At 71.5% G+C, this 57,516-nt stretch carries 48 protein-coding genes, 1 pseudogene and 1 riboswitch (1 of these 50 only partly in view); of the genes and pseudogenes, 31 read left to right on the top strand and 18 right to left on the bottom strand.

Features of this window, described 5'->3' with window-relative positions:
• From ACZ6CZ_RS26425 to ACZ6CZ_RS26410, 4 genes are all read left to right on the top strand, one after another.
• A protein-coding gene (locus tag ACZ6CZ_RS26425; RefSeq protein ID WP_469025789.1) for a BTAD domain-containing putative transcriptional regulator crosses the window boundary here: on the top strand, positions 1–2,909 show its 3' portion. Its footprint begins 100 nt before the window's first position; only the last 2,909 of its 3,009 coding nucleotides appear in the window; its start codon lies beyond the left edge, outside the window; the stop codon is at positions 2,907–2,909.
• Entirely contained in the window at positions 2,906–3,733 is an 828-nt protein-coding gene (locus ACZ6CZ_RS26420) for a prepilin peptidase (protein WP_469025787.1), read from the top strand. The genes ACZ6CZ_RS26425 and ACZ6CZ_RS26420 overlap by 4 nt, the downstream gene beginning before the upstream one ends.
• Positions 3,734–3,805: 72 nt before the next feature.
• Entirely contained in the window at positions 3,806–5,005 is a 1,200-nt protein-coding gene (gene mqnC, locus ACZ6CZ_RS26415) for a cyclic dehypoxanthinyl futalosine synthase (protein ID WP_469025785.1), read from the top strand.
• 25 nt (positions 5,006–5,030) lie between these two features.
• Positions 5,031–5,696 carry an amidohydrolase family protein gene (locus tag ACZ6CZ_RS26410; RefSeq protein WP_469025783.1) on the top strand — a complete coding sequence of 222 codons (666 nt, stop codon included), beginning with the start codon at positions 5,031–5,033 and terminating at the stop codon, positions 5,694–5,696.
• A gap of 76 nt (positions 5,697–5,772) precedes the next feature.
• Here ACZ6CZ_RS26410 and ACZ6CZ_RS26405 read toward each other — a convergent pair whose 3' ends face one another.
• The gene (locus ACZ6CZ_RS26405) at positions 5,773–6,801 is read right to left on the bottom strand and encodes a chitinase (RefSeq protein ID WP_469025780.1); all 1,029 of its coding nucleotides are present in this window, start codon (positions 6,799–6,801) and stop codon (positions 5,773–5,775) included.
• A 391-nt stretch (positions 6,802–7,192) separates the two neighbouring features.
• Here ACZ6CZ_RS26405 and ACZ6CZ_RS26400 point away from each other — a divergent pair, with 391 nt between their 5' ends.
• The 4 genes from ACZ6CZ_RS26400 to ACZ6CZ_RS26385 are packed head-to-tail and all read left to right on the top strand — an operon-like array spanning position 7,193 to position 11,776.
• Positions 7,193–7,531: a hypothetical protein gene (locus tag ACZ6CZ_RS26400; RefSeq protein WP_469025778.1), complete on the top strand. Its 339-nt coding sequence runs from the start codon at positions 7,193–7,195 to the stop codon at positions 7,529–7,531.
• A 19-nt stretch (positions 7,532–7,550) separates the two neighbouring features.
• Positions 7,551–9,827, top strand: coding sequence for a bifunctional polysaccharide deacetylase/glycosyltransferase family 2 protein (locus tag ACZ6CZ_RS26395; RefSeq protein ID WP_469025775.1), 2,277 nt, complete (start codon positions 7,551–7,553; stop codon positions 9,825–9,827).
• Positions 9,824–11,050, top strand: a complete 1,227-nt coding sequence (locus ACZ6CZ_RS26390) for an acyltransferase family protein (protein WP_469025772.1) — start codon at positions 9,824–9,826, stop codon at positions 11,048–11,050. Before ACZ6CZ_RS26395 ends, ACZ6CZ_RS26390 begins: the two co-directional genes overlap by 4 nt.
• Before the next feature lie 30 nt (positions 11,051–11,080).
• Positions 11,081–11,776: a demethylmenaquinone methyltransferase gene (locus ACZ6CZ_RS26385; protein ID WP_469025769.1), complete on the top strand. Its 696-nt coding sequence runs from the start codon at positions 11,081–11,083 to the stop codon at positions 11,774–11,776.
• 33 nt (positions 11,777–11,809) lie between these two features.
• Here ACZ6CZ_RS26385 and ACZ6CZ_RS26380 read toward each other — a convergent pair whose 3' ends face one another.
• Positions 11,810–12,145 (bottom strand): PASTA domain-containing protein, encoded by a 336-nt coding sequence (locus ACZ6CZ_RS26380; RefSeq protein ID WP_469025767.1) that lies wholly within the window; start codon positions 12,143–12,145, stop codon positions 11,810–11,812.
• A 122-nt stretch (positions 12,146–12,267) separates the two neighbouring features.
• Positions 12,268–12,774 carry a GNAT family N-acetyltransferase gene (locus ACZ6CZ_RS26375; RefSeq protein ID WP_469025764.1) on the bottom strand — a complete coding sequence of 169 codons (507 nt, stop codon included), beginning with the start codon at positions 12,772–12,774 and terminating at the stop codon, positions 12,268–12,270.
• A gap of 98 nt (positions 12,775–12,872) precedes the next feature.
• Between ACZ6CZ_RS26375 and ACZ6CZ_RS26370 the strand changes: the two genes are divergently transcribed.
• The gene (locus ACZ6CZ_RS26370; RefSeq protein ID WP_469025761.1) at positions 12,873–14,156 is read left to right on the top strand and encodes a geranylgeranyl reductase family protein; all 1,284 of its coding nucleotides are present in this window, start codon (positions 12,873–12,875) and stop codon (positions 14,154–14,156) included.
• A 378-nt stretch (positions 14,157–14,534) separates the two neighbouring features.
• On the opposite strand, the gene ACZ6CZ_RS26365 is transcribed toward ACZ6CZ_RS26370, so the two are convergent.
• On the bottom strand, positions 14,535–15,365 hold the full coding sequence (locus tag ACZ6CZ_RS26365) for a C40 family peptidase (protein ID WP_469025759.1): 831 nt from the start codon (positions 15,363–15,365) through the stop codon (positions 14,535–14,537).
• 734 nt (positions 15,366–16,099) lie between these two features.
• Here ACZ6CZ_RS26365 and ACZ6CZ_RS26360 point away from each other — a divergent pair.
• From ACZ6CZ_RS26360 to recQ, 15 genes are all read left to right on the top strand, one after another.
• Positions 16,100–16,459, top strand: a complete 360-nt coding sequence (locus tag ACZ6CZ_RS26360) for an NADH-quinone oxidoreductase subunit A (protein WP_007383963.1) — start codon at positions 16,100–16,102, stop codon at positions 16,457–16,459.
• Between the two features lie 13 nt (positions 16,460–16,472).
• On the top strand, positions 16,473–17,027 hold the full coding sequence (locus ACZ6CZ_RS26355) for a NuoB/complex I 20 kDa subunit family protein (protein WP_007383964.1): 555 nt from the start codon (positions 16,473–16,475) through the stop codon (positions 17,025–17,027).
• On the top strand, positions 17,024–17,815 hold the full coding sequence (locus ACZ6CZ_RS26350) for an NADH-quinone oxidoreductase subunit C (RefSeq protein ID WP_469025755.1): 792 nt from the start codon (positions 17,024–17,026) through the stop codon (positions 17,813–17,815). The genes ACZ6CZ_RS26355 and ACZ6CZ_RS26350 overlap by 4 nt, the downstream gene beginning before the upstream one ends.
• Entirely contained in the window at positions 17,812–19,134 is a 1,323-nt protein-coding gene (locus tag ACZ6CZ_RS26345; protein WP_469025753.1) for an NADH-quinone oxidoreductase subunit D, read from the top strand. Before ACZ6CZ_RS26350 ends, ACZ6CZ_RS26345 begins: the two co-directional genes overlap by 4 nt.
• Positions 19,131–20,000 carry an NADH-quinone oxidoreductase subunit NuoE gene (gene nuoE / locus ACZ6CZ_RS26340; protein ID WP_469025751.1) on the top strand — a complete coding sequence of 290 codons (870 nt, stop codon included), beginning with the start codon at positions 19,131–19,133 and terminating at the stop codon, positions 19,998–20,000. Before ACZ6CZ_RS26345 ends, nuoE begins: the two co-directional genes overlap by 4 nt.
• The gene (nuoF, locus tag ACZ6CZ_RS26335) at positions 19,997–21,346 is read left to right on the top strand and encodes an NADH-quinone oxidoreductase subunit NuoF (protein ID WP_469025749.1); all 1,350 of its coding nucleotides are present in this window, start codon (positions 19,997–19,999) and stop codon (positions 21,344–21,346) included. The genes nuoE and nuoF overlap by 4 nt, the downstream gene beginning before the upstream one ends.
• A complete protein-coding gene (locus tag ACZ6CZ_RS26330; protein ID WP_469025746.1) occupies positions 21,343–23,847 on the top strand; it encodes an NADH-quinone oxidoreductase subunit G in 2,505 nt (834 codons plus the stop codon). Before nuoF ends, ACZ6CZ_RS26330 begins: the two co-directional genes overlap by 4 nt.
• Positions 23,844–25,208, top strand: a complete 1,365-nt coding sequence (gene nuoH / locus ACZ6CZ_RS26325; RefSeq protein WP_469025744.1) for an NADH-quinone oxidoreductase subunit NuoH — start codon at positions 23,844–23,846, stop codon at positions 25,206–25,208. The genes ACZ6CZ_RS26330 and nuoH overlap by 4 nt, the downstream gene beginning before the upstream one ends.
• The gene (nuoI, locus tag ACZ6CZ_RS26320; RefSeq protein WP_469025741.1) at positions 25,201–25,851 is read left to right on the top strand and encodes an NADH-quinone oxidoreductase subunit NuoI; all 651 of its coding nucleotides are present in this window, start codon (positions 25,201–25,203) and stop codon (positions 25,849–25,851) included. Before nuoH ends, nuoI begins: the two co-directional genes overlap by 8 nt.
• Positions 25,848–26,690, top strand: a complete 843-nt coding sequence (locus ACZ6CZ_RS26315; RefSeq protein WP_469025739.1) for an NADH-quinone oxidoreductase subunit J — start codon at positions 25,848–25,850, stop codon at positions 26,688–26,690. The genes nuoI and ACZ6CZ_RS26315 overlap by 4 nt, the downstream gene beginning before the upstream one ends.
• Entirely contained in the window at positions 26,687–26,986 is a 300-nt protein-coding gene (gene nuoK / locus ACZ6CZ_RS26310; RefSeq protein ID WP_073901863.1) for an NADH-quinone oxidoreductase subunit NuoK, read from the top strand. The genes ACZ6CZ_RS26315 and nuoK overlap by 4 nt, the downstream gene beginning before the upstream one ends.
• Before the next feature lie 15 nt (positions 26,987–27,001).
• Positions 27,002–28,948 (top strand): NADH-quinone oxidoreductase subunit L, encoded by a 1,947-nt coding sequence (gene nuoL / locus ACZ6CZ_RS26305; protein WP_469025735.1) that lies wholly within the window; start codon positions 27,002–27,004, stop codon positions 28,946–28,948.
• A 5-nt stretch (positions 28,949–28,953) separates the two neighbouring features.
• Positions 28,954–30,552, top strand: coding sequence for an NADH-quinone oxidoreductase subunit M (locus ACZ6CZ_RS26300; RefSeq protein ID WP_469025733.1), 1,599 nt, complete (start codon positions 28,954–28,956; stop codon positions 30,550–30,552).
• Complete coding sequence (gene nuoN / locus ACZ6CZ_RS26295) at positions 30,549–32,198, top strand: NADH-quinone oxidoreductase subunit NuoN (protein ID WP_469025730.1); 1,650 nt, start codon at positions 30,549–30,551, stop codon at positions 32,196–32,198. Before ACZ6CZ_RS26300 ends, nuoN begins: the two co-directional genes overlap by 4 nt.
• 270 nt (positions 32,199–32,468) lie before the next feature.
• A complete protein-coding gene (recQ, locus tag ACZ6CZ_RS26290; RefSeq protein WP_469026000.1) occupies positions 32,469–34,499 on the top strand; it encodes a DNA helicase RecQ in 2,031 nt (676 codons plus the stop codon).
• A 69-nt stretch (positions 34,500–34,568) separates the two neighbouring features.
• Here the strand turns inward: recQ and ACZ6CZ_RS26285 are convergent, their stop codons facing one another.
• From ACZ6CZ_RS26285 to fahA, 8 genes are all read right to left on the bottom strand, one after another.
• On the bottom strand, positions 34,569–37,346 hold the full coding sequence (locus tag ACZ6CZ_RS26285) for a fumarate reductase/succinate dehydrogenase flavoprotein subunit (protein ID WP_469025728.1): 2,778 nt from the start codon (positions 37,344–37,346) through the stop codon (positions 34,569–34,571).
• An 11-nt stretch (positions 37,347–37,357) separates the two neighbouring features.
• A complete protein-coding gene (locus ACZ6CZ_RS26280; RefSeq protein ID WP_469025726.1) occupies positions 37,358–38,146 on the bottom strand; it encodes an ABC transporter ATP-binding protein in 789 nt (262 codons plus the stop codon).
• Positions 38,130–39,044 carry an ABC transporter permease gene (locus tag ACZ6CZ_RS26275; protein WP_469025998.1) on the bottom strand — a complete coding sequence of 305 codons (915 nt, stop codon included), beginning with the start codon at positions 39,042–39,044 and terminating at the stop codon, positions 38,130–38,132. The genes ACZ6CZ_RS26280 and ACZ6CZ_RS26275 overlap by 17 nt, the downstream gene beginning before the upstream one ends.
• Before the next feature lie 11 nt (positions 39,045–39,055).
• Positions 39,056–40,399: an ABC transporter substrate-binding protein gene (locus ACZ6CZ_RS26270; RefSeq protein ID WP_469025723.1), complete on the bottom strand. Its 1,344-nt coding sequence runs from the start codon at positions 40,397–40,399 to the stop codon at positions 39,056–39,058.
• 14 nt (positions 40,400–40,413) lie between these two features.
• Entirely contained in the window at positions 40,414–40,641 is a 228-nt protein-coding gene (locus ACZ6CZ_RS26265) for a 4Fe-4S dicluster domain-containing protein (RefSeq protein WP_010986276.1), read from the bottom strand.
• 33 nt (positions 40,642–40,674) lie between these two features.
• Positions 40,675–41,466 carry a GntR family transcriptional regulator gene (locus ACZ6CZ_RS26260; RefSeq protein WP_469025720.1) on the bottom strand — a complete coding sequence of 264 codons (792 nt, stop codon included), beginning with the start codon at positions 41,464–41,466 and terminating at the stop codon, positions 40,675–40,677.
• 259 nt (positions 41,467–41,725) lie between these two features.
• On the bottom strand, positions 41,726–42,664 hold the full coding sequence (locus ACZ6CZ_RS26255) for a M56 family metallopeptidase (RefSeq protein ID WP_469025717.1): 939 nt from the start codon (positions 42,662–42,664) through the stop codon (positions 41,726–41,728).
• Between the two features lie 294 nt (positions 42,665–42,958).
• Positions 42,959–44,179, bottom strand: coding sequence for a fumarylacetoacetase (fahA, locus tag ACZ6CZ_RS26250; protein ID WP_469025714.1), 1,221 nt, complete (start codon positions 44,177–44,179; stop codon positions 42,959–42,961).
• Between the two features lie 331 nt (positions 44,180–44,510).
• Here fahA and ACZ6CZ_RS26245 point away from each other — a divergent pair, with 331 nt between their 5' ends.
• The gene (locus ACZ6CZ_RS26245) at positions 44,511–45,359 is read left to right on the top strand and encodes an HAD family hydrolase (RefSeq protein ID WP_469025711.1); all 849 of its coding nucleotides are present in this window, start codon (positions 44,511–44,513) and stop codon (positions 45,357–45,359) included.
• Between the two features lie 124 nt (positions 45,360–45,483).
• On the opposite strand, the gene ACZ6CZ_RS26240 is transcribed toward ACZ6CZ_RS26245, so the two are convergent.
• Positions 45,484–45,975 carry a transglycosylase SLT domain-containing protein gene (locus tag ACZ6CZ_RS26240; protein ID WP_469025708.1) on the bottom strand — a complete coding sequence of 164 codons (492 nt, stop codon included), beginning with the start codon at positions 45,973–45,975 and terminating at the stop codon, positions 45,484–45,486.
• 4 nt (positions 45,976–45,979) lie between these two features.
• Positions 45,980–46,155, bottom strand: a riboswitch (cyclic di-AMP (ydaO/yuaA leader).
• Positions 46,156–47,238: 1,083 nt separating this feature from the next.
• Here ACZ6CZ_RS26240 and ACZ6CZ_RS26235 point away from each other — a divergent pair.
• The 4 genes from ACZ6CZ_RS26235 to ACZ6CZ_RS26220 all read left to right on the top strand — a co-directional run bounded on the left by ACZ6CZ_RS26235 (position 47,239) and on the right by ACZ6CZ_RS26220 (position 51,959).
• The gene (locus tag ACZ6CZ_RS26235; RefSeq protein WP_469025705.1) at positions 47,239–48,249 is read left to right on the top strand and encodes a polyprenyl synthetase family protein; all 1,011 of its coding nucleotides are present in this window, start codon (positions 47,239–47,241) and stop codon (positions 48,247–48,249) included.
• A 360-nt stretch (positions 48,250–48,609) separates the two neighbouring features.
• On the top strand, positions 48,610–49,878 hold the full coding sequence (locus ACZ6CZ_RS26230) for a LolA family protein (RefSeq protein WP_469025703.1): 1,269 nt from the start codon (positions 48,610–48,612) through the stop codon (positions 49,876–49,878).
• Between the two features lie 157 nt (positions 49,879–50,035).
• On the top strand, positions 50,036–51,094 hold the full coding sequence (locus ACZ6CZ_RS26225; protein WP_469025700.1) for an ABC transporter ATP-binding protein: 1,059 nt from the start codon (positions 50,036–50,038) through the stop codon (positions 51,092–51,094).
• Positions 51,081–51,959 (top strand): ABC transporter permease, encoded by an 879-nt coding sequence (locus ACZ6CZ_RS26220; protein WP_469025698.1) that lies wholly within the window; start codon positions 51,081–51,083, stop codon positions 51,957–51,959. Before ACZ6CZ_RS26225 ends, ACZ6CZ_RS26220 begins: the two co-directional genes overlap by 14 nt.
• 10 nt (positions 51,960–51,969) lie before the next feature.
• Here ACZ6CZ_RS26220 and ACZ6CZ_RS26215 read toward each other — a convergent pair whose 3' ends face one another.
• Positions 51,970–52,557: a flavodoxin family protein gene (locus ACZ6CZ_RS26215; RefSeq protein ID WP_469025695.1), complete on the bottom strand. Its 588-nt coding sequence runs from the start codon at positions 52,555–52,557 to the stop codon at positions 51,970–51,972.
• 213 nt (positions 52,558–52,770) lie between these two features.
• On the opposite strand from ACZ6CZ_RS26215, the gene ACZ6CZ_RS26210 reads away from it, so the two are divergent.
• Complete coding sequence (locus tag ACZ6CZ_RS26210) at positions 52,771–53,946, top strand: hypothetical protein (RefSeq protein WP_469025693.1); 1,176 nt, start codon at positions 52,771–52,773, stop codon at positions 53,944–53,946.
• Between the two features lie 38 nt (positions 53,947–53,984).
• On the opposite strand, the gene ACZ6CZ_RS26205 is transcribed toward ACZ6CZ_RS26210, so the two are convergent.
• The 3 genes from ACZ6CZ_RS26205 to ACZ6CZ_RS26195 form a co-directional block, all read right to left on the bottom strand.
• Complete coding sequence (locus ACZ6CZ_RS26205) at positions 53,985–54,461, bottom strand: VOC family protein (protein ID WP_469025690.1); 477 nt, start codon at positions 54,459–54,461, stop codon at positions 53,985–53,987.
• A 35-nt stretch (positions 54,462–54,496) separates the two neighbouring features.
• Entirely contained in the window at positions 54,497–55,654 is a 1,158-nt protein-coding gene (gene rarD / locus ACZ6CZ_RS26200; RefSeq protein WP_469025687.1) for an EamA family transporter RarD, read from the bottom strand.
• A 195-nt stretch (positions 55,655–55,849) separates the two neighbouring features.
• The gene (locus tag ACZ6CZ_RS26195; RefSeq protein WP_469025684.1) at positions 55,850–56,704 is read right to left on the bottom strand and encodes an SDR family oxidoreductase; all 855 of its coding nucleotides are present in this window, start codon (positions 56,702–56,704) and stop codon (positions 55,850–55,852) included.
• Between the two features lie 204 nt (positions 56,705–56,908).
• On the opposite strand from ACZ6CZ_RS26195, the gene ACZ6CZ_RS26190 reads away from it, so the two are divergent.
• On the top strand, positions 56,909–57,319 hold the full coding sequence (locus tag ACZ6CZ_RS26190) for a winged helix-turn-helix transcriptional regulator (protein WP_469025681.1): 411 nt from the start codon (positions 56,909–56,911) through the stop codon (positions 57,317–57,319).
• A gap of 29 nt (positions 57,320–57,348) precedes the next feature.
• Here ACZ6CZ_RS26190 and ACZ6CZ_RS26185 read toward each other — a convergent pair.
• Positions 57,349–57,516, bottom strand: a pseudogene (locus ACZ6CZ_RS26185) (2-oxoacid:ferredoxin oxidoreductase subunit beta); the annotation flags it as partial.

Below are 57,516 nucleotides of genomic sequence, written 5' to 3'. Positions count from 1 at the left end.
TCGTCAAGGCGTTCCTCGCGTTCCTCGCCCTGCTGGTCCTCGTCGTCGGGGTGCCCGGCGCGCTCGCCGTGGCGGTGGGCTGGCCGCTGCCGCGCACCGCCCCGACCCCGGACTGGCTCCGGCAGGACGTGTCCGTCGACACCTTCCTGCACATCCTCACGGTCGTCGTCTGGCTCGCCTGGGCCCAGTTCACCGCGTGCGTGCTGGTGGAGGCCAAGGCCGCGCTGTCCGGTGTCGGCCTGCCCGGCCGGGTCCCGGGCGCCGGGCCCAGCCAGCTGCTGGCCCGTCAACTGGTCGCCGCGCTGCTGCTGGTGGGCGCCACCGCCGCGAGTCTGACGCCGGGGCTGTCGCAGCTCGGACACGGCCCGGAGAGCAACCAGCGGGGGACGGTCGCCGCCGCGCAGCAGACGCCGGGCCTCTTCGCCCAGCAGCAGGAGCAGGCCCGCGGCACCGCCGCCGCCCTCGCCGCACAGGCGTCGCACGTCGCCGCGCGGGCGGACGCCGGGAGCGGCGGCCCCACGTCCGGCGCCACGAAGTACTACCGGATCCAGCCGCCCGAGGGCCGTCATCACGACTCGCTGTGGGAGATAGCCCAGCGGCACCTCGGCGACGGCCGGCGGTACAAGGAGATCTACGAACTCAACAAGGACCGCGTCCAGCCCGACGGTTCACGGCTGTCCGAGGCCAGTCTGATCCGGCCCGGCTGGATCATGGAGATGCCCGGCGACGCCCACGGCGGCGAACTCGTCGAGCTGCCCGACGCCCACGCATCGGCGGACGTGCGGGAGCAGATCGGTGACTACGCCCGATCCGGCGATCACGCCCGACAGCCCGCGGGTGACCACGCCGAACAGGCAGGGGGTGACCACGCCGAACAGGCACGGGGTGACCACGCCGACCAGCAGGGCGGCGACGGTCGGCCGGTCGGGGGACCGGATGCCGCGCGGGTCTCCCTGCCCGGGCAGCGCACCGCCGCCGACGGGGACCGGGAGGCCGGGGCCGCCGCACACTCCGGCAGCCGCTCCTTCGGGCTGCCCGAAGCCCTCATCGGCGCCCCCCTCCTCGCCGCCGGTCTCCTCGCCGCCCTCGGCCGCAGGCGCCGGCAGGCCATGTGGCAGTCGGCGCTCGGTTCCCTCGGCGGCCGGCGCGGCATGGAACCGCCCACCCCGACCGGTGACGCCCAGGACGTCCAGGACGCGCTGCTCGTCGGCGCCGACCCGGAGGCCGTACGGCTCCTGGACCGGGCGCTGCGCGGACTCGCCGCCGCCCTCAGCGCCGACTCCCGCCCGCTGCCCGTCGTCTACGCCGCCTGGCTCAGCCGCGGCGACCTGCACCTCCAGCTCGCCCAGCCCGCCGGGAAGCCGCCGGCGCCCTGGCGGCTCGGGCAGGACCAGACGTTCTGGATGCTCGCCCGGAGCGACGCCGAGCGGTACGACGACGCCGACACCGCCGCCCCCTACCCGGGCCTGGTCAGCCTCGGCACCATGGACGACTCCCGGCTGCTGCTGAACCTGGAGGCCGTTCCCGGACTCGTCGCGCTGGGCGGCACCGAGGCCGACCGGGCCGCCGTGTTCGCCTCCGTCGCCGCCGAACTCGCCACCAACGGCTGGTCGGACCGTATGACCGTGACCCTCGTCGGCTTCGGCGAGGACCTCACCGCGCTCGCCCCCAACCGGCTGCGCCACCTCGACGGCGTCGAAGCGCTCCTGGAGACCATGACGGCCGAGACCCGGCAGCGCCGGGGAGCCCTCGGCGCCGCCGGGCAGGACTCGGTGCTCACCGGCCGCACCGGGCCCGCCCAGCACACCCGCTGGGCGCCGCACCTCGTCCTGCTCGCCGCCGAGCCGTCCGCCGAGGACGCCGTGAAGCTGGCCGAACTCGCCGCCGACGCCGGCCGGCTGGGCATCGGCTACCTCGTCGGCAGCGAGAGCGGAGACCTGCCCGGGGCCGCCTGGGAGATGCGGATCACCGCCGAGGGCAAGCTGCTCGCCCCGCTCCTCGGTCTCGAACTCGACGCACAGCTGCTGCCCGCCGCACAGCAGCGGGCCGTGGTCGACCTGTTCGTCGAGGCCGACCCCGAGCGCGACCCCGACGGCCCGGCCACCGCCCCGGCGTTCCTCGTCGACATCAGCGAACAGGGGCGGCCCGCGGTGTACGCGCGGCTGGTGGGACCGTACGAGATCATCGGGCTCGACACCCCCGACGGGGAGCGCAGCGCCCTGCTGCACGAGGCGCTCGCGCTGCTCCTGCTGCACCGCGAGGGTGTGCACCCGCGCGTGCTGGCCTCCGCGCTGTGGCCGCGCGGCGTCACCGAGGACGTACGCGACGCCCTCGTGGAGCGGCTGCGCGCCTGGCTCGGCGCCGACCCCGACGGCACGCCCCGCCTCCGCACCGACGCCACCGGACGGCTGGTGCTCGCCACCTCGGTCGTCTCCGACCTGGACGTGCTGCGCTCCCTCTACCACGAGGCCACCCAGGGCAAGGGCGCCGGCAGCCGGGCCGTACGCGGGCGGTTGCTCACCGACGCGCTGGTCCTCGTGCGCGGACCGCTCCTCGCCGACCGGCCCGAGGGCCGCTACCGCTGGCTCACCCACGAGATCGTCGACGCCCAGCTCCCGCTGCTGGTCGCCGACATCGGGCTCGCGCTGTCCGCCTTCCACCTGGAGAAGGACCGCGCGGAGCGGGCGATCGAGGCGCTCCGGGCGGCGCTGCGGACCGCGCCGGACGACGAACGGCTGTGGCACGAGCTGCTGCGCGCGACCCACGCCACCGGCGACCCGGCCCAGTTGCGCGCCCTCGCCGCCGACCTGGTGCGGCGCAGCGGTGCCCGCGGGCTGCCGCCCCGCACGGAGGCGCTCCTGGACGAGTTGCTGCCGACGTGGCGCGAGGCCGCAGCGGCCGCCGGATGAGCGACGTCCTGCTGGTGGTCGCCGCCGCGCTGTGGGGCGCGGCGGCCGGTGCCCTGCTGCCCCGCGCCGCCTACCGCTTCTCCGCGCCCGCGGGCGAACCGTGGCGGGACCGCTGCCCGGCCGGACACCCGGTCGACGGCTGGCTCGGCCGCACCCGCTGCGCCCGGTGCGCCCGGCACCCGCGGCCGCGGTCCGACCGGGAAGCGCCCGACGCGTCGCACGCCGCCCCCGTCGAGACCCCCGCCCCCTCCGGCGATCCGCACGGCCCGTCCGTCGAGCCGCCCGCCCCGTCCGCCGTGTCCCTCGCCGTGGCCGGCGCGCTGGTCTGCGCCGTCCTCGCCGCCGCCACCGGTACCCGCCCCGAGCTGGGCGTCTGGCTGCTGCTGGCGCCCGTCGGCGTGCTGCTGGCGGTGGTGGACCTGCGGGTGCGGCGGCTGCCCGACCCGCTGACCCTGCCGTTCGCGGCCGCCGCCCTCGGCCTCCTCGCCGCCGTCACCGCCCTGCCCGAGCACGCCGGTGACTGGCCCACCGCGCTCTACGGCGCCCTCGCCCTCGGCGGCGGCTACTTCGCGCTGTTCCTCATCAACCCCGCCGGCATGGGCTTCGGCGACGTCAAGCTGGCGGTCGGCGCGGGCGCCGTCCTGGGCTGGTACGGCTGGCCGGTGGTGCTGCTCGGCACCTTCGCCGGGTTCCTGTTCGGGGCGCTGTACGGGGGCGCCCTCGTCGTCGCCCGGCGGGCGGGGCGCAAGACCGCGATCCCGTTCGGGCCGTTCCTCATCGCGGGGGCGTTCGCGGGGCTGCTGGTGGGGGCGTACGCGGCCTGACGTCGGGGCGGCCCGGGCGCTGACGTAGGCTGGTTCGGTCCGCTACCACCCCTTGACGAAAGGGACGCCCCGGTGACCGAGAAGGCCGACCTCCAGTCCGTGCTCGACCGTGCCGCGGCCGGCGGGCGGATCACCCCCGAGGAGGCGCTCGACCTCTACCGGGACGCCCCGCTGCACGCGCTCGGCGCGGCCGCCGACGCGGTACGGCGCCGGATGTACGCGGGCACCGAGCACATCGCGACGTACATCATCGAGCGGAACATCAACTACACGAACGTGTGCGTCACGGCGTGCAAGTTCTGCGCCTTCTACGCCGCCCCCAAGGACACCGCCAAGGGCTGGACCCGCGACCTCGACGACATCCTGCGCCGCTGCGCGGAGACCGTCGAGCTGGGCGGCACGCAGATCATGTTCCAGGGCGGCCACCACCCGGACTACGGCGTCGAGTACTACGAGACGCACTTCCGGGCCATCAAGGAGGCCTTCCCGCAGCTGGTGATCCACTCGCTGGGCGCCTCCGAGGTCGAGCACATGGCCCGGATCAGCGCGGTCTCCGTCGAGGAGGCCATCACCCGCATCCACGCGGCGGGCCTGGACTCCTTCGCCGGCGCCGGCGCCGAACTGCTGCCGGAGCGGCCGCGCAAGGCCATCGCCCCGCTGAAGGAGAGCGGCGAGCGCTGGCTGGAGATCATGGAGGCGGCGCACCGGCTGGGCGTGGAGTCCACCTCCACCATGCTGATGGGCACCGGCGAGACCAACGCCGAGCGCATCGAGCACCTGCGCATGATCCGGGACGTGCAGGACCGCACGGGCGGCTTCCGGGCCTTCATCCCGTACACCTACCAGCCCGAGAACAACCACCTGAAGGGCCGCACGCAGGCGACGCTCTTCGAGTACCTGCGGATGATCGCGATCGCCCGCCTGTTCCTCGACAACGTCCGGCACATCCAGGGCTCCTGGCTGACCACGGGCAAGGAGGTCGGCCAGCTCTCCCTGCACTACGGCGCGGACGACCTCGGCTCGATCATGCTGGAGGAGAACGTCGTCTCCTCGGCCGGCGCCAAGCACCGCTCCAACCGCCTGGAGATCATCGACCTGATCCGCAAGGCGGGCCGGGTCCCGGCGCAGCGCGCGACCACGTACGAGCACCTCGTCGTGCACGACGACCCGGCGAACGACCCCGTCGACGACCGCGTGGTCTCGCACATCTCCTCCACGGCGATCGAGGGCGGCACGGCCCACCCCGAGCTGAAGCTGCTGACCACCAACTGACCGCCCAGTCCCGCCGAGTCGCGTCGTGCTGACCATCCACACCGCCCCGCTGGTGCTGCCGGTGGGGTCGGCCCCGCTCGCCGACGGTGCCGTCGTCGTGGACGGCGACCGGATCGCGGCCGTCGGGCCGTACGAGGAGGCGGCGGCCGGCGCGCCCGGCGCCCGGGTGCGCCGCTGGCCGGGGCTGATCACGCCGGGCCTGCGCCAGTGGCACCCCCGGTGGCTGCTGCGCCGCTGCTACCACCCCGACCCGCGCGAAGCCGGTGAGCTGGGCGAACTGCCCCTGTGGGGCGAGCGATTGGCCGCGCTCGGCGACCTGTCGGAGACCCGCTGGTCGGGCAGTGTCCGGCGCGGCGTCCAGCGGATGCTGCGGTACGGCACGACGGCGGTCGCGGCGCCCGGCGGCCGGATCGGCGACCCGCTGGTGGCGACGGCCGTCGCCAGGGCCGGACTGCGCGTCGTCCCCGTCACGGGCGGACCCGGCGGCATGCTCCTGGGCGAGCGGCCCGACCTCGACCCGTTCGCCGAGGGCCACGACCTTCCCGGCACCGTCCACGGCCCGCTGACGGTCGGCGGCCGCGCCGACCTCGCCGTGTTCGACGTACCGGACGAGACGGCCCTGACCGAGCGCGGCGCGGTGACCTGCGTGGCGACGGTCCTGGGCGGCCGGCTGGTCTACCGGGGCCGCTGATCCCCGAGTCCCGGGCCGCCGGGCCCCGGGGGCGGCGATCCGTGGTCGGCCGATGCCGCCGGTGGGTGACGTCTCGTCAGCCCGCGAACACCTGGCCGAACGCCCCCGCCGACTGGCTCACCCCGCTGCAGTCGGTCGCCGCGTCGTCCCGCGTGGACTCGCCCTCCTCGCACTGCTGGTCGCGGAAGGCGGACCACATCGACACCCAGGCGATCTCCCGCTCCTCGGCGAACGCGCGCACCTGGGCGGCGTCGGACAGCGTGAACGTCTCGCCGGAGACGTCGTTGACGCCGAGCATCGAGGTGAGGGCCATGCCCCGCCAGGCGTCGCGGCTGGAGAGGCCGAATGCCTTCTCCAGCTGGGTGTGGGCGGCCTTGGCGGAGGCGAGGGCGTAGTCGCCCATGTCACCGGTGTAGGACTCGCCGTAGTTCATGGTCATGAGGTTCACCGTGGAGACCTGGACGTCGTACGTGTTCGCGGAGCGCAGCAGCGCGAGGCCGGCGGAGTCGAGCCCGGACGGCATCACCGGGAGGGTGAAGGACACGGTCAGGCCGGGCCGTTCCCGCTGGAGCAGGGCTATCGCCTCCGAACGCCGCGCGACCGACGCGGAGTCGGTCAGCTCGTCGCCCTCGATGTCGAAGTCGGCCTGGGCGGAACCGGCCGCGTCCAGCGCCCTGCCGTAGGCGGCGGCCAGCTCGGCGGCGCTGTCGCAGACGGCCGCCAGCTCCTTGCCGGACGCCCCGCCGAAGGAGACCCGGACGCCGGCGCCGTCCGCCTTCAGCGCGGAGACGCGGGCGGCCACCGAGGCGTCGGAGACGGCCTCGCTGCCGTTCCACTCGGGTACGCAGCCGCTGCCGTCGGAGATCACGAAGGCCAGGTTGTACGTCGTCGGGGAGCCCGCCGAGTCGTTCGCGGAGGCCTCGGTGGCGCTGACGTAGGGCGCGTACGAGGTGCTGCCCGCGTCGCCCGTGCCGGCCGTCCCCGGGGACGCCGAGGAGGTTGCGGGCGTGCTGCCAAAGGCGCCTCCGGAGCCGGCCGAGCAGCCCGTCACAGCGAGTGCAAACAGGCAGGTGAATCCGGCCGCCGGCTTGAGGAAACTCCGCATTGCCCGTGTACCCGCTCTCGTGATCTCTGTCTCAGGACGGAAAACAACGTGCGTTTCCCTGGCGGAAATGTCTCACACGCCGATGGGTTCCTCCCGGTCGGCCGGCGCACCGGTTACTCGCGAGTCAGGGGAGTCAAAGCGGTCATATCGGGTGGATGAATCGGCTATATCTGCCTTATCTCTCTCGGGGTGTCGGGACGCCACCGAGGGAATCTCACAGGGAGGCGACAGATTGCGGTACGTCTCATGGGCTGCTCATAAGAAGCCCAAAGCGATTGGCACATAAAGCCTCCCTAGCATCCGGGGAATGCAATCCGAACCCGCCATCGATACGCGCGCCGCAGGGCGTGGTCACCGCCGCAAACATGGCAACGGGTCCGTCGAAGGACCCGTGTTCGTCGACTCCTCCGGACGCCGCTCCAAGGTGCTGCGCCGGCTCGGCATGCTCCTCGGCGCCGTCTGCCTCACCTACGCGGGTGTGCTCGGCGCCGCCTTCATGGGCTGGGGCACCTCGGTCAACCCGTCCTCCCTGCTGCCGTTCGGCGGCACCCGCAGCGGCCAGGTCCCCGGCGGCTTCCAGCCACAGGGCGGCACCGGACGCCAGGTGGTCCTGCCCGGCGGCACCCCGGCGGCACCGTCTCCGTCGTCCTCGTCGCCGTCCCCCCTGTCGTCATCGTCCCCGTCAACGTCATCGTCAACGTCCGTGGCCGCTTCCGCGGCCGCCAACTGACCGGAGTCCAGGCGCAGTCATGACCTCCCCGACGCCCTCCCGCGGCCGCCGGCGCGCCCCCACCCGCATCGAGCGGGCGGCGGGCAGGGCCGCGGCGCTGCAGAAACCGCGTGTCATCCTCGCCCTGTTGCTCCTGCTGGCGCTGACCAGCGTGCTGCTGCTCGACGGCTATCTGCGCGCCGAGGTCGGCGGCGACGAACGGGTGCGCAGCGGCGCCGCCTCCGACGAGGTGCCGGACACGGTCCTGAACGGCGGCCCGATCCTCACCTTCCAGGGCGGCCGGGCGACCACCGTCTCCGTGCCCAGCAAGACCATCGCGCTCACCTTCGACGACGGCCCGAACCCGACCTGGACGCCCCAGGTCCTCGCCATCCTCCGGAAGTACGACGTGCCCGGCACGTTCTTCCTGGTCGGCTCGATGGTGTCGCGCTACCCGGGCATCGTGAAATCGCTGGTCCAGCAGGGCAACGAGGTGGGCATCCACACCTTCACGCACGTCGACCTGTCGTACCAGAGCGACGCCCGGGTCAAGCGGGAGATGACGCAGACCCAGCTGGCGCTCGCGGGGGCGGCCGGGATCACGACGACGCTGTTCCGGGCGCCGTACTCCTCGGAGACGGACGCCATCGACGACTACAGCTGGCCCGTCTACAAGAAGCTCGGCGCGGACGGCTACACCAGCGTCTTCGTCGACACCGACAGCGACGACTGGAAGAGGCCGGGCGTCTCGAAGATCGTCAAGTGGGCGACCCCGAAGGGCACCCAGGGTGCGTCGGTGCTCTTCCACGACGCCGGTGGCGAGCGCTCGCAGACCATCAAGGCGCTGCCGCAGTACATCAAGAAGATGAAGGCGAAGGGGTACACCTTCACCACCATCAGCGGCGTCATGCAGCAGCGGAACGCGACGGCCCGGACCGCCGAAGGTGGGCTGGGCAGCCAAGGCGGTCAGGGCGGCCAGGTCGGCGGGAGCGGTATCAGCCGGCTCCAGGCCGCGCACCGTACGGCCACCGGCACCACCCTCTACGAGGGCAAGGCCCTCATCATGGCCGTCGCCGTCGCCGAATGGACGCTCCCGGTGCTCTCGGTCGGCCTGATGGTCGTCGGCGTCGCCGTGATGGGCCGCTTCGGGATGATGGTGCTCCTCGCCCGGCGCCACCACAGACAGCGCAACAGGCGCCGCTTCAGCTGGGGGCCACCGGTCACCCGGCCGGTGAGCGTGATCGTCCCGGCGTACAACGAGAAGGAGTGCATCGCCAACACGCTCGCGTCGCTGGCGCAGAGCACTCACCCGATCGAGATCATCGTGGTCGACGACGGGTCCACGGACGGTACCTCCGGGATCGCGCGCGACGCGGCCGCGTCCCTCGGCATGCGCAACGTACGCGTCGTCCGGCAGGAGAACGCGGGCAAGCCGGCCGCCCTCAACAACGGCGTCCGCAGCGCCCGTCACGACATCGTCGTGATGATGGACGGCGACACCGTCTTCGAACCGGACGCCGTGCACCAGCTGGTGCAGCCGTTCGCCGACGCGCGGGTCGGCGCGGTGGCGGGCAACGCCAAGGTCGGCAACCGCGACACCGTCATCGGCGCCTGGCAGCACATCGAGTACGTGATGGGCTTCAACCTCGACCGGCGCATGTACGACCTGCTGCGCTGCATGCCCACCATCCCGGGCGCGATCGGCGCGTTCCGCCGGGACGCGGTGCTGGAGGTCGGCGGCATGAGCGAGGACACCCTCGCCGAGGACACCGACATCACCATCGCCATGCACCGCGCGGGCTGGCGGGTGGTCTACCAGGAGCACGCCAAGGCCTGGACGGAGGCGCCCGGTTCACTGAAGCAGCTGTGGTCCCAGCGCTACCGCTGGTCCTACGGCACCATGCAGGCCCTGTGGAAGCACCGCAAGTCGCTCACGGACACGGGTCCTTCGGGACGCTTCGGCCGCGTCGGCATGCCGCTGGTGGTCCTCTTCCAGATCGTCACGCCCGTCTTCGCCCCGCTCATCGACGTCTTCACCGTCTACTCGATGATCTTCGTCGACTTCCGGGCGGCCCTGCTGGCCTGGCTCGCGGTGCTGGGCCTCCAGCTGGCCTGCGCCGCCTACGCCTTCCGCCTGGACCGCGAGAAGTACCGGTACCTGCTGATGATGCCGCTCCAGCAGCTGGCCTACCGGCAGATGATGTACCTCGTCCTCATCCACTCCTGCATCACCGCCCTCACCGGCGGCCGCCTGCGCTGGCAGAAGCTGAAGCGCACCGGCGAGGTCGGCACCCCGGCGGGGGTGGGCGGCCGATGAGCTGGGAACAGCAGCAGGGGTACGGGGGTCAGCCGCCGTATCCGCAGGCTTCGTACGATCCGCACCAGCAGTACCCGCAGCCGTACGCCGGGCCCGGGCTGCCGCGGCCCGCGGAGTCGACGGCGCCGCTGCCGGTGGTGGTGGACGAGGCGCCCGCGGCCCCTGATCCCGGGGAGGTGGCGCCCCGCCCGGCCGGCCGGGACCGCTACTTCGACAGCCTGCGCGCGATCGCGCTCGTCCGCGTGGTCACGTACCACACCTTCGGCTGGGCCTGGTGCGGCCTGGTCTTCCCGTCCATGGGGATCATGTTCGGCCTGGCCGGCACCCTCATGGCCAAGTCGCTGGAGCGGCCCGCGCGGAAGGTCCTCAGGAGCCGGCTGCGGCGGCTGCTGCCGCCCTTCTGGTTCTGGGGGCTGTTCGTGGTGCTCGCGATGCTGATCCACGGCTGGATGCCGGGCTGGCAGATCGTCTTCTGGATCGTCCCGCTCGGCGACCCGCCCGGCAACGCCTGGGGCGCCCAGGCCTACGAGATCCTCTGGTACCTGCGGACCTACCTCTGGTTCGTCCTGCTCTCCCCGCTGCTGCTGCGGATCTTCCGGCTGGCCCCCGTCCCGGTGCTGCTGCTGTCGCTCGCGCCGGTGCTGGTGCTGAACTTCGTCTGGGCGGGCCCGGACAACCGGATGGGCACCGCCCTGTGGGACCTGTCGACGTACCTGTTCTGCTGGGTCCTCGGCTTCGCCCACCGCGACGGCGTGCTCCAGCGGACGCGGCCCGCCCTGGTGGCCCTGCTCTCGCTCGCCGCGCTCGGGTACGGCGGCTGGTACGCGTTCTCCCACCGGTCCGACTTCGGGACCTACGACCTCGACGAGAACCCGCTCGCCCAGGCCTTCTGGTCGGCCGGCTTCGTCATGCTGCTGATGTGGGCCAAGGCGTACTTCCGGATCGACTTCGCCCGGCTCACCCGGTTCCGCCTCCTGGACCGGACGGTCACCGTCTTCAACGCGCGCGCGGTGACGATCTACCTCTGGCACGAGATCGCGCTGATCCTGGCCGTCCCGCTGATCGACCGGTTCTGGGACGTGCCCGCCTTCGAGAGGTACCTGCCGCTGGAGAGCCAGTGGTTCATGTTCGGCATCGGCTGGCTGCTGATCGCCGCCTTCGTCCTGCTGTGCGGGTGGGTGGAGGACGTGGCCGGGAGGAAGAAGCCGAGGCTGCTGCCATGAGGTCGCACCCCCTGCTGCCACAATGGCCGGGTGACCCGCGCTTCCCTGAACAAGCAGCCGCACGAAGTCGCCTCGATGTTCGACGACGTGGCGGAACGGTACGACCTGACCAACGATGTGCTGTCGCTCGGCCAGGACCGGCGCTGGCGCAAGGAGGTCGCGAAGGCGGTCGACGCCCGCCCGGCGCAGAAGGTCCTGGACCTCGCCGCCGGCACCGGCACGTCCTCCCTGCCGTTCGCCCGGACCGGCGCCTACGTCGTCCCCTGCGACTTCTCCACCGGGATGCTCCAGGTCGGCAAGCGGAGGACCGCCTGGCTGCCGTTCACGGCGGGCGACGCGACGAAGCTGCCGTTCAAGGACGACACCTTCGACGCCGTGACCATCTCCTTCGGGCTGCGCAACGTCCAGGACACGGACTCGGCCCTGCGGGAGATGTACCGGGTGACCCGGCCCGGCGGCCGGGTGGTCATCTGCGAGTTCTCGCACCCGACGTGGGCGCCCTTCCGGACCGTCTACACCGAGTACCTGATGCGCGCCCTGCCGCCGGTCGCGCGCGCGGTCTCCTCCAACCCGGACGCGTACGTCTACCTCGCCGAGTCCATCCGCGCCTGGCCCGACCAGCCCGCCCTGGCCGAGCGCCTGCGCAAGGCCGGCTGGTCGAAGGTGGCCTGGCGGAACCTGACCGGCGGAGTCGTCGCCCTGCACCGGGGCTTCAAGGAGAGCTGAGCCGCCCGGGGCGGTCGCGCCCCGGCCGGCCTCTCACCGGACGAGCATCTGGAAGGCGCCGCCCGGCTCGCCCAGTTCGCGTCGCACTCCTCCCGAGGGCGGCCGCGGTGTGCGCGGCTCCCGCACGCCTCCACCGCCCTCGCCGTCACCGAAGTCGAACCACACGTACACCCTGGAGTCCGGCGGCACCTCGGCACCGGGCTGCGGGAACTGGCGTACGACGTAGTCGACGACCGTGTGACGGAAGTCGGGCCGGTCCGGCGCGTCGAGGACCAGGCCCCGGGTGCGGGCCGTCTCGCGCGCGTCCACGGCCATCAGACCGACCAGACGCGGGACGCGGACTTCGGGTGTCTTGGGTGTTATGCGCACAGATGTCACCCCCAGCGGTACTGGCAGGGTAACCCCGGCGAGAGGCCGCCGGAAGCGCCATGTGGCTTTCTGTGACAGTTAATTACTCTCTGTTGCTACCCCCTGCCGCGGCCCTCTGTCTGTCACAGCTCGAGCCGGTAGCAGTGCCCCTCCCGGTCCGGGTCGGAGGTCGTGAACGTCTCCGCGTGGCGCATCCCGAGCCGTCTCGCCACCGCGGCCGAGCGGGTGTTGCGCGCGTCCACCATCGCCACCACGCCCCGCACGTCCGCGGCCCGCAGCCTCTCCAGGGTCTGCCGGGCGGCCGCGGTGACGTAACCCCTGCCCCAGTGCGCCCGTCCGAGCCGCCAGCCGATCTCTATCTCGCCCACCGGCCCCCACTCGTGCTCCCAGGGCTGTGCTCCGGTGAACCCGACGACCTCACCCGCGTCGTCGAGGACCGACCACAGGCAGAAGCCCCGCTCGGCGTCGTGCCGGCGCTGGCGCGCGGTCAGCTCCTCGTAGACGGACAGCTCCGCCGCCCGGCCGCCGTGGAACTCCATGACCTCCGGGTCGGCGAAGACCCGGTGCCAGGCGAACGCGTCCTCGTGGGTGGGCACGCGCAGCCGCACTGCGGGGAGAGCTAGGTTCACGGGGCAGCCCTTCAGCCGGGTGATCAATTCTGCTGAATAGACTGCCCGTGTCCAGTGCCGGTCGGCACGTACATTTCGAACCTTGGGGAGAACCCGCCGTGACCGAGCCCCTCTCCGACAACTCCGCCGATGTGATCGTCGTCGGCGCGGGGCCAGCCGGCTCCACCACCGCGTACCACCTCGCCCGGGCCGGCCTCGACGTGCTCCTGCTGGAGAAGACCGAGTTCCCGCGCGAGAAGGTCTGCGGCGACGGCCTGACCCCGCGCGCCGTCAAGCAGCTCGTGGGGATGGGCATCGACATCTCCGAGGAGGCCGGCTGGCTGCGCAACAAGGGCCTCAGGATCATCGGCGGCGGCAACCGCCTCCAGCTGGACTGGCCGGATCTCGCCTCCTTCCCCGACTTCGGCCTCGTCCGCAAGCGCGACGACTTCGACGAGCAGCTCGCCCGCCAGGCCCAGAAGGCCGGCGCCCGCCTGTACGAGCGGTGCAACGTCTCCGGCCCGGTCGTCGACGACCGCACCGGCCGTATCACCGGCGTGACCGCCAAGCTGGGCGAGGACAAGCGCGAAGTCACCTTCCACGCGCCCCTGGTGGTCGCCGCCGACGGCAACTCCACCCGGCTCTCCCTCGCGATGGGCCTGCACCGCCGCGAGGACCGCCCGATGGGCGTCGCGGTCCGCACGTACTTCACCTCGCCCCGCCACGAGGACGACTACCTGGAGTCCTGGCTGGAACTGTGGGACCGCCGCGGCCCCCAGGACCGTCTGCTGCCCGGCTACGGCTGGATCTTCGGCATGGGCGACGGCACCTCCAACGTCGGCCTCGGCGTGCTGAACACCTCCGACTCCTTCAAGGAGCTGGACTGGCGCGAGGTGCTCAAGGCCTGGTGCGCCTCGATGCCGGCCGACTGGGGCTACACCCCGGAGAACATGACCGGGCCCATCCGCGGCGCCGCCCTGCCCATGGCCTTCAACCGCCAGCCGCACTACACCAAGGGCCTGCTGCTCGTCGGCGACGCCGGCGGCCTGGTGAACCCCTTCAACGGCGAGGGCATCGCCTACGCCATGGAGTCCGGCCAGCTCGCCGCCGACGTCATCGTCCAGGCCCACGCGCGCGCGACCCCGGCCCAGCGCGAGATCGCCCTCCAGCGCTACCCGCGCGTGCTGAAGGAGACCTACGGCGGCTACTACACGCTGGGCCGCGCCTTCGTGAAGCTCATCGGCAACCCCAAGGTCATGCAGATCGCGGCCCAGCGCGGCCTGACCCACCCGGTGCTGATGAAGTTCACCCTGAAGCTGCTGGCCAACCTGACCGACCCCACGGGCGGCGACGCCATGGACCGGATCATCAACGGCCTGACCAAGGTCACCCCGAAGGCCTGACCGCCTCCGGCGGCGCGAGCCGGGCCCTGGCGTCGGCTGCCGGGGCCCGGTGAGGGATGCCTCCGGGGTGCGGGGCCCGTCGCCGGCGGAGGATGCCGGGGTTCCGGAGGCCGGCCGGGCCTGCGGAGGCCGGCGGCGGGTGCCCGGCCCCGGGCCCGGTCGGCGGGCGCGGACGGCCGTCAGAAGCCCGCCAGGGGCCACCAGGAGCCCCGGGGAGCCACCAGGGACCGTGGGGCGGGCTCTGCCGCCGGGCGGGCGTCGGCGCCCCCTGCCTCCGACGCGGTCGGCCGGACCCGGCGCCGAGACCCCGGTGAAGACCCCGAAGGGCCGCTGCCCCCGAGCGGCTGCGGCCCTTCGCGCGTGTACGGCGGGTGGGGATCAGAGCACCCGCACGGCGCCGGTCGGCGGGTCGTAGGACAGCGGCTTCTCCGCGACGCCGGTGGAGGGGTTCTGCGCGCCGATGAACATGCCGTCGCCGACGTACACCGCCACGTGGTACGCGCTGCCCGCACTGCCCCAGTACAGGATGTCGCCCGGCTGCAGGGCGCTCAGCGACACCTGGGTGCCGGCGGTGGACTGGTCCTGGGAGACGCGCGGCAGGCTGATGCCGACCTGCTTGAAGGTGGTCTGCACGAGCCCGGAGCAGTCGTAGGCGGACGGGCCGGTGGCGCCCGAGACGTACGCCTTGCCGACCTGCGCCTTGAGGAAGGCGATGACCGACGCGGCCGAACCGGTGGCCGTGGAGGTGCTCGTGGACGTGCTCGCCGTGGTGCCGGCGTCCGCGGTGGTGGCCAGCGTGGTGCGCGCGGAGCTGCGGGACGCGTGGGCGGCGCGCGCCGCGGCGGCCTTGCGGGCGGCCTCCGCGGCCTTCTTCTTGGCCGCCTCGGCCTTCTGCTTCGCCTCGGCGAGGTCCGCCTTGGCCTGCTTCGCGGCCTTTGCGGCGGCCGCGTCACGCTCGGCCTGCAGCTCGTAGTTGGCGGCGGCCTGCTGCGTGGCGTCGGCGGACCGGGCGACCTGAGTGGCCACGTCGGCCGTCAGGGTGGGCAGTTCCAGGGTCTGCGTCACCGGCTCGGCCGCGTTGGCCGCACCGGACGCCCCGGCGACTGCCAGGGTGCTGAGGACGCCACCGGCAACTCCGGCCCGCATCGCGATGGTCGACGCGCTGCGGCGGGGCTTCCGGTGGCTGCGTATGTGAGCGGTGTGGGACATGAGACCAACCGGTATCAGGGGCTCCTTCATATCTTCAAGAAACGTGTGCTGCGCCACAGTTGTTCAATCGGGGCCCAGAATGCCGGGCGTGTCGCTCTTTATTGACGCCGTAACGGACATTGCGGGCACCGCCGAACAGGCCCATGATCATGGGTTTTCATGATTACGTCCGAATTGCCCCGCGCTTACCACTGGTTGGGTTCGGTGGCCAAGCCCCCTTCTCAGACGGCTCTCATGGATGTGGTGGAGGTCACGGAACGATTACCGGAAGGGGCGCGTCACGCGCGCTCCGGACTTCGTGAACGCGTGCACGCGTCCACACCCCGTTTCCCGCGTCCCCCTGACGTGTGAACGCCGGCCTCTATCAAGGACCGGGGTCCAGCACCACTTTGCATGCAGGGGACATCTCTTGATATGGAGACGCCCCCTCGGACCTGCGGCGACGAGCGGAAATGTCACTTCTCGTGATCACCTGAACGCTTCACGTGCGAAGATCACCGCTCATCCGACTTCATGATCCTTCGTCAGGTGGTGGAGATCACAAAGCTTGTGCAATACCCCGTGTCGCAGATCACAGAGCGGCAGGCATAAGATGCGAGGCAGTTGGGCTTGTGACCTGCTTCACATGTTCGCGATCTTCGTCCGGGACGAGCGGGGTCACCGCGACCGGTGAGGCGGATGCGAGCCCGACGCAACCGCCAGCAGTCAGCGCCGACTGAGAGGAGCGAGGAGCGGTGAACGCGTATGCGCCCATCCTCGTACTGGGAGCCCTCGGGGCAGGCTTTGCGATCTTCTCCGTGGTCATGGCCACGCTGATCGGTCCGAAGCGGTACAACCGCGCCAAGCTCGAAGCCTACGAGTGCGGCATCGAGCCGACCCCCACGCCGGCCGGCGGCGGGCGCTTCCCCATCAAGTACTACCTGACGGCGATGCTCTTCATCGTCTTCGACATCGAGATCGTCTTCCTCTACCCCTGGGCCGTCACCTTCGACGCCCTGGGTGTTTTCGGGCTCGTGGAGATGCTGCTCTTCGTGCTCACCGTCTTCGTCGCCTACGCGTACGTATGGCGGCGCGGCGGCCTGGAATGGGACTGAGGGGCCTAACGACATGGGACTCGAAGAAAAACTGCCGAGCGGTTTCCTGCTGACCACCGTCGAGCAGGCGGCGGGCTGGGTGCGCAAGGCGTCCGTCTTCCCCGCCACGTTCGGCCTGGCCTGCTGCGCCATCGAGATGATGACCACCGGTGCCGGCCGCTACGACCTGGCCCGCTTCGGCATGGAGGTCTTCCGCGGCTCACCGCGCCAGGCCGACCTGATGATCGTCGCCGGCCGGGTCAGCCAGAAGATGGCGCCGGTGCTCCGGCAGGTCTACGACCAGATGCCCAACCCGAAGTGGGTGATCTCCATGGGCGTCTGCGCCTCCTCGGGCGGCATGTTCAACAACTACGCGATCGTCCAGGGCGTCGACCACATCGTCCCGGTCGACATCTATCTCCCCGGCTGCCCGCCCCGGCCCGAGATGCTGATGGACGCGATCCTCAAGCTCCACCAGAAGATCCAGTCCTCCAAGCTCGGCGTGAACGCCGAGGAAGCGGCCCGCGAGGCGGAGGAGGCGGCGCTCAAGGCCCTGCCCACGATCGAGATGAAGGGGCTGCTGCGGTGAGCGACGCGAACGGCACCCACGGCGCGAACGGCACCCACGGCGCGAACGGCGCCGACGGCTCCGCGAACGGGCCGAACCCCGCCAAGGACCTGTCCGCCGAGAACCTCCCCGGCCAGCGCGGCCAGGGCGGTGAGGAGATCCGCCTCCAGCGCGGCATGTTCGGCGCCGCCCGCGGCGGCGACACCTCCGGCTACGGCGGCCTGGTCCGCTCGGTCCGCCTCCCGGGCCCGGCGAGCCGCCCCTACGGCGGATGGTTCGACGAGGTCGCCGACGAACTGGAGGGGGCCCTGGAGGAACAGGGCCTGCTGCCGGACAACGCCATCGAGAAGACGGTCGTCGACCGCGGCGAGATCACCTTCCACGTCGAGCGCGAGCACCTGCTCCGCGTCGCCCGGACCCTGCGCGACGACCCGGCCCTGCGCTTCGAGCTGTGCACCGGCGTCAGCGGCGTGCACTACCCGCACGACAAAGGCCGCGAGCTGCACGCCGTCTACCACCTGCGCTCGATCACCCACAACCGGCTGATCCGCCTCGAGGTCAGCGCCCCCGACAGCGACCCGCGCATCCCGTCCCTGGTCCCGGTCTACCCGACCAACGACTGGCACGAGCGCGAGACCTACGACTTCTTCGGGATCGTCTTCGACGGTCACCCGGCCCTGACCCGGATCATGATGCCCGACGACTGGCCAGGCCACCCGCAGCGCAAGGACTACCCCCTCGGCGGCATCCCCGTCGAGTACAAGGGCGCCCAGATCCCGGCTCCGGACCAGCGGAGGTCGTACTCGTGAGCACTTCGCACGCCTCCCCGCGGGAGACCACGGAAGGCACCGTCTACACGGTCACCGGCGGCGACTGGGACGAGGTCGTCCAGTCCGCGGCCCGGGCCGACGACGAGCGCATCGTCGTCAACATGGGTCCCCAGCACCCGTCCACCCACGGAGTGCTCCGGCTCATCCTGGAGATCGAGGGCGAGACCGTCACCGAGGCCCGCTGCGGCATCGGCTACCTGCACACCGGCATCGAGAAGAACCTCGAGTACCGCACGTGGACGCAGGGCACCACCTTCGTCACGCGCATGGACTACCTGACGTCCTTCTTCAACGAGACCGGCTACTGCCTCGCCGTGGAGAAGCTCCTCGGCATCGAGGACCAGATCACCGAGCGAGCCAAGATCATCCGGGTGCTCCTGATGGAGCTGAACCGGATGTCCTCGCACCTGGTGTGCATCGCCACCGGCGGCATGGAACTCGGCGCCACCACGATCATGATCTACGGGTTCCGCGACCGGGAGATGATCCTCGACCTCTACGAGCTGATCACCGGCCTGCGGATGAACCACGCGTACATCCGCCCCGGCGGACTCGCGCAGGACCTGCCGCCCGGCGCGGTGGACCAGATCCGCGAGTTCGTGAAGAAGATGAAGAAGAACCTCCCGGAGTACGACAAGCTCGCCACCGGGAACCCCATCTTCAAGGCCCGTATGCAGGACATCGGCCACCTCGACCTGGCCGGCTGCATGGCCCTCGGCGCCACCGGCCCGATCCTGCGCTCCACCGGCCTGCCGCACGACCTGCGCAAGACGCAGCCCTACTGCGACTACGAGACGTACGACTTCGAGGTCCCGACCGCCGACTCCTGCGACGCCTACGGCCGCTTCCTGGTCCGCCTCGAGGAGATGCGCCAGTCGCTGCTGATCGTCGAGCAGTGCCTGGACCGGCTCCAGCCCGGCCCGGTCATGGTCGCCGACAAGAAGATCGCCTGGCCCGCCCAGCTCGCCCTGGGACCGGACGGCCTGGGCAACTCCCTCGACCACATCAAGAAGATCATGGGTACCTCCATGGAGGCCCTGATCCACCACTTCAAGCTGGTCACCGAGGGCTTCCGGGTACCGCCGGGACAGGCCTACGCGGCCGTCGAGTCACCCAAGGGCGAACTCGGGGTGCACGCCGTGTCCGACGGCGGCACGCGCCCCTACCGGGTCCACTTCCGCGACCCGTCCTTCACCAACCTGCAGGCGATGGCGGCGATGTGCGAAGGCGGCCAGGTCGCCGACGTGATCGTCGCCGTCGCGTCCATCGACCCCGTGATGGGAGGCGTCGACCGGTGACCACCAGTTCCTCGGAGCGGGGCGTCAGCCTGGGCATGCCCGGACTGCCCGCACCCGCCTACCCGGACGACGTCCGAGCCCGGCTGGAGACGGACGCGCGCGAGGTCATCGCCCGCTACCCCGACTCCCGCTCCGCCCTGCTGCCGTTGCTGCACCTGGTGCAGTCGGAGGAGGGGCATGTCACCCGCACCGGGATGCAGTTCTGCGCGGAGGTGCTGAACCTGACCACGGCCGAGGTCACCGCGGTCGCCACCTTCTACACCATGTACCGGCGCAGGCCTTCCGGTGACTACCAGGTGGGCGTGTGCACCAACACGCTGTGCGCGGTGATGGGCGGCGACGCCATCTTCGAGACCCTCCAGGAGCACCTGGGCGTCGGCAACGGCGAGACCACCGACGACGGCAAGGTCACCCTGGAGCACATCGAGTGCAACGCGGCCTGCGACTTCGCACCGGTCGTGATGGTGAACTGGGAGTTCTTCGACAACCAGACCCCGGCCAGCGCCAAGCGCCTGGTCGACGACCTGCGCGCGGGACAGCCGGTGGAGCCCACCCGCGGCGCCCGGCTGTGCACCTTCAAGGAGACCGCGCGGATTCTGGCCGGCTTCCCCGACGAGCGGCCCGGGGCCGTCGAGGAGGGCGGCAGTGCGGGACCCGCTTCGCTGGTGGGCCTTCGCCTGGCAAGGGGAGAGGCCGCACCCGCGCGCGTGGTCCATCCGCGCGACGGCGGTCCGCACGACGAACCGCAGGACCGGGTGCACGAGCCGTCGCCGACCGAGCACCTCAGTTCTCATGACGCGCCGCAGGAGACTTCGGCCTCCGACCCGGCCCACCCCGCGGGGCCGACCGCCGAGGAGGGTGAGTGATGAGCGTGGCTGCCGAACTCAAGGACACCAGTCCCGAAAAGCTGCTCGCACCCGTGCTGTCGGCCTTCTGGGACGAGGACCGGTCCTGGACGCTGGACGTCTACCGAAGGCACGAAGGGTACGAGGGGCTCCGCAAGGCGCTCGCCATGTCGCCGGACGACCTGATCGCGTACGTCAAGGACTCCGGTCTGCGCGGGCGTGGCGGCGCTGGATTCCCGACGGGAATGAAATGGCAGTTCATTCCCCAAGGAGATGGAAAACCGCACTATCTAGTTGTCAACGCCGACGAATCGGAGCCCGGGACCTGCAAGGACATCCCGCTCCTCTTCGCGAACCCGCACAGCCTCATCGAGGGCATCGTGATCGCGTGCTATGCCATCCGGTCGTCTCATGCGTTCATCTATCTGCGGGGTGAGGTCGTCCCCGTCCTGCGGCGGTTGCACTCGGCCGTGCGCGAGGCCTACGAGGCGGGCTACCTCGGCGAGAACATCCTGGGCAGCGGGCTCGACCTGGACCTCACCGTGCACGCCGGCGCCGGCGCGTACATCTGCGGTGAGGAGACCGCCCTGCTCGACTCGCTCGAAGGCCGCCGCGGGCAACCGCGGCTCCGTCCCCCCTTCCCTGCGGTGGAAGGCCTTTATGCCTGTCCCACTGTCGTGAACAACGTCGAGTCGATCGCGTCGGTTCCCGCCATTCTGAACAACGGCAAAGAATGGTTCCGGTCGATGGGGAGCGAGAAGTCGCCCGGCTTCACGCTCTACTCCCTCAGCGGTCACGTCGCGAGCCCCGGCCAGTACGAGGCGCCGCTCGGCATCACCCTGCGCCAGCTCCTCGACATGAGCGGCGGAATGCGCCCCGGACACCGGCTGAAGTTCTGGACGCCGGGCGGCTCCTCGACGCCGATGTTCACCGCCGAGCACCTCGACGTCCCGCTGGACTACGAGGGGGTGGGCGCCGCGGGCTCCATGCTCGGCACCAAGGCCTTGCAGTGCTTCGACGAGACCACCTGCGTCGTGCGCGCCGTCACCCGCTGGACGGAGTTCTACGCCCACGAGTCCTGCGGCAAGTGCACCCCCTGCCGCGAAGGCACCTACTGGCTGGTGCAGCTGCTGCGGGACATCGAGGCCGGCAAGGGCGTGCTGTCCGACCTCGACAAGCTGAACGACATCGCCGACAACATCAACGGCAAGTCCTTCTGCGCCCTCGGCGACGGTGCCGCCTCACCGATCTTCTCCTCGCTGAAGTACTTCCGCGAGGAGTACGAGCAGCACATCACGGGCCGGGGCTGCCCCTTCGACCCGGCCAAGTCGACTGCCTGGGCGGACCGCCCGGAGGTGAACGCATGACCGTGACCACCAACGCCCCCTCGGGAGGGGGAGAGGCGGCGGTCCCATCCGAGGACCTCGTCACGCTGAGCATCGACGGCGCCGAGATCAGCGTGCCCAAGGGCACCCTGGTCATCCGGGCCGCCGAACAGCTCGGCATCGAGATCCCGCGCTTCTGCGACCACCCCCTCCTCGACCCGGCCGGTGCCTGCCGCCAGTGCATCGTCGAGGTCGAGGGCCAGCGCAAGCCGATGGCGTCCTGCACGATCACCTGCACGGACGGCATGGTCGTCAAGACCCACCTCACCTCGCCGGTGGCGGAGAAGGCCCAGCACGGGGTGATGGAGCTGCTGCTCATCAACCACCCGCTGGACTGCCCCGTCTGCGACAAGGGAGGCGAGTGCCCGCTGCAGAACCAGGCGATGTCCCACGGCAACGCGGAAAGCCGGTTCGAGGGCAGGAAGCGCACCTACGAGAAGCCGGTGCCCATCTCCACCCAGGTACTGCTGGACCGTGAGCGCTGCGTGCTGTGCGCCCGCTGCACCCGCTTCTCCAACCAGGTCGCGGGCGACCCGATGATCGAGCTGGTCGAGCGCGGCGCGCTGCAGCAGGTCGGCACCGGCGAGGGCGACCCGTTCGAGTCGTACTTCTCCGGCAACACCATCCAGATCTGCCCGGTCGGCGCGCTCACCTCGGCGGCCTACCGGTTCCGCTCCCGCCCCTTCGACCTGATCTCCTCGCCGTCGGTGTGCGAGCACTGCGCGGGCGGCTGCGCCACCCGTACCGACCACCGGCGCGGCAAGGTCATGCGGCGCCTGGCGGCCGACGACCCCGAGGTCAACGAGGAGTGGATCTGCGACAAGGGCCGCTTCGCGTTCCGCTACGCGCAGCAGCGCGACCGGCTCGACGTACCGCTGGTGCGCAACGCCGACGGAGTGCTGGAGCCCGCGTCCTGGCCGGAGGCGCTGGAGGCGGCGGCGCGCGGCCTGAGCGCGGCCCGCTCCCGGGCCGGCGTCCTCACCGGCGGCCGGCTGACCATCGAGGACGCGTACGCCTACAGCAAGTTCGCGCGCGTGGCCCTCGACACCAACGACATCGACTTCCGTGCGCGCGTGCACAGCGGCGAGGAGGCCGACTTCCTGGCCGCCCAGGTGGCCGGCCGCGGCCGGGACCTCGACGGCACGGGCGTCACGTACACGGCCCTGGAGCAGGCGCCTGCCGTACTGCTGGTCGGGTTCGAGTCGGAGGAGGAGGCGCCCGGCGTCTTCCTGCGGCTGCGCAAGGCCTGGCGCAAGCGCAAGCAGCGGGTGTTCGCACTGGCCACGCACGCCACCCGCGGCCTGGAGAAGGCGGGCGGCACGCTGCTGCCGGCCGCTCCGGGCACCGAGACGGAGTGGCTGGACGCCTTGGCCGGCGGTGTCGGCCTGGAGGAGACCGGCGCGCTGGCCGCCGAGGCCCTGCGCGCCGAGGGCGCGGTACTCGTCGTCGGCGAGCGGCTGGCCGCGGTCGCCGGCGGCCTCACCGCCGCCGTACGCTTCGCCGCCGCCACCGGGGCCCGGCTGGTGTGGATCCCGCGGCGGGCGGGGGAGCGCGGCGCGATCGAGGCGGGCGCACTGCCGGCGCTGCTGCCGGGCGGCCGCCCGGCGACCGACCCGCGTGCGCGGGAGGAGGTGGCCGCCGTCTGGGGGCTCGCCGAACTCCCGGCGCGCTACGGCCGCGACACCAGCCAGATCGTCGAGGCCGCCGCCTCCGGTGAGCTGTCGGCGCTGCTGGTCGCGGGCGTGGAGGTCGCCGACCTGCCGGACCCGGCACGCGCGCGTGAGGCGCTCGGCGCCGTCGGCTTCCTGGTGTCGCTGGAACTGCGGCCCAGCGAGGTCACCGAGCACGCCGACGTCGTCCTGCCGGTGGCCGCGGTCGCCGAGAAGGCGGGCACCTTCCTCAACTGGGAGGGTCGTGTCCGCTTCTTCGAGGCCGCCCTCAAGCCCGACCAGATGACCCGCCGCCTGGCACCGACCGACGCGCGGGTGCTGCAGATGCTGGCCGACGCCATGGACGTCCACCTGGGCCTGCCGGATCTGCGCACCACGCGCGCGGAGCTGGACCGGCTCGGCGCCTGGGACGGCCCGCGGGCCTCAGCGCCGCAGGAGACGGCCGCACCGCTGCCCCGCCCGGCCGCCGGGGAGGCCGTCCTCGCCGGCCACCGGCTGCTGCTCGACCAGGGCGTGCTCCAGCAGGGCGACGAGGCGCTCGCCGGAACCCGGCACGCGGCACGCGCGCGCGTGTCGGCCGCGACGGCCGCCGAGGCGGGCGTCGCCGACGGCGAGGTCCTCACCGTCACCGGCCCCGAAGGCACGATCGGGCTGCCGCTTCAGGTCACCGAGATGCCCGACCGGGTGGTCTGGCTGCCGCTGAACTCCGCCGGCGCCGGCATCGCCTCCGACACCGGGGCGCGACCCGGCTCCCTCGTCCGCATCGGCCCGGCGGCAGTCGCCGAAGAGGCACCCAAGGAGGTGGAGGCATGAGCGCGTACCTCGCGGTCGAAGACCTCTCGATGTTCGGCCGCGACCCCTGGTGGCTGGTTGTGGTCAAGGCCGTCTTCTGCTTCGCCTTCCTGATGCTGACCGTGCTGTTCTCCATCGTCTGGGAGCGCAAGGTCGTTGCCTGGATGCAGCTGCGCATCGGCCCCAACCGGCACGGCCCCTGGGGCATGCTCCAGTCGCTCGCCGACGGCATGAAGCTGATGCTCAAGGAAGATGTCATCGTCAAGCGCGCGGACAAGGTGGTGTACGTCCTCGCGCCGATCGTCGCCGCCATCCCGGCGTTCATGGCGATCGCGGTGATCCCGTTCGGCCCGGCCGACGACGAAGTCTCGATCTTCGGTCAGCGCACGGCGATGCAGCTGACCGACCTGCCGATCGCGATGCTCTACATCCTGGCGGTCGCCTCGGTGGGCATCTACGGCATCGTGCTGGCGGGTTGGAGTTCTGGATCCACCTACCCGCTGCTCGGCGGTCTGCGCTCGTGCGCGCAGATGATCTCGTACGAGATCGCCATGGGCGCCGCCTTCGCCTCCGTGTTCCTCTACTCGGGCTCGATGTCGACGTCGACGATCGTCGAGCAGCAGCAGGGCCGCTGGTACATCCTGCTGCTGCCGGTCTCCTTCATCCTCTACATCGTCACGATGGTCGGCGAGACCAACCGCGCCCCCTTCGACATGCCCGAGTCCGAGGGCGACCTGGTCGGCGGTTTCAACACCGAGTACTCGTCGATCAAGTTCGCGATGTTCATGCTCGCCGAGTACGTGAACATGGTGACGGTCTCCGCCGTGTCGACGACGCTCTTCCTCGGCGGCTGGCGGGCCCCGTGGCCCATCAGCGCCTTCTGGGAGGGCGCGAACCACGGCTGGTGGCCGCTGCTGTGGTTCGTCATCAAGGTCCAGCTGCTGCTGTTCTTCTTCATCTGGCTGCGCGGCACGCTCCCGCGCGTCCGCTACGACCAGCTGATGAAACTCGGCTGGAAGGTCCTCATCCCGGTCTCCGTGACCTGGCTGATGCTCGTCGCCACGGTGCGGACCCTGCGGAACGAGAACTACGACTTCGCCGATGTCGCCCTGTACGTCGGCGGCGGCGTCCTCGCACTGCTGCTGCTGTCCTTCGTGGTCGACATCTTCCGCGACAAGGGCAGGACGGCCGAGCAGCCCGCCGCCGAGCCCGCCGGGTTCGACGCGATGGCCGGCGGATTCCCCGTGCCGCCGCTGCCCGGACAGGAGCTGCCGCCGGTGCCCCGGCGCCGTTCGCGCCGCGAGCGGGAGCTGATTGTCAGTGGCGGGACGGACACTGTCAGTGACGGATCTTCGGATGGAAAGGAGGCGTCCGATGACTGAGGAGTCCGCGGACGCGGGGCAGTCGAAACCCGGCTTCCAGAACCCCGTGGCCGGCTTCGGCGTGACCTTCAAGGCCATGTTCAAGAAGCGGCTGACCGAGCAGTACCCGGAGCAGAAGAAGACCACGGCTCCGCGGTTCCACGGACGGCACCAGCTCAACCGCCATCCGGACGGCCTGGAGAAGTGCGTCGGCTGCGAGCTGTGCGCCTGGGCCTGCCCCGCCGACGCCATCTACGTGGAAGGCGCCGACAACACCGACGAGGAGCGCTACTCGCCGGGCGAGCGCTACGGCCGCGTCTACCAGATCAACTACGCCCGCTGCATCCTGTGCGGGCTGTGCATCGAGGCGTGCCCCACGCGCGCGCTGACGATGACCAACGAGTTCGAGCTGGCGGACTCCAGCCGCGCCAACCTCATCTACACCAAGGAGCAGCTGCTCGCCGGCCTCGACGAGGGCATGGTCGACACGCCCCACTCGATCTTCCCGGGGACGGACGAACAGGACTACTACCGCGGGCTGGTCACGGAGGCCGCGCCGGGCACCGTACGGCAGGTCGCCGTCTCCCGGGGCGAGGTGCCGCAGGAGGCCGACTCCACGTTCGGCCCCGACGAACCGGCGTCGGAGAAGGTGATCGGCCGATGACCGCGCAGCTCGCCGCCTACTCCACCTCCACCGGAGAGGCCTTCCAGTTCTGGGTGCTCGGCACCGTCGCGGTGATCGGGGCCCTGTGCACCGTCTTCATGCGCAAGGCCGTCCACAGCGCGCTCTGTCTCGCCGGCACGATGATCGTCCTGGCGGTGTTCTACCTCGCCAACGGCGCCTACTTCCTGGGCATCGTGCAGGTCGTCGTCTACACCGGCGCGATCATGATGCTGTTCCTGTTCGTGGTGATGCTCGTCGGCGTGACGGCCGCGGACTCGCTGAAGGAGACCATCAAGGGCCAGCGCTGGCTGGCCCTGCTGTGCGGCACCGGGTTCGGCGTCCTGCTGCTGGCCGGCATCGCCAACGCCTCCCTGACACAGTTCGACGGCATCGGCCAGGCGAACGCGAACGGCAACGTGGAGGGCCTCGCCACCCTCATCTTCACCAAGTACGTCTTCGCCTTCGAGATCACCGGTGCCCTGCTCATCACGGCCGCCGTGGGCGCCATGGTGCTCACTCACCGCGAGCGCACCGAGCGCCCCAAGACCCAGCGCGAACTCGCCGAGCAGCGCGTCCGCGAGGGCAAGCACCTGCCGCCGCTGCCCGCGCCCGGCGTCTACGCCCGGCACAACGCCGTGGACATCGCGGGCCTGCTGCCCGACGGCACCCCCTCCGAGCTGACGGTCAGCAAGACGCTGCGCGACCGCGGCCAGATCCGGGACGTGTCCGCGGAGGCGCTCAACGACCTGCGGGCCCTGGAGCGGCGGGCCGAGGAGCGCCTGGAGCGCACCGCGATCGAGCCGACGACGTTCAAGCGGCCTGAGGAGGCGTCGAAGTGAACCCCGTCAACTACCTCTACCTCGCCGCACTGCTGTTCACCATCGGCGCGACCGGCGTGCTCATCAGGCGCAACGCGATCGTCGTGTTCATGTGCATCGAGCTGATGCTCAACGCCTGCAACCTCGCGTTCGTCGTCTTCTCCCGGATGCACGGCAATCTCGACGGCCAGATCATCGCCTTCTTCACGATGGTCGTCGCCGCCGCGGAGGTCGTGGTGGGCCTGGCGATCATCGTGTCGCTGTTCCGTACCCGCCACTCGGCCTCGGTCGACGACGCCAGCCTGATGAAGCTGTAAGGGGTCGGAAGAATCGTGGAGAACCTGATCGCGCTGCTCATCGCGGCGCCCCTGCTCGGAGCGGCCGTCCTGCTGGTCGGCGGTCGGCGCCTGGACGCCGTCGGCCACTGGCTCGGCACGCTGCTGTCGGCCACCTCCTTCGTGTTCGGGGTGATCCTCTTCGCCGACCTGCTCGGCAAGAATGCCGAACACCGCACGCTGACCCAGCACCTGTGGACGTGGATCTCCGTCGGCAGCTTCCAGGCGGACGTCACCTTCCGCCTCGACCAGCTGTCGATGACGTTCGTGCTGCTGATCACCGGCGTCGGCTCGCTGATCCACCTGTACTCGGTCGGGTACATGGAGCACGACGAACGCCGCCGCCGCTTCTTCGGCTATCTGAACCTGTTCCTCGCGGCGATGCTGCTGCTCGTCCTCGCCGACAACTACCTCCTGCTGTACGTCGGCTGGGAGGGCGTCGGCCTCGCCTCGTACCTGCTGATCGGTTTCTGGCAGCACAAGCCCAGCGCCGCCACGGCCGCGAAGAAGGCGTTCCTGGTCAACCGCGTCGGCGACATGGGCCTGTCGATCGCGATCATGCTGATGTTCACCACCTTCGGCAGCTTCGCCTTCGGACCGGTCCTCAGCCACACCGGTGACACCTCCGAGGGCAAGCTGACGGCGATCGGCCTGATGCTGCTGCTCGCCGCCTGCGGCAAGTCGGCCCAGGTGCCGCTGCAGTCCTGGCTCGGGGACGCGATGGAAGGCCCGACCCCGGTCTCGGCCCTCATCCACGCCGCGACGATGGTGACCGCGGGCGTCTACCTGATCGTCCGCTCCGGAGCCATCTTCAACGCCGCGCCCGACGCCCAGCTCGCGGTCACCGTGGTCGGCGCCGTCACACTGCTGTTCGGTGCGATCGTCGGTTGCGCGAAGGACGACATCAAGAAGGCGCTGGCCGGCTCGACGATGTCACAGATCGGCTACATGGTGCTGGCGGCGGGCCTCGGCCCCATCGGCTACGTCTTCGCGATCATGCACCTGGTCACGCACGGCTTCTTCAAGGCCGGGCTGTTCCTCGGCGCCGGTTCGGTCATGCACGGCATGAACGACGAGGTCGACATGCGCCGCTACGGCGGCCTGCGCAAGTACATGCCGATCACCTTCGTCACCTTCGGCCTCGGCTACCTCGCCATCATCGGCTTCCCGTTCCTGTCCGGCTTCTACTCCAAGGACGCGATCATCGAGGCGGCCTTCGCCAAGGGCGGCACGCAGGGCTGGATCCTGGGCAGCGTGGCCCTGCTGGGCGCGGCGATCACCGCCTTCTACATGACGCGCGTGATGCTGATGACGTTCTTCGGAGAGGAGCGTTGGAAGAACCAACCCACTCGCTCTCCCGAGGCGCCGAGCGCGGAGCCCGCGGCCGAGCACCGGGGCGAGCACGCCGAACCGCACCCGCACGAGTCGCCGGGTGTCATGACGATCCCGATGATCGTCCTGGCCGTCGGCTCGGTCTTCGGCGGCTTCTTCTTCAACCTGGGCGACCGCTTCCTGCACTGGCTGGAGCCGGTCACCGGGCACAGCGAGGGCGACTCCCCGGTCAGTGCGTGGACCGTCACCGGCGCCACCCTGGTCTGCCTGGTCGTCGGCGTCGCCATCGCCTGGGCCCAGTACGGGCGCAAGCCGGTCCCGGCCGTCGCACCGCGCGGCTCGCTGCTCACCCGCGCCGCCCGGCGCGACCTGCTCCAGGACGACTTCAACCACGTCGTCCTGGTGCGCGGCGGCGAACACCTCACGCGCTCCCTGGTCTACGTCGACCACACCCTGGTCGACGGCGTCGTCAACGGCACCGCGGCCGGCTTCGGCGGCCTGTCCGGGCGCCTGCGCCGCGTCCAGAACGGCTTCGTGCGCTCCTACGCGGTCTCGATGTTCGGCGGCGCGGCACTCCTGGTCGCCGCGACCCTGCTGATGAGGGCGGTCTGATACCGATGTCCTTTCCTCTGCTGACAGCGACAGCGGCGCTCCCGGCCGTCGGGGCGGTGGCCACGGCCGCCGTACCGGCCGCCCGGCGCGACGCCGCCAAGTGGCTGGCGCTGCTGGTCTCGCTCGCCACGCTCGCCCTGGCGATCATCGTCCTGGTCCGTTTCGACCCGGACGGCGCCCGCTACCAGCTCACCGAGTCCCACGCCTGGATCAAGGACTTCGGGGTCAGGTACGAGCTGGGTGTGGACGGCATCGCGGTGGCGCTGATCGCCCTGACCGCTCTGCTCATCCCGTTCATCGTCCTCGCGGGCTGGCACGACGCCGACCCGGAAGAGACGGGCAACAAGCGGTGGCGGCCGACACAGGGCTACTTCGCGCTGATCCTGGCCGTCGAGGCGATGGTGATCATCTCCTTCGCGTCCACCGACGTCTTCCTCTTCTACGTCTTCTTCGAAGCCATGCTGATCCCGATGTACTTCCTCATCGGCGGCTTCGGTGACCGTGCCCATGGCTCGTACCGGTCCGCCGCGACCGCGGAGCGGGGCGACGAGGCGGCGGCGACGCAGCGGTCCTACGCGGCCGTGAAGTTCCTCCTCTACAACCTGGCCGGCGGTCTGATCATGCTCGCCGCGGTGATCGGCCTGTACGTGGTCGCCGGGAACTTCAGCCTCCAGGAGATCGCCCAGGCCCGGGCCGACGGCACGCTGCACATGGCGACCAGCACCGAACGCTGGCTGTTCCTCGGCTTCTTCTTCGCCTTCGCGGTGAAGGCGCCTGTGTGGCCGCTTCACACCTGGTTGCCCAACGCCATGGGTGAGGCCACCGCACCGGTCGCGGTGCTGATCACCGCGGTGGTCGACAAGGTGGGCACCTTCGCGATGCTCCGCTTCTGCCTCCAGCTGTTCCCGGGGGCCAGCAAGTGGGCGACGCCCGTCATCCTCGTACTGGCGCTGATCAGCATCGTCTACGGGGCGCTGCTCGCCGTCGGGCAGCGTGACATCAAGCGGCTGGTGGCGTACGCGTCGATCTCGCACTTCGGCTTCATCGTCATGGGCATCTTCGCGATGACCAGCCAGGGCCAGTCCGGGGCGACGCTGTACATGGTCAACCACGGCATCTCCACGGCGGCGCTGATGCTGGTCGCGGGCTTCCTGATCTCCCGGCGCGGCTCGCGGCTCATCGCGGACTACGGCGGTGTGCAGAAGGTCGCCCCGGTGCTCGCCGGCACCTTCCTGATCGGTGGCCTCGCCACCCTCTCGCTGCCGGGGCTCGCGCCCTTCGTGAGCGAGTTCCTGGTGCTGGTCGGTACGTTCACGCGCTATCCGGTGATCGGCATCATCGCCACCTTCGGCATCGTCCTGGCCGCGCTCTACACGCTCGTCCTCTACCAGCGGACGATGACGGGACCGGTGAGGCCGGAGGTCTCGGCGATGCCCGACCTGCGCGCGCGGGAGCTGCTGGTCGTCACCCCGCTGATCGCGTTGCTGATCTTCCTGGGCGTCTACCCGAAGCCCGTCACGGACATCGTCAACCCGGCGGTCCGGCAGACCATGTCCGACGTACACAAGCAGGACCCCAAGCCTGAGGTGGAGGCGGCCAAGTGAGTGCAGCAGCCGTCCACAGCCTGTGGACAACCGCGGCCGACCCGATCTCGAAGATCGACACGCCGAAGATCGAATACGGGCAGTTGTCGCCGATCCTGATCGTCGTCGGCGCGGCCCTCGTCGGAGTGCTGGTCGAGGTCTTCGTCCCGCGCCGGTCCCGCTACTACGCGCAGGTGTTCCTGTCCGTCGTCGCGCTCTGCGCCGCCTTCGCGGCGGTCGTCGCCCTCGCGGCCGACGGATACGGCACGACGAAGGCGCACATCGCGGCGATGGGCGCGATCGCGGTCGACGGACCCGCACTGTTCCTGCAGGGCACGATCGTGCTGGCCGGCCTGGTCGGCCTGTTCACCTTCGCCGAGCGGCGGCTGGACCCGGCCGCCCACGGCAACCGGGTCGACTCCTTCGCCGCCCAGGCGGCGTCCGTACCCGGCAGCGACAGCGAGAAGGCGGCCGTCCGGGCCGGCTTCACCACCACCGAGGTCTTTCCGCTGCTGCTGTTCGCGGTCGCGGGCATGCTGGTCTTCCCCGCGGCCAACGACCTGCTGACCCTGTTCGTGGCCCTGGAGGTCTTCTCCCTCCCGCTGTACCTGCTGTGCGCGCTGGCCCGCCGCAAGCGGCTGATGTCGCAGGAAGCCGCGGTCAAGTACTTCCTGCTCGGCGCCTTCGCCTCCGCGTTCACCCTCTTCGGCATCGCACTGCTGTACGGCTACGCGGGCTCGGTGTCCTACGCGCGCATCGCGCAGGTCGTCGACGGCTCGGTCACCAACGTCGATCCGGCGCTGGCCGACACCATGGGCAACGACGCGCTGCTGCTGATCGGCGTCGCGATGGTGGTGATGGGTCTGCTGTTCAAGGTGGGCGCGGTGCCGTTCCACATGTGGACGCCCGATGTCTACCAGGGCGCTCCGACCCCGGTGACCGGCTTCATGGCGGCGGCGACGAAGGTGGCGGCGTTCGGCGCACTGCTGCGGCTGCTGTACGTCGTCCTGCCCGGCCTGCGCTGGGACTGGCGACCGGTCATGTGGGCCGTGGCGGTCGTCACCATGCTGGGCGGCGCGATCGTCGCGATCACCCAGACGGACATCAAACGACTGCTGGCGTACTCGTCCATCGCGCACGCCGGGTTCATCCTCGCGGGTGTCATCGCGACCTCGAAGGACGGCGTGTCGTCCGTCCTGTTCTACCTGGCCGCCTACTCGTTCGTGACGATCGGCGCGTTCGCCGTGGTCACGCTGGTCCGGGACGCGGGCGGCGAGGCCACCCACCTGTCGAAGTGGGCGGGGCTCGGCCGCCGCTCCCCGCTGGTGGCGGCCGTGTTCGCGGTGTTCCTGCTGGCCTTCGCCGGCATCCCGCTGACCTCCGGGTTCGCCGGGAAATTCGCCGTGTTCAAGGCCGCAGCGGAAGGCGGGGCGGCCCCGCTGGTCGTCGTCGGTGTGATCTCCTCGGCGATCGCCGCGTTCTTCTACATCCGGGTGATCGTGCTCATGTTCTTCAGCGAGCCCCACCCGGAGGGCCCGACGGTGGCCGTGCCGTCGCCGCTGACGATGGCGGCGATCGGGATCGGCGTGGCCGTGACCCTGGTGCTCGGTGTGGCACCGCAGTACTTCCTGGACCTGGCCGGCCAGGCCGGAGTGTTCGTGCGCTGACCTGCGGTTCGTGACACACGGCCATACGACACGCCGCTGCCCGGCACCCCCGTCAGGGGTGCCGGGCAGCGGCGTGTGCGCCACCACCGCTCCCGGCGGTCCCCCTCGGCCGCTCTTCCTGCCAGGTCCGGCCACGGTGCGAAGGCAGCGGAACGGAAGCGAAGCAGAAAGGAAAGCAGGACGGGCAGCCTGTGGATAACTCCGGCGCTGTCGGCGCGGGCGCCTATCGTGGACGCAGTGGTCGAGGGACGACGGACGGGGGACACGACGATGGGCGGGACGGGCGGGATCATCGAGATGCCAGGGATGACCGACAGCGAGGCGCTGGCCACGCTGAACCGGGTCTTCGGATACGACGCCTTCCGCGGCGAGCAGGAAGCGGTCATCGAGCATGTCGTGGCGGGCGGCGACGCCGTCGTCCTCATGCCCACCGGCGGCGGAAAGTCGCTGTGCTACCAGATTCCTTCCCTGGTCAGACCGGGCACCGGCATCGTCGTCTCCCCGCTCATCGCCCTGATGCAGGACCAGGTCGACGCCCTGCGCGCCCTCGGCGTGCGGGCCGGTTTCATGAACTCCACGCAGGACTTCGACGAGCGGCGTGTGGTCGAGGCGGAGTTCCTGGCGGGCGAGCTGGACCTGCTGTACCTGGCACCGGAGCGGCTGCGCCTGGACTCCACGCTCGACCTGCTGTCCCGGGGCAAGATCGCGGTCTTCGCGATCGACGAGGCGCACTGCGTCTCCCAGTGGGGCCACGACTTCCGGCCCGACTATCTGGCCCTCTCCCTGCTGGGCGAGCGCTGGCCGGACGTACCGCGGATCGCGCTCACGGCGACCGCCACCCACACCACGCACCAGGAGATCACCCAGCGGCTGAACATGCCGACGGCCCGCCATTTCGTGGCGAGCTTCGACCGGCCCAACATCCAGTACCGGATCGTGCCCAAGGCCGACCCCAAGAAGCAGCTGCTCGCCTTCCTGAAGGAGGAGCACCCGGGCGACGCGGGCATCGTGTACTGCCTCTCGCGCAACTCGGTCGACAAGACCGCGGAGTTCCTCTCCCGCAACGGCATCGAAGCGGTGCCGTACCACGCGGGCCTGGACGCGGGCACCCGCGCGGCGCACCAGTCCCGGTTCCTGCGCGAGGACGGCCTGGTCGTGGTGGCGACCATCGCCTTCGGCATGGGCATCGACAAGCCGGACGTGCGGTTCGTCGCCCACCTCGACCTGCCCAAGTCGATCGAGGGCTACTACCAGGAGACGGGCCGTGCCGGCCGCGACGGCCTGCCGTCGACGGCCTGGATGGCCTACGGCCTGAACGACGTCATACAGCAGCGCAAGCTGATGCAGTCGGGCGACGGCGACGAGGCCTTCCGCCGGCGGGCCGGCGCCCACCTGGACGCGATGCTCGCCCTGTGCGAGACGGCCCGCTGCCGTCGCGGACAGCTGCTCGCCTACTTCGGCCAGGACCCGGACCCGGCGGGCTGCGGCAACTGCGACACCTGCCTGACACCGCCGGAGACCTGGGACGGCACGGTCGCCGCGCAGAAGGTGCTGTCGACGGTGGTGCGGTTGCAGCGCGAGCGCGGGCAGAAGTTCGGCGCCGTACAGATCGTGGACATCCTGCTCGGCAAGCGCACGGCCAAGGTGATCCAGTTCGACCACGACCAGCTGTCCGTCTTCGGCATCGGTGAGGAACTGACCGAGGGCGAGTGGCGGGGCGTCATCCGGCAGCTGCTGGCGCAGGGCCTGCTCGCCGTCGAGGGCGAGTACGGCACGCTGGCGCTCACCGAGGCGAGCGGGGCGGTGCTGCGGCGCGAGCGGGAGGTGCCGCTGCGCAAGGAGCCCAAGAAGCCGGTGACCTCACGGTCGGGCTCCGCATCCGGCCGGAGCGGCGACCGCAAGGCCAAGGCCGCAGCGGCCGAACTGCCCGGCGACCTCCTGCCCGCCTTCGAGGCACTGCGCGCCTGGCGTGCCGAGCAGGCCCGTGAGCAGGGCGTCCCGGCCTACGTCATCTTCCACGACGCCACACTGCGGGAGATCGTCGCCCGGTGGCCCGGCTCGATGGGCGAGCTGGGCACCGTCGGCGGCGTCGGCGAGAAGAAGCTCGCCACCTACGGTGAGGGCGTGCTCGAAGTGCTGGCCGCCCTGGACAGCCCGCCGGCCACCGCATCGGCCCCGGCCGGCGCATCCGCCCCCGGTTCCGCCACGGCCGCCGCCACCTCCGCCGCGCCGGGCGCCGACCCGGCGGACGACCACTGGCCCGAGCTGGACATGGAGCCGGCGGAGGACGACTGGATATAGGGGCAGCGCGCCACCCTCACCGGCCGCGGCACCCAGCGCTGCCGCGGCACCCGTGACGGTCGTACCGGCTTACAGGGCCCGGGCCGCGTAGGCCCTGACGTCCGCGTCCGAGTCGGTGGTCGCCGTGGCCAGGGCGGCGCGGGCCTCGTCCGTGCGGAGCCGGGTCAGGGCCAGGACCGCCGCCTTGCGGACGTCGGCGTTCGCGTCGGCGAGAGCCTTCGCGAGGGCGGGGACGGCCGTACCGGAGGACGCCGCGGACAGGGCCGTCGCGGCCCCGGAGCGGACCTGCCACGCCGGATCGGTCAGCGCGGCCACGGCACGCACGGCGAGCGGAGCCGGGCAGCCGACGGTGGCCAGGGCCCCGAACGCCGCACCGCGCACCAGCGGGTCGGCGTCCTCGGTGAGGATGTCCAGGGTGCCGGTGAGGCGCGGCAGGTCCGCTGCGGTGAGGGAGGCCGGGCTGACGGCGGCCAGCGCCCGGGCCACGGTGACCCGGACCTCCCGGGCGGGATCGGCCGCCGCACGCGCCAACGGCGCCACCGCGTCGACCGAGACCAGCGCGCGTACGGCCTCGATGCGCACGGCGATGTCGGCGTCCTCCAGTGCGGCGGCGAACAGACCGGCGTCGCCCAGCCGCAGGGCGCGCAGCACATCGAGTGCGGCGGCGCGGACGACGGGGTCGGCCCCGGTGAGCGCACCGGCGAGGGCGGTGCCGAGGGCCGGTTCGGGCGGCAGGGTCTCGACGAGTTCGCGCAGCGAGGCCGCGGCGCCCGCGCGTACCCCGGCGTCGGGATCGCCGAGCGCACCGGCCAGTGCCTGCCCGGTACCGGCAGGCAGCGTCTCGGTGAGGACGGAGACCGCCGTCCGGCGCACCGAAGGGTCGGGATCGACCAGGTAGGGCTCGACGAGGGCGAGTTCGGGCTCCGCCTCGGCCAGTTCGAGCAGCTCCACGAGCCGGGGCGAGGCAGGGGCCCGGTGGCCGCTGTCCGTGGATGCGGTCCCGCGCGTGGAGGCGGGTCCGGTGGCGACCGGCGCCACCTCCCGTGGCCCGGCCGTGGCCACGTCCTCCGCACCGACCTCGCCCAGTGCCCGGGAGGGACCGCCGACCGGCGCGAAGCCTTCCACCGGAACCAGATAGGGAGCCACGGGACGGACCGTGAACTCCATCGCATCAGAGGGGGACTTGTGCAGATCGAGGTGGTAGAACCAGGAGTCGTCGTCGCGCCGGGGATGGTCGGTGCGGTCGTGGTAGAGGCCCCAGCGGGACTCGGTACGGGCCAGGGAGGCGCGGGCGGCCATCTCCGCACAGTCGCGGATGAAGCCGACCTCGGCGCACCGCATCAGCTCGTGCGGGGTGCGGGCACCCATGGCGGCGATGTCCTCGCGCATCCGCTCGAACGCCTCCAGGGCGAGGGAGAGCCGGGCACCGGACTTCGGCGGGGCTACGTAGTCGTTCACGAAGCGGCGCAGCTTGTACTCGACCTGGGGCTGCGGCGGGCCGTCCGGATGACGCAGCGGGCGGTAGATCAGCTCGTGCGCCTCCCGCAACTGCTCGGCGGGAAGCTCTCCTTCGTACGCCGTGTACTGGGCGGCGTCGGCGCCCGCGAGGTCACCGAAGACGAACGCGCCGATCATGTAGTTGTGCGGGACGCAGGCCAGGTCACCGGCGGCGTACAGACGCGGGACGGTGGTACGGGCCTGGTCGTCCACACGGACGCCCGAGGCGGAGTGGCCGCCGCACAGACCGATCTCGGAGATGTGCATCTCGACGTCGTGGGTGCGGTAGTCGTGGCCGCGCCCGGCGTGGAAGGTGCCGCGCGTGGGCCGCTCGGTGGAGTGCAGGATGGACTCCAGGGCCGAGATGGACTCCTCGGGCAGGTGACTGAGCTTGAGGTAGACCGGGCCGCGGTCGCTGGCGACCTCGGCCGCGAACTCGGCCATCATCTGACCGGACCAGTAGTCGGAGTCGACGAAGCGCTCGCCGTGCCGGTTGACCTGGTAGCCGCCGAAGGGGTTGGCGACGTACGCGCAGGCCGGCCCGTTGTAGTCCTTGATGAGCGGGTTGATCTGGAAGCACTCGATGCCGGTCAGCTCCGCGCCCGCGTGGTAGGCCATGGCGTACCCGTCACCGGCGTTGGTGGGGTTCTCGTAGGTGCCGTAGAGGTAACCGGAGGCGGGCAGGCCGAGGCGGCCGCAGGCACCGGTGGCGAGGATCACCGCCCCCGCGCGGACGGTCACGAAGGCGCCCGTACGGGTGTGCAGGCCGACGGCCCCGATGGCCCGCCCGTCGTCCGGCGCCGTCAGCACGCGCACCGGCATCACCCGGTTCTCAATACGTATCCGCTCCCGCATCTCACGACGCCGCAACTGCCGGTACAGGACCTTCTTGACATCCTTGCCTTCCGGCATCGGCAGTACGTACGAACCGGAGCGATGCACCTGGCGGACCGCGTACGCGCCATGCTCGTCCTTCTCGAACTTGACCCCGTACGACTCCAGTCGCTGGACCATGTCGAAACCGCGGGTGGCGGTCTGGCGGACGGTGGACTGGTCGACGATGCCGTCGTTGGCCCGGGTGATCTCGGCGACGTAGTCGTCGGGCTCGGCGCGGCCGGGGATGACCGCGTTGTTGACGCCGTCCATGCCCATGGCGAGCGCGCCGGAATGGCGGACGTGGGCCTTCTCCAACAGCAGGACGTTCGCGCCGCGCTCGGCGGCGGTCAGGGCGGCCATGGTGCCGGCGGTGCCGCCGCCGATGACGAGGACGTCGCAGGTCAGCTCCTCGGCGTCGGTGACGGCGGGAATCCGCAGGGAGGGCTGCGCGGGGGCGTTCGCGGGGGAGGTCACCGGGATGCCTTTCAGGTGCCGAGCGAGGTGAGGACGGTGCGGCGCAGGGCCACGCGGGCCGGGTCGTCGACGGCGCCGCGCTCACGCGGGCGCGGAACGTCGCGTACGGCGGTCACGCGACCGGCGCCCAGCAGGGCGACACGGTCGCCGAGGAAGAGGGCCTCGTCGACGTCGTGGGTGACGAAGACGACGGTCGCGCCCGTACCGCGCAACACCTCGACCAGCAGGTCCTGCATGCCGGCACGGGTCTGGGCGTCGAGGGCGCCGAACGGCTCGTCCATGAGGACCGCCCGGGGACTGCAGGCCAGCGCACGGGCCAATTGCGCCCGCTGGCGCTGCCCGCCGGAGACGCGGTGCGGCAACTGCCGGGCCTGGGCGGACAGTCCGACCCGGTCGAGCCAGGAGTCGGCCTGGGCGCGGCGTTCGGAGCGCGGCACGCCTTTGATGGCGAGCGGGAGTTCGACGTTGGCGCGGAGCGTACGCCAGGGCAGCAGCGCGTCCTCCTGGAAGACCAGCGCGCGGTCGGCGGACGGGCCGGTCAGTGGTGAGCCGTCCTGTTCCACCGTTCCGGCCAGCGGCGAAAGCAGCCCGGCGAGGGTGCGCAGCAGTGTGGACTTGCCGCAGCCGGAGGGGCCGACGACGCTGAGGATCTCCCCGGGGGCGACCTCCAGGCCGACGTCGTGCAGGACCGGGGCGTCCGGTCGGCCCAGGACGCAGGCGCGGAGGGTGAGTCCGGCGCCTCGCACGCGGGAGCGTGTCGTCGCGGCGGGCGGGGTGACGGTGTCAGACGAGGTGCTCATCACGCGCCTCCTCCTCGGTGTCGTCGTGGCTCTCGCGCTGGGCCTCGGTCTGGTCCTGGGACTCGCCGTGGGCCTTCACAGCAGCGGGTCCGGCGGCGGTCCCGGAGCTCGGAGTGCGGGCGCGTCCGCCGGGGACGTACGAGGTACGGGGCAGCCAGCGGGTCAGGCGCCGGCCGAGGAGTTCCACGGCCGTGGAGGTGAGCCAGCCGAGGATGCCGATCGTGACCATGCCGACGAACACACCCGGGTAGTTCACGATCGTGTAGTCCTGCCAGGTCCGGTAACCCACCCCGTACTGACCGGAGATCATCTCGGCGGAGATCACACAGATCCACGAGACACCGATGCCGACCGAGAGGCCGCCGAAGATGCCGGGCAGCGCGCCCGGCAGCACCACCGAGCCGAGAATCCGCAGCCGCCCTCCGCCCAGGGTGCGCACGGCCTCCTCCCAGGCGGGATTGAGCGCGCGGACCGCGTGCCGGGTGGAGACCAGCACGGGGAAGAAGGCGGCGGTGCAGGTGATGAAGACGATGCCCTGTTCGTTGGAGGGGAAGAGCAGGATGGCGACGGGGACCAAGGCGATCGCCGGGATGGGGCGGATCACTTCCAGGACCGGGCCGAGCAGGTCCTCGGCGAGGTGGGAGCGGGCCACGAGCACGCCCGTCGCGATACCGAGAACGGCGGCCAGCGCGAATCCGGTGAGGATGCGCGTGAGGCTGTCGGTGAGGTCCGTCCAGTAGTCGTCACCGGAGAGCCGGTCGGCGAAGGTGCGGGCCACGTCGGTGACGGTCGGGAACTGCGAGAACCGCAGCCACAGGTCGAAGTCCCGGCTGGTCAGCAGCTGCCAGAGGCCGAGCGCGGCGGCCAGGGACAGCACCCGCAGCGCATACCGGGTCAGCGGCCGCCGCCTCACGAGACCAGCCTCAGTGCGGCGGTGTAGGACACCGTGTGGGCGCCGTTGTGGGCGGTGACGTAGGCCTGCGCGGTTTCCGGGGCGACGAAGGGCAGCAACCGGTCGCCGTCGGCCACCCAGACGGCCTTGTCGGCGAACCAGAGAGTGCCGGTGGTGGCGTCGGGTACGTATGCGGCGCGGATGTCGTCCTGGTGGTGGGCGACGAAGGCGAGGAGCGCCTTCGGGCTGCTGAAGGCGGTGGTCTTCTCGCTTCCCTCGGCCCACACCTCACTCGCGGCGGGGGCGGGCGCGGCGGCCAGCCGCTCGGCGTAGGAGGCGCCGAGGGCCTTCTTCACGTACTGGTCGTCGACGAACGAGTCCACGTCTATGTCACCGGTCAGCTCAGCGGCCTTCAGGACCGACACGTCCTGCTTCAGGGCGGAGACGAGCCGGGGCTTGACCGCAGGGTCGAAGGTCGCGATGCCGTGCGCGCCGTTGTAGAGGTAGACGACCTCGGCGGGCAGGCCGGTGGCTTCGGCGACCTTCTCGGCGGCGGTGACGGGGTGGGCGTTGAGGTAGTCCGTCGCGTCGGCCTGTGCCTTGAGGAAAGCCCTCAGAACTGCGGGTCGCTGTTCGGCGAAGTCCTCGCGGGCAGTGACGCCGTGGAACGTGGGCAGGTTCAGCTCGGCCCCGTCGTACAGGGCCTTGGCCTTGCCCTGGCGGGCGAGCAGACCGGGCCAGGCGACGAACTGGGACAGCGCGTCCACGCTGCCGGCCGAGAGGGCCGACGCACCCACCGCGGGCTGCTGGTTGAGCTTCGAGATGCCCTTGCCGGGATCGATGCCGGCCCGCTGCAGGGCGCGTACAAGGGTGCCGTCGGCCGCGGAGCCGATGCTCGTGGAGACCTTCTTGCCCTTGAGGTCCTTCAGGGAGGTCAGGGAGGAGTCGGGGGCGGTGACGATGGTGTTCAGGCCGCCGCGCAGGTTGTAACCGGTGACCGACACCAGGTGGGTGGGGCGGCCGAGCTGTTTGCCGCGGGCGGCGTTGAGCAGCAGCGGGAAGTCGCCCATCGAGCCGATGTCGATCTTCCCGGCGGTCATCTGGGCGGTGATCGGGGCACCGGTAGCGTAGTCCTGCCAGTCGACCTTGTAGGTGTGGCCGTCGTGCAGCGCATTGAGCCGCCGCTCGAAGGAGCCGAGGGAGCGCAGGAGCGTGCCGGCGGTGACGGTGTTGATCGTCTTGGACTGGTAGCCGACGGTCACGGTGACCGTGGAACCGTCACCTGCCTGCGCGTCGCCGCCGCAGCCGGACAGGGGGAGCAGGAGTGCGGCGGTGGACAGGGCAACTGCCGTGCGTTTCATGGATGGTCGGCCTCTCACCGGAGCAGATAGGGCATGTTGACCGTGACGGCCCCGGTGGGGCAGCGGGCCGCGCAGGGGCCGCAGTACCAGCACTCGTCGACGTGCATGTACGCCTTGCCGTTGCTCTCGTCGATGGCGAGGGAGTCCAGCGGGCACATGTCCACGCAGAGAGTGCAGCCGTCGATGCACTTCGACTCGTCGATGGTCACGGGCACGTCGGCCCGCTGGGGCGCCAAGGGCATGGCTGTCTCCAGGAAACGTGCAGCAGGAATGGTTTACAGCGACCGGTGGAGCAGGCCGCTCATGGTGATGCGGTCGCCGCGGAAGCGGATGAACTCCAGGTCGACCGGGCGGCCGTCCGCCAGGTGTGTGAGGCGTTCCAGCATCAGGACAGCCGCGCCGCGAGGTGCCTGGAGCACGGCGGCGGAGTGGGCGTCCGCGTTCACCGCCTCCACCGTGATCTCGGCGTGGCCGAGGCGTTGGCCGGTGATGCCCTCCAGGAGGCGGAAGACATCGGTGTTCTCCAGGTCGGCACCGAGCAGGTCGGCGCCGAGGTCGAGCGGGATGTAGGTGAGGTCGAGGGAAAGGGGCAGGCCGTTCAGTCGGCGCAGGCGTTCGATGTAGAGGACGTCGGCGCCGGCCGGGACGCGGAGGCGTTCGGCGACCGGAGCGGGTGCGGGGGCGGGGCCCATGGTGCGGACCTCGTTGGTGACGCGGCCGTGTTCGCGCAGGGTTTCCGCGAGGCCCATCAGCCGGTCGAGCCCGTGCGGGTACTTCTGGGCGACGACCACGGTGCCGACCCCGGGCAGCCGCTCCACCAGGCCCTCGGCGCGGAGCAGGTCCAGGGCCTGGCGGACGGTGTTGCGGGTGGCGCGGTAGTCGGTGGCGAGTGTGGTCTCGTGAGGCAGGGTGCCGCCGGGGAAGGCGCCGACGAGGAGCTGGCGGCGCAGGAGATCCGCCAGTTGCCTCGCCTGGTCCGCACGCAGCCGACGACGCGTGCGGTGGGCGGCGACGGTGGTCGCGGCGCCCTGACCGGCGTGGTCGCGGATGCGGTCGGTGGATGGCATGGCTGAAACCATACCGATGAGGTAGGGAACGGTGTGTTGCGGAAGTGTTGCGCCACCCGGGGGCCCGCGAATCCTGCCGCTGAGCTGGGCGTACTCGAGGCGGCGGGCAAGATCTGCCACCCGGGCGTCACCCCGGCAGCCGGCATGAGAACCACCGTCACAACGGCGGCACTCTTACAGAAGGGCGCTGTCGCGACGCCACTGTCAAGGCAGCACTGTCAGGACGGCTCTGTCAGGCAACACCCTCCGGACGTCGCCGTCAGGACAGCACTGTCAGGGCAGGCGCGAAGGTGATCAGGAGGGGGAGCAGGGGGACCAGGGCCGCCGTGGTCGTGGTGAGCGCACGGTGTCTGGGCAGCAGGCGGGGCGGGGGCTCCAGCAGGCGGTCCACCCGTTCGCCGAGGAGGCGGCGGCTGGAGGCGCAGGAGAGGACGCCGCGGTGCTGGTTCAGCTCGATCAGCGCCAGGGCGGTGGTGAGGTGGCCGCAGCGGCGCGAGGCGGTGTCGTCGGCGGCCAGCTCGACCAGGCGGTGCGTCTGGTCGCAGAAGTGGGCGAAGAGAGGCACGTGCGGGAAGCCGGTGGCCAGGGCCGTGGAGAGGTGCAGCAGCCAGTCGTGGTGGGCGCGGGCGTGGCCGCGCTCGTGCGTGAGGACGGCGTCCAGCTGGTGGTCGGTCAGGCGGTGCAGCGCGCCGGTGGTGACGACCAGTTGGGGCGGGTGGCCCGGCATCCACCAGGCGTCCGGGTACTCGTCCTCCAGCACCAGCATCGGCCCGCGGGCGGCAGGCAGCCCGGCGGGCAGGTCCGGCGCACGCTCGCGCAAGTGCGCCCGGGTCCGGCCGCGGCGCCTGCGGGCCTCGACCAGCTCGCGGGCGAGCATCGCGGTCGTCCACGCGGCCCCGCAGGCCAGCAACAGGGTCAGTACGACAGCCCACACGGGAGCGGCCGTGAGGTCGTACGCGGCGGTGACGGCGGGCGGCGCCGGGGCGAAGACGTGGTCGCGGACGGTGCCGAAGACGGCCGCGGCACCCAGCGTCAGCGCCGCCAGGCAGCACAGCAGAACCGTGGCGACCAGGCACTGCCACACCCACAGCGCGACCACGGGTTCCCGCTCGGGCCAGGCGGCCCGGATGAGCGCGCGCGGCGCCGGGACGGCGGCGGTCAGCGCGACGGCACACAGCAGGAGGAGGCAGACGGTCATGCCGGGGACTCCGGTTCCTGGTCGGAGACGGATGAGGGCCGGGCAACAGGGCGGTGCGGTGCGGCCGGGCATTCGGTGGTGCGGCTGCCTGGCCAGTATGCCGGGGATCGGGCGCCGCAGTCAGTCGCCGAGCACGAACACTTCACCGCTCCCGCCGAGTTCCCCGCGCCACCCCGAGAGCCCGCCGGTCACACGAGCGCCCCCGCGCGCGAGACGACCCGCACGCGCGGGACGACCCCCACGCGCGGGAGACGCCGCTCGCCGCGCGTCGGCGCCGCGGCTCGCAGGGCCGTGTCAGCCGCCGGCCACCACTCGTCCGGTGACCTCGCCCAGGCCCACGCGCACCCCGTGCGGTCCGGGGGCCCAGGCGGACAGCGTCACCACGTCGCCGTCCTCCAGGAAGGTCCGCTTGCCGTCCGGCAGGTCCAGGGGGTCCCGCCCGTTCCAGGTCAGTTCCAGCAGCGAGCCGCGCTCCCGTGGCGTGGGCCCGCTGACGGTTCCCGACCCGTACAGGTCGCCGGTGCGCAGGGAGGCGCCGTTCACCGTCATGTGGGCGAGCTGCTGCGCGGCCGTCCAGTACATGGTGGAGAACGGCGGCTCGGACACCGTATGGCCGTTGATCGCCACGGAGATGCGCAGGTCGTAGCCGCCGGGCTCGATGTCGGGTGCCGCGTCGTCCAGGTAGGGCAGCAGCGGGTGCGTGCGCTCCGGCGGGGTCACCCGGGCCGACTCCAGCGCCTCCAGCGGGGTGATCCACGCCGAGACCGAGGTGGCGAAGGACTTGCCGAGGAACGGTCCGAGGGGAACGTACTCCCAGGCCTGCACGTCCCGTGCCGACCAGTCGTTCAGCAGGCACAGCCCGAAGACGTGCTCGCGGAAGTCGGCCAGCGCGACCGGCCTGCCCAGCCCCGACGGCACGCCCACCACGAAGCCGACCTCCGCTTCGATGTCCAGCCGGACGGAGGGGCCGAAGACCGGTGCCGGATCGGCGGGGCCCTTGCGCTGCCCGGACGGCCGTACGACGTCGGTGCCCGAGACGACCACGGTGCCCGAGCGGCCGTGGTAACCGATCGGCAGGTGCTTCCAGTTGGGGGTCAGCGAGTCCTCGGCATCGGGGCGGAAGATCTGGCCCACGTTGCGGGCGTGGTTCTCGGAGGCGTAGAAGTCGACGTAGTCGGCCACCTCGAAGGGCAGGTGCAGCGTCACCTCCGCCAGCGGGTGCAGGAGCGGCTCGATCACCTCGCGATGGGAGGGCACCGTCACCCAGGCCGTCAGGGCCCGCCGCACGTCCGACCAGGCCGTGCGGCCGGCGGCTAGCAGCGGGTTCAGGGTGGGGCGGGCGAGCAGGGAGCCGTACGGCGAACCGAGTGCCGCGGCCGCGGCGCCCGCGTCGAGCACGTGGTCGCCGAGCCGGACGCCGACCCGCCGTTCCTGGCTGCCGGCAGGCGAGAACACGCCATAAGGGAGGTTGTGCGGGCCGAAGGGGTCGCCCTCGGGGACGTCGAAGGGGGGCATGGGGTACTGCCTCACTCTCATCCGGGCCGTGCATGGCGTTGTGTTCCATGTGGTCGCGCCACACGTTACGGGTGAGTTGCCTGTCCTGGGCAGCGCCTTCAAGTCACCACGGTCATCCGCTGCCGATGTGCCACACGGATGTCTGCTCATGGGTACGCAGTTCTCGATGCGCGTGAACGATCGCGCATGAGCGATCACGCATGAACTATTGCGGAGAAGGGCGGAGAAGGCCGGGTAGGCAGGTAGGCAGGTAAGCAGGTAGGCGGAGAGGCCGGGGAGGCCGGTGAAACGGGGGTGAGTCGGAGGGGCGTGCGGTCCGTATTCTCTGCTCATGGCCGCACCCACCGCATCGTTCGCGCCCCCCGCGTCACCCGCGCGCCCCGCGTACGCCCTGATCGCCACCGACCTGGACGGAACGCTGCTGCGCGGCGACGACACTGTCTCCGACCGGTCGCGTGCCGCGCTCGCGCGGGTCGCCAGGGCCGGCGCCCGGCATCTCGTGGTCACCGGTCGCCCGGCGCCCCGGGTACGGCCGCTCCTGGACGACCTGGGCTGCACGGGGCTCGCGGTGTGCGGCCAGGGCGCGCAGGTGTACGACGCCGGCGCGGACCGGCTGCTGTGGTCGGTGACGCTGGAACGGGAGCTGGCGGAGACCGCCCTCGGCAAGATCGAAGCCGAGGTGGGACAGGTCTACGCGGCCGTGGACCAGGACGGCGTGGACGGCCTCACGCTGATCGAACCCGGGTACCTGATGCCCCACCCCACCCTGCCGGCGGTACGCGTCGACCGGCGCGACGACCTGTGGTGCGCGCCGATCAGCAAGGTGCTGCTGCGCCATCACACCCTCTCCGACGACGCGTTGGCGGCATGCGCACGCTCGGCGGTTGGCTCGCTGGCGACGGTCACCATGTCGGGGCCGGGAACGGTGGAACTCCAGCCGTCCGGCGTCACCAAGGCGACCGGCCTGGCGCTGGCGGCCGAGTACCTGGGGCTCAGCGCCGACCAGGCCCTGGCCTTCGGTGACATGCCCAACGACATCCCGATGTTCGACTGGGCGGCACACGGGGTGGCGATGGCCAACGCCCACCCCGAACTGCGGGCGGTGGCCGACGAGGTCACCTCGTCGAACGAGGACGACGGCATCGCCGTCGTCCTCGAAAGACTCTTCCCGACCGGCTGACCGGCTGACCGGCTGACCGACTGATCGGCTGACCGGACGACTGGCTGACCTGCTTGACGGCCTACCGGCCCATGGGCTGACCAGGCTGTGGCTGCTGCTGGCTGCCGGCCGGGAACAGTGGCTGTCAGTACGCGCCGAAGACGTTGTCGATCGAGCCGTACCGCGCGGCCGCGTAGTTGCAGGCGGCGGTGATGTTCGCGACCGGGTCGTACGGGTCGTACGCCGTGCCGGCCACGTGGTAGGTCGCGAAGGTCGGGTCGATGACCTGGAGCAGGCCCTTGGACGGGGTGCCCTTCACCGCGTTGGAGTCCCACAGGTTGATGGCGCGGGGGTTGCCCGAGGACTCGCGCATGACGTTGCGGTAGATACCGTTGTAGGTGCCCGGGATGCCCTTTTCGGCCATGATGGCGAGGGACTCCCGGATCCAGCCGTCCAGGTTGTTCGGGTACCCGGCGAGGGTGGTCGAGGGCGTCGTGGCCGACGTCGTGGTGGCGGCGGAGGCGGTGGCCGCGCCGGCGAGCGGAAGTGCGAGAACAGCGGCGCCGACGCCGGCGACGGCCAGGGTGCGGGCCAGGCGCTGGGCGCGGGTACGACGGGGCTGAGCGACAACAGACATGCGGCATTCCTCTCCGTCGCCTGCGAGGTGAGCTGTCGGGTTCGGGCGGGGAGGTGCCCGGCCACGCCACCGTGTGGCGGCGCGACTTCACCCCTAGCCGGGTCCGGTGCGGCATGTGCCGTCCGGCCCGGCGGCTTACCTGGGTCCCCCGCTCCTGCCGTACGAAATGGTTCGTCAATGGGGTACGACGGGCGGCGGCAGGATTAGGCGTTCCGCCCGGCAGGTCGGGAACGTATGCGAGAGCACATGTCGGGAACAAGTACCGGTTTCACCCAACGTCCTAATTGACCTTGATCGAAGGCGTATGAGGTACTTGATCCTTTGCGGTCGCCAAGGCTCAACTGGCGCACAGAAAAGGCAAGAAGTGGCTCAGGTGGGCCAGGGGGCGCTTCAGGGGGCGCGTGACCCAACTCACTATTTGGCAAATTACGCTAAATCAGACATCACTAGACATGGGGGATTCGTGAAATCCGCCTTCTCGGGGTCGGAATTCGAGTTCGCGTCGGGTTCGGGTTCGGGTTCGGGTTCGGGTTCGGTTGGAATGCTGCATCGCCGCCCTTCTCGCGCGTTACCCCGTGCGCGACGGCGAAGTGGTCCGTGTCACATGTCATGGGGGGCGAGTCCCGGCCGTCGTGTTCGCGGCAGCGTCGGGTGGTGCGGCCGGGTTGGCCACCGTGAGCGGGCGATGGCGGAGGGTGGCCGTGCTCTAGGTGTGGCTGTACGGCTGCGTGGAGATCCGCCCCAGGTGCCACCGTCGGCCAGTCGGGGTGGGCGCAGCGGTGGGCCTGCCTCGGAAGCGGTACGAGACGTCGGCCGAAGCGGTACGAGACGTCGGCCGTCCGTGGCGACGGTGAGCGTCGTGCACGCGCACGGGTCCGTGCGAGGGCGCACGCGCGCGTGCATGTCGACCGCGAGGGGAAGCCGGGACTACGGGTCGCACCACTCTCCAGGCCCGGCCCTCCCGGCGCGGCCCTCCCCGGCGGTCGGGGATCACCGCTCTCCGTCGGCGGGGATCATGACTCTCCGGGACACGGCTTGTCGGTCGTTTCGCGACAAGAGGGGTGTGTTCCTGTTAAGTCGATCAATGTCCGTTCGTATCAGCTGATCAGAAACATACCGGCCGTGATCCGATACCGCCCGGGCTGGACGGGTGGGCGCTATCGGTGATCGAAACCTGACCGGATACGCTGACTTGAGTGATGGCAACGACCTATCGACAAACCGTGTAATCGCCAGCTGACACCAGCAGACAGGAGACCCCTCGTGACCGTCGTCGGGCCGTTCGGGCTGAGCGTGCGGGACCAGGCTCTGGAAGCCGATGTCCAGGCCGGATTGACGGCTGTCGAGGAGGGCTTGCTCGAGGCCACCAAGAGCGAGGTCCCCTTCATCACGGAGGCGGCGCAGCACCTGGTGCGGGCCGGCGGGAAGCGGTTCCGACCGCTGCTCGTGATGCTCGCGGCGCAGTTCGGTGACCCGTACGCGCCCGGTGTCGTGCCGTCGGCCGTCGTCGTCGAGCTGACGCATCTCGCGACCCTGTACCACGACGACGTCATGGACGAGGCGTCCGTCCGGCGCGGGGTGGACAGTGCGAACACGCGCTGGGGCAACTCCGTCGCCGTCCTCACCGGGGACTTCCTCTTCGCCCGCGCCTCCCAGATCCTGGCGGACCTCGGTCCCGAGGCGGTACGGGTCCAGGCCCTCGCGTTCGAGCGGCTGGTGACCGGGCAGATCCTGGAGACCGCCGGCCCCACGGACGGCCGGGACCCGGTCGAGCACTACCTGGACGTTCTCGGCGGCAAGACGGGCTCGCTGGTGGCGGTGTCGTGCCGGTTCGGCGCGATGATGTCCGGCGCCGACGAGACGGTCGTCGACGTTCTGACGCAGTACGGCGAGCGGCTCGGCGTCGCCTTCCAGCTCGCGGACGACGTGCTGGACATCGCCTCCGACTCCCACGAGTCCGGCAAGACCCCCGGCACCGACCTGCGCGAGGGCATCCCCACCCTGCCCGTGCTGCGGTTGCGGGAGCGCGCGGCGCGGCTCGGGCTGCCCGAGGACGTCGCCCTGTGCGAGCTGCTGGACTCCGATCTCACCGACGACGCCCGGCACGCCGAGGCCCTGACCGCCCTGCGGGCGCACCCCGCCCTGGAGCAGGCCCGCAGGGACACCGTGCGGTACGCGGAGGAGGCCCGCTCGGCGCTGGCCCCGCTGCGGGAGTGCGACGCGAAGGCGGCCCTGCTGGAGCTGTGCGACGCCGTGGTGCACCGCGCCGGCTGAGCGGCGAGCCACCGGGGCGGCCCCGGCCGGTCACCACTGCCCCCGCGCATCCCGCCCCGCCCCCGCGCATCCCGTCCGGTCGGGTCCGGTCCCGTCCGTGCGGGTCCGATCCGGCTCCGTGCGGGTCCGATCCGGCTCCATGCGGGTTCCGGTCCCCTACGGGTAGGAGAGACAAGGGGCCCTGCGTGTCATACCCCAGGCGTACACGGAGTTGGCTCCGAGGGCTGACGCTTCCTCACGGCCGATTTGGTCAGATGGAAACCACGGAAATCACCACTCCTCACCGATTCGGGTGAGAATGGCGGCTCAGGGTGAACCAGGGTGAGGGCAGCCGCCGCCGACGACGGAGGTAAGGCACACATGGCACCGTACGAATCCGACGACACCACGGGCGCGGCGGGCGACGAGGACCTGCGTCCCGGCCGGCGCAAGGCCGCGCGCTACGCCGTCCCGGTCGCGGTGGTGGGGGTGGCGGCGGCCACGATCGGGCTGGTCCCGGCGCTCGCCAGTTCCGGCGACCCCGACCTGCCGAAGATCACCGCCCAGCAGCTCATCGACAAGATGGCCAGGTCGGACGTGCAGCAGTTGTCCGGCACCGTGAAGATCAGCACCGATCTCGGCCTGCCCGACCTCGGCGGCCTCGAGAACGGCCTCGCCTCCGGACTGGGCCAGGGCGGCGACGGCTCCTCCGCCGATCCCTCCTCCCGGCTCACCGAGCTGGCCTCCGGCACACATACCCTGCGCGTGGCCGGCGACGGCCCCGACCGGCAGAAGGTGTCGCTGCTGGAGAGCGGCGCCGAGTACAGCCTCATACACAACGGCGAGAACGTCTGGGGCTACGACAGCAAGTCCAACGAGGTCTACCACTCCACCGCCCACCAGGCCGGCAAGGAACAGCGGTCCGAGCCGCCTGCGACGCCCAAGGACTTCGCCGACCAGCTGCTGAAGTCGGTCGACAGCACCACGTCGGTGACCGTGGACGGCACCGCGCAGGTGGCCGGCCGGGACGCCTACCGGCTGCTCGTCAAGCCCCGGCAGTCCGGCTCCACCGTCGGCGCGATCAGCATCGCCGTCGACGCGAAGACGGGCCTGCCGCTGAAGTTCACGCTGACCCCGTCGAGCGGCGGCGCCGCCGTCATCGACGCCGGTTTCACCCAGGTGAGCTTCGCCGCACCGGCCGCCTCGACCTTCTCCTTCACCCCGCCCAAGGGTGCCAAGGTCACCGAGGGCGACGACAGGTCCGGCGACCACAAGACCGGTGGGCACAAGGCCGGCGACGGTGCCGAGAAATCCCTCGGGCTGCCCGGACTGCCCGGGCTGTCCGTCCCCGGTTCCGGCGGCCACTCCGCCGATGGCGCCGACGGCGCCGACGTCATCGGCCAGGGCTGGAGCTCCGTAGCCACCTTCGACACCGGCGCGGAGGGCGGCCTGCCCTCCGGCTCCGGCTCCGGCGGCAGCGCTGTGGACGGCTTCCTCGGCTCGCTCGGCGACAAGGTCACCGGCACGTTCGGCAAGGGCACGGTGTTCTCCACCCGCCTGGTCAACGCCCTGATCACCGACGACGGCAAGGTGTACGTCGGCGCGGTCGACAAGGCCACCCTGGTCAAGGCGGCGAACACGGCGAAGTGACCCCCTGAGGGACCCGGGCCCCGAACCCCGAACCCCGAACCTCGAACCCCGAACCCCGAACCTCGAACCCCGGACCGGGGCCGGGGCCGGGACCGAGGGCCGGGAACTGGGGCCGGGGCACCCCGGGGGGTCCGGGCACGACGAAACGAGGGAGCCGATGGGCGAACCGTCCGCCGCGGAGCGGGTGTCGGGGCAGAGCGCGGACGGTGGTGACGCCGAGGCCCTGCGACACCCAGCAGCGAGCGCCACGGCGGACAAGGCCGCCGGTGTCACAGGGCATCCGGTGGCCGCGGTCATCGAGACCCGCGGACTCACCAAGCGCTACCGCGGCGGCCAGCTCGCCGTGGACGCCCTGGACCTGACCGTCCCGGCCGGCAGCGTCTTCGGCTTCCTCGGTCCGAACGGCTCCGGCAAGACGACGACCATCCGCATGCTGATGGGCCTGATCGAGCCGACCTCGGGCACGGCACGCGTCCTGGGCCACCCGGTCCCGCGTGCCGCGCGCGCCGTCCTGCCGCAGGTCGGCGCGCTCATCGAGGGCCCCGCGCTGTACGGCTTCCTGTCCGGCCGGGACAACCTCCTGCGCTACGACGCCGCCGACCCCACCGCCGACCCGCGCACCCGTCGCACACGCGTCGCGGCGGCACTGGACCGGGTCGGCCTGACCGCGACGGCGGGCCGCAAGGCACGTGCCTACTCGCTAGGCATGAAACAGCGCCTCGGACTCGCCGCGGCGCTGCTCCAGCCGCGGCGGCTGCTCGTGCTGGACGAACCCACCAACGGACTCGACCCCCAGGGCATGCGCGAGATCCGCACCCTGATCCGGGAGCTGGCCTCCGACGGCACGACCGTGTTCCTCTCCTCCCACCTGCTGGACGAGATCGAGCAGGTGTGCACCCACGCGGCGGTGATGGCGCAGGGCCGGCTGATCGTCCAGGGAGCGGTGGCCGACCTGGTGGCCGGGGCGCGGGGCCGGCTGGTGGTGATCACACCGGACACCGGTGAGGCGGCCCGGGTGCTGAAGGAGCAGGGCGTCGGGGACGTCGTCGTGAGCGACGAGCGGGTCACCGGCGAGCCGCCCGGGCGGGATCTCGCCGAGGTCAGCGCGGCCCTGGTCGGGGCGGGTGTCCGCGTGCGCGGGTTCACCCTGGAGCGGCCATCGCTGGAGGACGCGTTCGTGGCGCTGACGGGGGAGGGCTTCGATGTCGCGGGCTGAGGCGGCGGTGGCGGTGCGGCGGCCCGGTCCGCTGTGGACGTTCGGGCTGCTGCGCAACGAGCTGGTCACCACCTTCCGGCGCTGGCGCACCCTGGCGCTGCTCGGGGTACTGGCGGCGGTCCCGGTGCTGGTCGGGATCGCGGTGCGGATCGAGACCCGCGGCGGCACGTCGGCGGGCCGCGGCAATGGCGAGGGCCCGGCGTTCATCGCGCAGATCACCAACAACGGCCTGTTCCTGGTGTTCACGGCGCTGGCGGCGACCCTGCCGTTCTTCCTGCCGATGGCGGTCGGTGTCGTCGCGGGTGACGCCATCGCGGGCGAGGCGGGCGCGGGCACCCTGCGCTACCTCCTGGTCGCCCCGGCCGGCCGCACCCGCCTGCTGCTCACCAAGTACGCGACCACGATGGCCTTCTGCCTGCTCGCCACGCTGGTCGTCGCCGTCACCGCGCTCGCCGTCGGCGCGCTGCTGTTCCCGCTGGGCGACCTGACGACCATCTCGGGCACCCGGATCGGTCTCGGCGCCGGTCTCGGCCGGGCGCTGCTGATCGCCCTGGTCGTCGCCGCGTCCCTCACCGGCGTCGCCGCCCTCGGGCTGTTCGTGTCCACGCTCACCAGCAGCGGCATCGCGGCGATGGCGACCACGGTCGGCCTGGTCATCACCGTCCAGATCCTCGACCAGATCCCCCAGCTGCACGCGCTCCAGCCGTACTTCTTCTCGCACTACTGGCTGTCCTTCGCCGACCTGATGCGCGACCCCGTCTACTGGGACGGCCTGCTGCGCAACCTCGGCCTCCAGGCGGTGTACGCGGCCGTGTTCGGCTCGGCGGCCTGGGCGCGGTTCACGACGAAGGACATCACCGCGTAAGGACCGGACGTCAGACGGTCTGGTGCGGGAAGCGGGCCGGCGGTGCCTCGCGGGCGAAGAAGGTCTTCGCGCGGGCCAGCGCCTCGGTGTCCTTCAGGACGTCGCCGGGCGCGCTGCCGTTGCCCAGCAGGACCCCGCCGAAGCGCATCTCCAGGTACGCGGCCGAGTTGTTGAGGGTGCCGGTGAGCGGTTCGGCCACCGACGGCTCCGGGTCCGCCAGCGCCGCGACGCCCCACAGGGTCCGTCCGGCCATGGTCGCGCGGAAGTCCACGCCGGGGGTGCGCAGCCAGCCGGACCAGTAGTCCAGGTAGCGCTTGGTCAGGCCGGACACCGAGTACCAGTACACCGGTGAGGCGATCACGATGTCCGTGGCCGCGAGGGTGGCGTCGAGCAGCCGACCCGTAGGGCTGTCCGAGGGCGGCCGTACGTGGTCGCTGTCGTGCCGCAGATCCACGAAGTCGGGCAGCGGGTGCTCGGCCAGGCCGATCCACTCCTGCTCGACGTCGGCGGGCAGCTGTTCGGCGGCCGCCCGGGCCAGCGACTCGGTGTTGCCGTCGGCGCGGGCGCTGCCCAGCACGAAGAGGAAGCGGCGGGTCATGGGTCCCCCAGATGAATTGGCGACGAGTGCCGGCGTACGACCAATGCAGGCATGTGCATTATATGCGCGCGCAACTATATGTCCAGGGAAAACCGGGCAGGTTTCCTGGTGCGAGGCTGTGACGTCGCGGTGACGCGGGAACCGTGCCGGGCGGAGACACTCGAAGCAAGCACGCGTACGACCGGACGGCGACGCCCGGGGGGATGGGGGACGATGTCTCGATTCAGCCGCGAGGAGCAGCGGCAGCAGCAGGGCTCCGGGCAGCCGTCCGGCCCGGCCGCCCTTCGCGCGCCGGTCGAGGTGTACGTCACGCGGGCCGGTGGGGCCACGGTGGACGGCGCGAGGATCGTGCCGGACGCCGGTGAGGACGTCCAGCAGGCCGTCCTGAACCACCTTCACCGGCTCGCCGTCACCACCGGCCATCCTGTACTCGCCACCGTCCACGACGGACTAGCCGGCTGCGTCGTCCCCCTCCAGGTGGACACGGACGGCTCCAGCCGGTGCACGGGAGACCCGGTGCCGGTGGCCCCGCCCGAGGCGTCGGCGGGCGCGCCGTCGGCGGGGACGGTGCAGGCGCCCACCGGGGTCTTCGGTCCGCCGCCGGTGATGACCGCCGCCGTACCGCGGACCGCAGGTCCCCCGGCACCCGGGCCGGACCCCGAACCCGCACTCGTATCCGGCATAGCACCCGCACCTGCACCCGTGTCCGGGTCGGCACCCTCGTACGCGCCCCGACCCCACCCCGCCCCTGATCCGGACCCCGACTCCGATCCCGACCCTGACCCGGATGTCAGGGGCTTCCTCCCTTCCACCGCGACCCCCACCCCCGCCCGGGGTTTCGACGCGGTCGCCGAGGAGGTGCTCGGGGACGAACCGGTGACCGAGACGGCGGAGGGCGCGGCGCTGCTCACCGAGCCGATGGCGCGGATCAACGAGGCGGTGCGATCGGGGCGGATCGACAGCGCGGCGGAACTGGCGGACCGTACCGTCACCGAGGCCACCGCCGTGCTCGGACCCGGCCACCGCGAGGTGCTGCACCTGCGCGAACTGACCGCCTACATCGCCTACCTGGCGGGTGACCCGGTGCGCTCCTTCCACCTCTCCCTCGACCTGGCCCGGCTGCGCCGGCGGGACCGGGACGCGGAGGCGGCCTACGGCAACGTGCAGAGCGCGGCGACCGCCTGGCGCGCGGTGCGCGACCCGGAGCAGGGGCTCAACCTCGGCCGCGACCTGATCGGCCTGTGGACGGATCTGACCGCCGAGGAAGGCCCGGCGGCCGGCGACATCGAGGAACTGGAGTCCGCCCACGCCCGCATGGGCCGCCTGGCCAAACGCGCCGGCCGGCACCCTCAAGGGGCCGGCAGCCCACGGGGCAGGGGCGAGGGGTAAGAGCGAAGGGCAGAGATACCCGCGCACCCGGACCGTGCTCAGTGCACGCAGAACTCGTTCCCCTCCGGGTCCGCCATCACCACCCACGCCCCGGCGGGCTCCCGCACCCGCGTCAGCACGCGCGCGCCGAGCCGTTCCAGCCGCGCCACCTCGTCGTCGCGACGCCCCTCACCGGGGTGGAGGTCGAGGTGGAGCCGGTTCTTGACGGTCTTCGCCTCCGGGACGCGCTGGAAGAGCAGCCGCCGCCCCTGACCGGTGCCGGTCTCCGGGTCGTAGGGGTCGTCCGGGTGCCGTACGGCGATCAGGTCCCGGAAGGCGGCCCTGCCGTGGTACTCCACGGTGGCCGCGCCGGGCAGCGCGCCCAGCTCCAGGAGCCGTTCGACGAGCGCGCTGTTGTCCTCGGGTTCGTAGTGCAGTGCGCCGGCCCAGAAGTCGGCCAGCGCGTGCGGATCGGTGGCGTCGACGACGAGCTTCCAGTGCAGCGGGACGGGTGCGGGTGCGGGCGTCTGCGTCATGCCGACCACTTATAGCGGACCGAGGTCCGTCCGGCTCACGGACAGCCGGGTTCCGTCCCGGTCGCTGCGTGGCGCCGCGATTCGGCACCCGGGATACCCGCGGATTCGCACGACTCGCCGGACTCTGCGGCGACCGCGACCGCGACCGGCGCCGGTCCGGCCGACTCGGCGGCCACCGCGATCGGCAGCTCGGCGGGGTACACCGCGCCCGCGGCAGACGGTTCTGCGGACTGTCCGGTGGCCGTCTCCGGCAACGGGGTGACCGCCGCGGCCGCGCGCCGCCCGGCGGCCAGCGTCCGCGCGTTGTGGCGGGCCGTGCGCAACGCGTCCCAGGTGAGCATGATCAGCGCCAGCCAGACCAGGGCGAACCCGGCCCAGCGCTCGGGCGGCATGGCCTCGCCGAAGTAGATGACGCCGAGCACGAACTGGAAGACGGGCGCGAGGTACTGCAGCAGGCCGAGCGTGGACAGCGGCACGCGTATCGCGGCGGCGCCGAAGCAGACCAGCGGGAGGGCGGTGACCACACCGGTGGAGGCGAGCAGCGCGGCGTGCCCGGCGCCCTCGCCGGTGAAGGTGGCGTCACCCCGCGCACCCAGCCACAGCAGGTAGCCCAGCGCGGGCAGGAACAGGATGGCGGTCTCGGCGGCCAGCGACTCGATGCCGCCGAGGTTGACCTTCTTCTTCACCAGCCCGTACGTGGCGAAGGAGAAGGCGAGACAGAGGGAGATCCACGGCGGCCGCCCGTAGCCGACGGCCAGGACGGCCACGGCGGCGAAGCCGATGCCGACCGCCGCCCACTGCGCCGGCCGCAGCCGTTCCTTGAGCAGCAGCACGCCCATCGCGATCGTCACCAGCGGGTTGATGAAGTACCCGAGGGAGGCCTCGACGACGTGGCCGGAGTTCACGGCCCAGATGTAGACGCCCCAGTTGACCGTGATGACGGCGGCGGCCACCGTCACGAGCCCGAGCTTGCGCGGCTGGCGCAGCAGCTCCCCGGCCCAGGCCCAGCGCCGGACGACTACCAGGGCGACGGCGACGAATCCGAGGGACCACACCATGCGGTGGGCCAGGATCTCCACGCTCCCGGCCGGCTTCAGCAGCGGCCAGAACAGGGGCACGAGCCCCCACATGCCGTACGCGGCGAAGCCGTTCAGCAGCCCCGTCCGGTCCTCACCCTTGGTCGTCCCGGCCACGGGTCCCTCCTTCACACCTCACACGAACGCGGGAACGAAGGTAACGCCGCGCACCCCCGCCTGTCATGCGCGTATCGCCATACGGTCATGACAGTGGGCGGCGTTGCGGAACAGGCGGGCCGGCCGTGCGGGCCAGGGCCGGCCGTGAGGCTAGGAGGGGCGGCCGTGTGGGCCAGGAAGGGCGGCCGTGGGGGGTCAGCTCTTGAGCGCGGCGGCGACGGCCTCGGCGAGCGGAGTGGTCGGTCGGCCGGCCAGGCGGGAGAGGTCACCGGTGGAGACCACCAGCTCGCCCCTCTCGATCGAGGCGTCGACGCCGGCCAGGATCCCGGCGAGCGGCTCCGGCACTCCGGCGCCGGTCAGGATGGACGCGAGGGCCTCGGTGGAGACCGCGTTGTAGGTGATCTCCCGGCCGGTCTGCCGGCTCAGCTCGGCCGCGTACTCCGCGAAGCTCCACGCCTCGTCGCCGCCCAGCTCGTACGTCTGGTTCTCGTGCCCCTCGCCCGTCAGCACCGCGACGGCCGCGGCGGCGTAGTCGGCGCGGGCGGCGGAGGAGACCCGGCCCTCTCCGGCGGCCGCGACGACCGCGTCGTGCGCCAGTACCGGGGCGAGGTTCTCGGTGTAGTTCTCGTGGTACCAGCCGTTGCGCAGCAGCGTGTACGGCAGGCCCGAGGCGAGCAGCACCTCCTCGGTCGCCCGGTGGTCGTCGGCGAGCGCGGCCGTCAGGCTGCCCGGGGCGCTGGTGTACGCCAGCAGTGCCACCCCGGCCGCCCGGGCCGCGTCGATGACGACCCGGTGCTGCTCCACCCGGCCCTTGGCGAACTCGTTCCCCGAGATGAGGAGCACCTTGTCGCCGGCGGCGAAGAGGCCGTCGAAGGTCTCGGGGGCGTTGTAGTCGGCGACCGCGAGCTTCACCCCGCGGGCCTCGAGGCCGCCGGCCCTGGCCCGGTCCCGCACGACGGCGGTGACCTGCTCGGCCGGGACCTTCTCCAGCAACTGCTCCACGACGTGGCGTCCGAGGTGTCCGGTGGCTCCGGTGACGACGATGCTCATGGTGTCGATCTCCTTGTGGGATGGGTCCGCCCCGGCGGCCGGTGCTGCGGCGGTTACCTGCGGGTACGGCTGCCCGATGGAGGGCATGCCTTTTCGAGGTATCTGCCCCGATAGGGGTTGTCTGCCCTGCTCGGTGCCTCTGCGACCAACCCTAGGAGCGACACTAACTTCTGGAAAGTACCCACTTTGAAGTAAGGTACTGGCATGGCAGTAACCAAGCGGGATCCGTCCCCGGCAGCGGCCGAGGCGTTGTGCCCCTACCGCCTCGTCCTGGAGCACGTCACCAGCCGCTGGGGCGTCCTGGTGCTGATCGAGCTGCTCGACCGCCCCCACCGCTTCAGCGAGCTGCGCCGAGCGGTCGGGCGCGTCGGCCGCGACGTCAGCGAGAAGATGCTCGCCCAGACCCTGCAGACCCTGGAGCGCGACGGCCTCGTGCACCGCGACGCCAAGCCGGTCATCCCGCCCCGCGTCGACTACTCCCTCACCGACCTCGGCCGCGAGGCGGCCCAGCAGGTGCGGTCACTGGCCCGGTGGACGCAGGACCGCATGGCCGACGTGGAGAACTCCCGCCGCACCTACGACGAGACCCGGGAGGCGCGCTCCCGGGCCTCCTGACCGTGATCGCCTGTCCCGCCCGTCAGTCCTCAGCCGACGACGGTCCAGGTGTCCTTGCCGGCGAGGAGCGCGGCGAGGTCGCCCTTGCCGTGCTGTTCGACGGCGGTGTCGAGCTGGTCGGACATGAGGGTGTCGTAGACGGGGCGGCGCACGGAGCGCAGGACGCCGATGGGGGTGTGGTGCAGGGTGTCGGGGTC

This window comes from Streptomyces sp. NPDC041135 (genome assembly GCF_055592085.1).
This window is presented reverse-complemented; position numbering and strand designations above follow the sequence as displayed.

What these genes read in the sequence shown, in the direction of transcription:
- fahA (WP_469025714.1), bottom strand. Translation starts at nt 44,179, where the DNA reads ATGCCCCCCTTCGACGTCCCCGAGGGCGACCCCTTCGGCCCGCACAAC.
- ACZ6CZ_RS26355 (WP_007383964.1), top strand. Translation starts at nt 16,473, where the DNA reads ATGGGACTCGAAGAAAAACTGCCGAGCGGTTTCCTGCTGACCACCGTC.
- ACZ6CZ_RS26225 (WP_469025700.1), top strand. Translation starts at nt 50,036, where the DNA reads ATGGGCGAACCGTCCGCCGCGGAGCGGGTGTCGGGGCAGAGCGCGGAC.
- ACZ6CZ_RS26420 (WP_469025787.1), top strand. Translation starts at nt 2,906, where the DNA reads ATGAGCGACGTCCTGCTGGTGGTCGCCGCCGCGCTGTGGGGCGCGGCG.
- ACZ6CZ_RS26330 (WP_469025746.1), top strand. Translation starts at nt 21,343, where the DNA reads ATGACCGTGACCACCAACGCCCCCTCGGGAGGGGGAGAGGCGGCGGTC.
- ACZ6CZ_RS26270 (WP_469025723.1), bottom strand. Translation starts at nt 40,399, where the DNA reads ATGAAACGCACGGCAGTTGCCCTGTCCACCGCCGCACTCCTGCTCCCC.
- ACZ6CZ_RS26260 (WP_469025720.1), bottom strand. Translation starts at nt 41,466, where the DNA reads ATGCCATCCACCGACCGCATCCGCGACCACGCCGGTCAGGGCGCCGCG.
- ACZ6CZ_RS26215 (WP_469025695.1), bottom strand. Translation starts at nt 52,557, where the DNA reads ATGACCCGCCGCTTCCTCTTCGTGCTGGGCAGCGCCCGCGCCGACGGC.
- ACZ6CZ_RS26395 (WP_469025775.1), top strand. Translation starts at nt 7,551, where the DNA reads ATGACCTCCCCGACGCCCTCCCGCGGCCGCCGGCGCGCCCCCACCCGC.
- ACZ6CZ_RS26405 (WP_469025780.1), bottom strand. Translation starts at nt 6,801, where the DNA reads ATGCGGAGTTTCCTCAAGCCGGCGGCCGGATTCACCTGCCTGTTTGCA.
- ACZ6CZ_RS26255 (WP_469025717.1), bottom strand. Translation starts at nt 42,664, where the DNA reads ATGACCGTCTGCCTCCTCCTGCTGTGTGCCGTCGCGCTGACCGCCGCC.
- ACZ6CZ_RS26365 (WP_469025759.1), bottom strand. Translation starts at nt 15,365, where the DNA reads ATGTCCCACACCGCTCACATACGCAGCCACCGGAAGCCCCGCCGCAGC.
- recQ (WP_469026000.1), top strand. Translation starts at nt 32,469, where the DNA reads ATGGGCGGGACGGGCGGGATCATCGAGATGCCAGGGATGACCGACAGC.
- ACZ6CZ_RS26265 (WP_010986276.1), bottom strand. Translation starts at nt 40,641, where the DNA reads ATGCCCTTGGCGCCCCAGCGGGCCGACGTGCCCGTGACCATCGACGAG.
- ACZ6CZ_RS26220 (WP_469025698.1), top strand. Translation starts at nt 51,081, where the DNA reads ATGTCGCGGGCTGAGGCGGCGGTGGCGGTGCGGCGGCCCGGTCCGCTG.
- ACZ6CZ_RS26240 (WP_469025708.1), bottom strand. Translation starts at nt 45,975, where the DNA reads ATGTCTGTTGTCGCTCAGCCCCGTCGTACCCGCGCCCAGCGCCTGGCC.
- ACZ6CZ_RS26315 (WP_469025739.1), top strand. Translation starts at nt 25,848, where the DNA reads ATGACCGCGCAGCTCGCCGCCTACTCCACCTCCACCGGAGAGGCCTTC.
- ACZ6CZ_RS26280 (WP_469025726.1), bottom strand. Translation starts at nt 38,146, where the DNA reads ATGAGCACCTCGTCTGACACCGTCACCCCGCCCGCCGCGACGACACGC.
- ACZ6CZ_RS26195 (WP_469025684.1), bottom strand. Translation starts at nt 56,704, where the DNA reads ATGAGCATCGTCGTCACCGGAGCCACCGGACACCTCGGACGCCACGTC.
- nuoI (WP_469025741.1), top strand. Translation starts at nt 25,201, where the DNA reads ATGACTGAGGAGTCCGCGGACGCGGGGCAGTCGAAACCCGGCTTCCAG.
- ACZ6CZ_RS26230 (WP_469025703.1), top strand. Translation starts at nt 48,610, where the DNA reads ATGGCACCGTACGAATCCGACGACACCACGGGCGCGGCGGGCGACGAG.
- ACZ6CZ_RS26390 (WP_469025772.1), top strand. Translation starts at nt 9,824, where the DNA reads ATGAGCTGGGAACAGCAGCAGGGGTACGGGGGTCAGCCGCCGTATCCG.
- ACZ6CZ_RS26205 (WP_469025690.1), bottom strand. Translation starts at nt 54,461, where the DNA reads ATGACGCAGACGCCCGCACCCGCACCCGTCCCGCTGCACTGGAAGCTC.
- ACZ6CZ_RS26300 (WP_469025733.1), top strand. Translation starts at nt 28,954, where the DNA reads ATGTCCTTTCCTCTGCTGACAGCGACAGCGGCGCTCCCGGCCGTCGGG.
- nuoH (WP_469025744.1), top strand. Translation starts at nt 23,844, where the DNA reads ATGAGCGCGTACCTCGCGGTCGAAGACCTCTCGATGTTCGGCCGCGAC.
- ACZ6CZ_RS26210 (WP_469025693.1), top strand. Translation starts at nt 52,771, where the DNA reads ATGTCTCGATTCAGCCGCGAGGAGCAGCGGCAGCAGCAGGGCTCCGGG.
- ACZ6CZ_RS26190 (WP_469025681.1), top strand. Translation starts at nt 56,909, where the DNA reads ATGGCAGTAACCAAGCGGGATCCGTCCCCGGCAGCGGCCGAGGCGTTG.
- ACZ6CZ_RS26245 (WP_469025711.1), top strand. Translation starts at nt 44,511, where the DNA reads ATGGCCGCACCCACCGCATCGTTCGCGCCCCCCGCGTCACCCGCGCGC.